The sequence below is a fragment of the Pseudomonas sp. RIT-PI-q genome, from assembly GCF_001297125.1.
Classification (GTDB): Bacteria; Pseudomonadota; Gammaproteobacteria; order Pseudomonadales; family Pseudomonadaceae; genus Aquipseudomonas.
In genome coordinates this window covers 1-56,390 of sequence record NZ_LHPC01000027.1, presented here as the reverse complement: position 1 = coordinate 56,390, position 56,390 = coordinate 1, and the positions used below count along the sequence as shown (strand labels likewise).

The window sequence follows — 56,390 nt, the reverse complement described above, 5'->3', positions numbered from 1 at the left end:
TCCGACCGCGTGCTGTTTCTCGATGGCGGACGCATCGCTGAGCAAGGCCCGTCCAGGGAAGTATTGACCGCGCCGCGCAACGAACGGATGCGCGATTTCCTGCGCCGAGTCACGCACGCCAGTTAAGCCATCCAGCGGCGCTTGCCGTTCCTGAACCCGCATACCGTATAGGCTTTACCATGACAGCGAATATGCACTTCCCGACGTCCACGCTGTGGGCGGCGACCACTGCTGCGCGCAGCGCGACACCCAAGGTTACCGGGCCACTGACTGTCGATGTGGCAGTGATCGGTGGCGGCTTCACCGGATTGTCCGCCGCGCTGCATCTGGCGGAATCGGGCGTCAACGTCGCCCTGTTCGAAGCGTTCGAAATCGCCCACCGCGCTTCCGGTCGCAACGGCGGCCAGGTGGTTCCGGGTTTTAAACCGACACCGGCGGCACTGATCAAACGGTTTGGCACCGAGACCGCGACGCGCATGATGCGTTTTGGCTATCGCAGCGCAGATGAGCTGTTCGAGCTCGTCGAGCGCTACCAGATCGATTGCTCGCCGACCCGTGATGGCTGGATTCAGGGAGCGTTCTCGGAAGCATCCGCCGGCTATTTGCAGGGCAGGGCGCAGGCCATCAACCATCACGGTGGTGACGCGCAATTTCTCGACCGCGACGCCATGGCCGCAGCGACCGGTTCGACGTTCTGGCCGGCCGGTTTGCTTGAGCGCCGTGCTGGCGCGGTGCATCCGCTGGCCTATGCCCGGGGGCTCGCGGACGCCGTACTCGCTTGCGGGGCGGCCATTCATGAACACTCGCACGTGAGTGCGATCACGCCCGTTGCAAGCGGTGTCGAGCTGACCGTGAATGGCCACCTGGTTAGCGCCAGGCAGGTGATTCTGGCGACTGATGCTTATACCGACCGGTTGTGGCCGGCCGTGGCGCAGTCGTATGTCAACGTGTCGAGTGCGCAGATCGCCACCGACCCGCTTCCAGCGAACTTGCGTGATCGCATCATGTCGCTGGGGGCTGGCGTTTCGGAGACGCGCAAAATCACTTATTACTGTCGAATCGACCCCGATGGCCGCTTTGTCATTGGCGGCCGTGGGCATTCTGCCGACACGCTTGATCCGGCGACACGCGCGCAACTCCAGGGCGCCGCTGTCGAGCGCTTTCCGGAACTGGCGGGTGTGGATTGGGTGCACGGATGGGCGTGTCGTGTCGGCATGACCATCGATGATCTGCCGCGTCTGCATCAATTGGCGGACGGCGTGTGGACTGCGTTCGGCTACTGCGGCCGTGGCGTGGCGATGGGCACGGCATTGGGCCGCGTGCTCGCGCAGGCCGTGCGTGGTGGCGACGTCGCGCATTTGGACTTTCCCGTCACCCCGGTCTCACGCCTGCCGCTGTACCCGGCCCGCCAGCTCGGTGCCTCATTGGCGATCAGTTGGTATCGATTGCGCGATTCGCTCGGGTATCCCGCCTAGCCTGCTTGCCTCGGCTAATCGCAGCCTGTAGCAGCGGCTATAGGTTGCGATTTTCATGTTCGTATATTCTTTATGGGTCTTAATAAATAGCTTCTTATTCCTTAACGAATATAACTCTCCTCCCTATACTTGCTCGGGAACAGACACGCAGCAGGAGAGCTCCCCCATGCGCAACGAATCAATTCGCTACCTGATTGTGCCGGGCTGGCAAGGATCGCCAGAAGATCATTGGCAAAGCCACTGGCAGAACAGCCTGCCGAACAGCGCACGGGTGGAGCAGGCCGACTGGCTGACGCCGCGTCGTGAAGACTGGGTCGCGGCGCTGGCCGAGGCGATTGCCGCCGACAGCACGCCGGTGATTCTGATCGCCCACAGCCTGGGTTGCATCACCGTTGCGCATTGGGCCGCTACGGCGCCCGTACAGTTTTTGCGTCAGGTGCGCGGTGCCTTGCTGGTCGCGCCGGCAGATGTCGAACGCCCGGCCTGCGCGCCGGCGTTGCGCAATTTTGCTCCGATCCCGACCCACCTTTTGCCGTTCCCGAGCCAGGTCGTCAGCTCCGACAACGACAGCGCCGTCAGTGCGCCGCGAGCGCTGGAGCTGGCGCGCAACTGGGGCGCCGAGGCGGGGATTTTGTCGGGCGCCGGGCACCTCAATGTGAAGTCCGGTCACCAGCGCTGGGGGCAGGGTTTTGCTTATCTCTATCGCCTGCAAAACCGCATGGAACATCACGCCCTGCGCCGCGCTTGAACCTTTTTTTCTTTTAAACGCCCCCGTCTCCTGGCGGTTTTGGGCGGGAGCCTGCCATGAGTTTTGAAGCCTTCGGTCAGCCGCTGCTGACCTTTCCCGACGCAGAAAAAAGTCCCCTGAGCATCCGCGCCAAGGCGCTGGTGTTCGTCGATCCGCGCTCCCGGCAGTTGCGCCAGGAGCTGGAGCAACTGGCTCCGCGTTCGATCTCCGTGTTGATCCGTGGCGAAACCGGCAGCGGCAAGGAGCTGCTGGCACGGCACATCCATCGCGCCAGTGATCGCGGCGGGTTGTTCGTCTCGGTCAATTGCGGCGCGATCAGCCCGACCTACGCCGACGCTGAATTGTTCGGCTACGCCGCCGGCAGTTACAGCGGTTCGGCCAGCAGTCGCGCCGGCTGGTTTGGTTCGGCCAACGGCGGGACGCTCTATCTCGATGAGATCGGCGACCTGCCGCTGCCGATCCAGATCAAATTGCTCGCAGCGCTGGAAAACCATGAAGTGACTCGCGTCGGTTCACATCAACCGAGCCCGGTGGATGTGCGACTGGTGGCGGCCACCAGCATCGATCTGGCGCAAGCGGTCGCCGCCGGAAAATTCCATGAACGGCTTTATCACTACCTCAGCGAAGGCCAGCTCGAACTGCCGGCCTTGCGTGAACGGGTCGGCGATATCCTGTCGTTGGCCGAATACTTCCTCGGCATCTACAGCCAGCGCCTGGATCTGCCAGTGCCGCTGATCAGCGAGGCGGCGCAGCTGGTGCTGGAACGGCACAGCTGGCCGGGCAATACCCGTGAGCTGGAAAACGTCATTCACTTTGCGCTGCTGGTGAGCACCGGCGATGAGATTTTGCCGGAGCATTTGAATTTGCCGGAGGTGCTGCCGTCGTTGGCGCAGATTGAGCGGCAGCTCAAGCACATCCTCAGCAAAGGCACTGCCACCGAACAAGCTGCCTTGAAACAACTCCTGAATCAAACCGAACTCCTGTAGGAGCGAGCTTGCTCGCGATGGACGTTAACGATAACGCGTGCTTTCAGAATGCACGCGGTGTGTTTGCGTTCTTCGCGAGCAAGCTCGCTCCTACAGGAGATCGGTGAGTTAGAGCTGTATGAACAAAATGGAATATGAAAGTGAATAAAAGATATTGTTCGGGAATAAAAAATCCCGGTATTGTCCGCGTCACGCCAGCGATAGCACTTCACTGGCACACGTACTAATAGCCGTCGTCGATGACGACCGTGATTTTCGATAAGGACACTGCATGAAAAAGGTTCTGTTGTTCACCGCATTGGCGGCTGCCCTGACCGCGGGCCTGGCCCAGGCTGGCGAGAAACTGGTGGTTGCGGCGACCCCGATTCCACACGCCGAGATTCTCGAACTGATCAAGCCAACCCTCGCCAAAGAAGGCGTGGACCTGGAAATCAAAGTCTTCACCGACTACGTTCAGCCCAACGTACAGGTCGATCAGAAGCGTCTGGATGCCAACTACTTCCAGACCCTGCCGTACCTGAAAAGCTTCAACGAAGGCAAAGGCACTAACCTGGTGACCGTGATCGGCGTGCACGTCGAACCGTTCGGCGGCTACTCGAAGAAAGTCAAAACCCTGGCTGAGCTGAAAGACGGCGCAACCATCGCTATCCCGAACGAAGGCAGCAACAGCGGCCGTGCCCTGATCCTGCTGCAGAAGGCTGGTCTGATCGAGTTGAAAGACCCGAAAAACGCCCTGGCCACGCCAAAAGACATCGCCAAGAACCCGCACAACTTCAAGTTCAAGGAACTGGAATCGGCCATGCTGCCGCGCGTGCTGGATCAAGTCGACCTGGACATGATCAACACCAACTACGCGCTGGAAGCGGGTCTGAACCCGGCTAAAGACGCGCTGGTGATCGAAGGTGCCGATTCGCCTTACGTGAACTTCCTGGTGGCTCGTCCGGACAACAAGGACAGCGTTGCCATCCAGAAACTGGCCAAGGCTTTGACCAGTCCTGAAGTGAAAGCCTTCATCGAGAAGAAGTACAGCGGCGCGGTACTGCCGGCGTTCTGATTCGCGAGGTAAAACCCCTTCAAGGTTTCAACGCCGACGGCTGGTATTGCGTCGGCGTTTTTTATTGGGTCGCGAGATCAAAAGATCGCAGCCTCGTTTTACTCGACAGCTCCTACATTTGGAACGCGTATCCCCGTAGGAGCTGTCGAGTAAAACGAGGCTGCGATCTTTTGCTTCAGGCCACCCTGGCCTTCAACGCCCTGCGCAACGCCACCAGCCACTTCACGATGTCCTGCGGACTCATCCGCTGTGGCACTTCTACGTCTGCCATTTTCGCTTCCTTGTGAGGGTTCGGCCGCAGGAGTCTGGCCAAAGCTGTGCGTCCTTGAAGGCTCAGCTTGAAATAAAGACCTTTCCTACAGCGCAAAGGAAAATAGTCGTCTTCCTCCTTCTCGGCAAATCCTCAGGATAGTTTTTTGCGTGATATCAATATGCTTTAACGGTATTTAAATTCTGCTTTTTATACCTTTAAAGTCGGTGCCTGCCGGGTGGTTATCCACTGCCCATGGACTGCGCCACCGTCGCTTACCCTGCGGCGTCCAGGATGTTCAATGAACTTCGATTACGCTTTTATCCTCAGCACCCTGCCGGCATTTCTCAAAGCCGTGGGCGTGACGCTGCAGGTCGGCTTGATCGCCATCGGCACTTCGTTGCTGGTGGCGTTGATCAACGCGACGATCCTGGTGTTCCGCACGCCTTACTTGCAGCGCCTGGTCGGGTTGTATGTGGAGTTGGCGCGCAACACGCCATTGCTGATCCAACTGTTCTTCGTCTATTTCGCTTTGCCGGCGCTGGGTATCAAAGTCTCGGGGTTTGCCGCGGCCATCATCACCATGACCTTCCTTGGCGGCGCCTACCTCACCGAAGTGCTGCGCGCCGGCGTCGATGCCGTGCCCCAGGCGCAACTGGAATCCGGCCGCTCCATCGGCCTGTCCCATGGCCAATTGCTGCGCTACGTGATCCTGCCGCAAGCCGGCATCCTCAGCCTGCCGTCGCTGTTCGCCAATTTCATTTTTCTGCTCAAGGAGACCACCGTGGTCTCGGCGGTGGCGGTGCCGGAGATTCTCTACACCACCAAAAGCTACATCGCGCTCTACTACAAAACCTACGAAATGCTCGCCGTGCTGACGCTGATTTGCGTGCTGCTGTTTTTGCCGCTGTCACTGTTGCTCAGCCGTCTGGAAAGGAGGCTCCAGCATGGCCAGTTCGGGTCTTGAATTGCTCTGGGTGTCGTTGCCGCAACTGGGCAAGGGCGCTGCGCAAACCTTGTCGATCTCTTTTTTGAGCATCGCCATCAGCACGGTCGGTGGTGTGCTTTACGGCGTGTTGCGCACGCTGAATTCAAAATGGCTGAATGCGATTTTGCGGGTCTATCTGGAATTGTTCCGGGCGATCCCGGTGCTGGTCTGGTTGTACTTGCTGTTCTTCGGCCTGCCGATTTTCTTCGGCCTGAGCATTCCGAGTTTCTGGTGCGCGGTGCTGGTGTTGTCACTGTGGGGCGGCAGCGAAGTCGGCGAAGTGGTGCGCGGCGCGTTGCATTCGTTGCCGCGCGGGCAGCGTGAAGCGGGGTTGTCGATTGGCCTGGACGGTCCGCAACTCTACGGCTATGTGCTGCTGCCGCAAGCGCTGAAACGCATGACGCCGCCAACCATCAACGTCTACACGCGGATCATCAAGACCAGCTCCTTGTCAGTGCTGATCGGTGTGGTGGACGTGATCAAGGTCGGCCAGCAAATCATCGAACGCACCTACGAATCCGTGCTGATCTACGGCGCGCTGTTCCTGTTTTTCTTTTTCATCTGCTACCCGCTCTCGGCCGCTTCGCGCGTGCTAGAGCGGCGCTGGACGCAAGCATGAGCGCACTGATCGAGTTCAAGGGTTTCAACAAGTTTTTCGGCGAGCAGCAGGTGCTCAACGATATCGACCTGAGTGTGCAGTCGGGCGAAGTGATCGTCATCCTCGGCCCCAGCGGCTGCGGCAAAAGCACCTTGTTGCGTTGCCTCAATGGTCTGGAAGTCGCCCACAGCGGCAGCTTGAAATTTGCCGGCCGCGAGTTGCTGGACAAGGGCACCGACTGGCGCGAAGTGCGGCAGCAGATCGGCATGGTGTTCCAGAGTTATCACCTGTTTCCCCACATGAGCGTGCTCGACAACCTGCTGCTCGGCCCGCTCAAGGTGCAAAAACGCGACCGCGGTGAAGCGCGTGCCCAGGCTGAAGCCTTGCTCGAACGCGTGGGCCTTCTGGACAAGCGCGATGCGTATCCAAGGCAGCTCTCCGGTGGCCAGCAACAACGCATCGCCATCGTCCGTTCGCTGTGCATGAACCCCAACGTCATGCTCTTCGACGAAGTCACTGCCGCCCTTGATCCGGAAATGGTCAAGGAAGTGCTGGAAGTCATTCAGGGTCTGGCCCGCGAAGGCATGACCCTGCTGATTGTCACCCACGAAATGGCCTTCGCCCGCGCCGTGGCTGACCGCATTGTGTTCATGGATGCCGGGCGAATCCTTGAACAGAACCCGCCCGAGATTTTCTTTACGAACCCGCAAACCGCACGAGCGCAGCAGTTCCTGGAGAAGTTCTCCTACGTCGCCGCACTACCCAAAACGACTCAAACAAAGGAACTGGAACTGCTATGAAAACTGCCAAGTCTTCACTCTTGCTACTGCCGATTTTGGGCCTCGCGCTGCTGGCCGGCTGCAACAAAACCGAAGAACCACCCAAGCCCAAAGTCGCCAGCGAAAGCACGGCGCCGGCCAGCTACCTGGACAAAATCAAGGCACGGGACAAGCTGATCGTCGGTGTCTTTACCGACAAACCACCCTTCGGTTTCGTCAATGAAGCGGGGCGCTACGTGGGTTTCGATACCGACATCGGCCGCCAATTTGCCAAGGATTTGCTGGGCGACGAGAACAAGGTTGAGTTCGTTGCCGTGGAACCGGCCAGCCGCATTCCGTTCCTGCAAAGCGACAAGGTCGATTTGATCCTGGCCAACATGACCGTGACCCCGGAACGCAAGGAAGCGGTGGAATTCACCAATCCGAACCTCAAGGTGGCGGTGCAGGCGCTGGTGCCTCAGGACAGCGGCGTGAAAAATCTGGATGACCTGGCGACCCGCACCACCATCGTCACCACCGGCACCACGGCCGACATCTGGCTGACAAAAAATCACCCGGACTGGAAGCTGCTGAAGTTCGAGAAAAACTCCGAGTCCCTGCAAGCCCTGGCCAATGGTCGCGGTGATGCGTATGCGCAAGACAACCTGGTGCTGTTCAGCTGGGCCAAACAGAACCCTGGCTACCGCGTGCTGAGCCAGACCCTGGGCGCCGAAGCCCCGATCGCGCCAGCAGTGAAGAAGGGCAACATCGAACTGCGCGACTGGGTGAACGCCGAGTTGGCGAAGCTGGGTGAAGAGAAGTATTTGCTCAAGCTCTACGACCAATATGTGCGCAAAGAACTGAGCGATGACACCAAGCCTGAGAGCGTGATTGTCGAGGGTGGGAAGTGGCAGGGGTGATGCTCTGACCTTTCGACCATCATCGCGGGCAAGCCCGCTCCCACAGGGTTCGGTGTGGACGCAGATATTGTATCCACCGGAGATCATTGTGGGAGCGGGCTTGCCCGCGATGGCGGCTTATCAGGCACTGATTAATCCGGCCAATACCACGCCGGCACATCCAGCACCCGCTGCCCGACAATCCCGGTCTGGCCAAGCGTCTTCTCCAGCACGATGCAATTGCATTCCGGATCTTCCTGCAACGCCGAAATCAACCGCCGCGCATGCGAAACCACCCACACCTGACACTGCTCGGACGCCCGGACAATCAACCGCGCCAACGCCGGCAACAGGTCTGGATGCAAGCTGGTTTCCGGCTCGTTCAGCACCATCAGCGTCGGTGGCCGAGGCGTCAACAGCGCCGCCACCAACAGCAAATAACGCAACGTCCCGTCCGATAACTCGGCGGCCGACAGTGGTCGCAACAACCCTTCCTGATAAAACTCGATGGCAAAGCGTCCGCCGGGCAGCGATTCGATGTGCAGCCTCGCGCCGGGGAAGGCGTCGCTGATGGCCGCCCGCAGCGCCTCGGGGTCGCCGATTTCGATGATGGTCTGCAAGGCTGCCGCCAGGTCGCGGCCGTCGTGGTGCAGCACCGGCGTGCGCGTACCGAGTTGCGGTTGGCGCACCGGGGCATCGGCGTCGCTGCGAAAGTGATCGTAGAAGCGCCAGCGACGGATGAACTCGCGCATCTGCAGAACCTCCGGCGAAGTGCGCAAACTGCCGACCTGGTCGAACAGGCTGTCGAAGTTCGGCGTGTGCTGGGCCAGCACGTCCCAGCTACGGTTGGCTCGGGCACGGATCATCGGCCCGTCGCGGTCTACCAGCAGGCTCGCCGGACGATAGAACGGCCCGGCCCAGACGCATTCGCGCTTGATTTGCGGGTCGAGGCTGAACCGTGACGGAATGGGTGTGCTGTGCTCGGGCAACATGAAGTGGCCGTTGGAATCGGGCAGCCCGAGGCTGATCGAGTAACCGAAGTCCTCACCGGCAAATCCCAGGCGCAAGCGTTTTGCACCGTGTCGAACCGTCGCCTCGACCGGGACTTCACCGTTACGCATGCGTCGGGTGATGTTTTCAGGTCCGGCCCAGAACGTCGAATCGAGGCCACCTTCGCGGGCTAGCGCGTTGACCACGCCGCCCTGGGCGGTTTCCGCCAACAGGCGCAGCGCGCGGTAGAGGTTGGATTTGCCGCTGCCATTGGGGCCGGTGATCAGGTTCAACCGGCCCAGCGGAATCACCAGTTTGTTGATCGAGCGGTAATTGGCCACCGCGAGGGTTTTTAACATTAGGTGGTCTCTGTCGCCCTGAGTCAGTATCGCGATAATCGCGCTGGCGAATTTACATTGTAGGAGCTGCCGAAGGCTGCGATCTTTTGCTTTTAAAAGATCAAGATCAAAAGATCGCAGCCTTCGGCAGCTCCTACAGGGCGAAGGTGGAACCCTGTTCTACGCTCACAGTCGTATCGTCACTGGCACGCCCGTACAACGCAAAGGAGTCTGCATGGCTGGTCCTGGATTGAAAATAATATTTGCCCTGAGCGTCTTGGTGCTGCTGACCGCTTGTGGTGAAAAAGCACAGGTCGAGAAGGACCTTCCGCGGGTTTTTGTGCAAGAGGTGAAAGCGGCCGATTTCGGCGCCACGGTCACCCTGACCGGCGATGTTCAGGCGCGGGTGCAGACCGAGCTCTCGTTCCGCGTCGGCGGCAAGATCATCCAGCGCACCGTCGATGTCGGTGACCGGGTTTCCGCCAAACAGGTGCTCGCCAAACTCGATCCGAAAGACCTGCAAACCAACGTCGACTCGGCCCAGGCACAGGTCGTCGCTGAACAGGCCCGAGTCAAACAGAACGCCGCCGCATTCGTGCGTCAGCAGAAACTCCTGCCCAAGGGCTACACCAGCCAAAGCGAGTATGACGCCGCCCAAGCGGCATTGCGCAGCAGCCAGAGCGCGCTCACTGCCGCGCAGGCGCAACTGGCCAATGCCCGCGAACAACTGGGCTACACCTCGCTGATCTCCGACGCGCCGGGAGTGATTACCGCGCGCCAGGCTGAAGTCGGCCAGGTGGTACAAGCCACGGTGCCGGTCTTCAGCCTGGCCCGGGACGGCGAGCGTGACGCAGTGTTCAACGTCTACGAATCGCTGCTGGCCGAGCCGCCATCGGACAAGACCGTGGTGGTCAGCCTGCTCGATAACCCCGCGATCAAAACCACCGGCACCGTTAGGGAAATCACCCCGGCCGTCTCGGCGCAGACCGGCACCGTGCAGGTCAAAGTCACCCTCAACGGACTGCCCGAAGGCATGCAACTCGGTTCGGTGGTCAGCGCCACGGCCAAGACACCCGGTAAATCGGCAGTCGAATTGCCATGGTCAGCCCTGACCAAGAACCTCAGCGAACCGGCCGTGTGGCTGGTGGACGCGGATGGCAAGGCCCAACTGCACCCCGTCACCGTCGGTCGCTACCTGACTGGCAAAGTCATCATCAATGGCGGTCTGGACGGTGGCGAAAAAGTCATCATTGCCGGCGGCCAGTTATTGCACCCAGGGATGAAAGTGGAAATCGCCGAAAACACCTATAAGGAATTAGCCCCGGGAGCCCAGCCATGAAGCACTTGATGCTGTTGTCCGCTGGCCTGCTACTCGTCGCCTGTTCGGAAAAAGAGCCGCCGCCGGAGCCTGTGCGCCCGGTACTGTCCATCGAAGTCAAAGCAATGAAGCAGGAAGACCTCGGGCGTTTCGCTGGCAGTATCCAGGCGCGCTACGAAAGCAATATCGGCTTCCGGGTGCCGGGTCGCATCGCCAGCCGTAACGTTGATGTCGGCGCCGAAGTCGAAAAGGGCGCCTTGCTCGCCAGCCTCGACCCTACCGATCAGCAGAACCAGTTGCGCTCGGCCGAAGGCGATCTGGCGCGGATTCAGGCGCAATTCATCAACGCCCAGGCCAGTGCTCGACGCCAACAGGAATTGTTTGATCGCGGCGTCGGCGCCCAGGCGCAACTGGACGTCGCCCAAACCGACCTGAAAACCACTCAGGCGTCCCTCGATCAAGCCAGGGCCTCGGTCGATCAAGCCAAGGACCAACTCAATTACGTCCAGCTACGCGCCGATCACAAAGCTGTCGTCACTGCGTGGAACGCCGAGGCCGGGCAAGTGGTCACGGCAGGTCAGCAAGTGGTGACCCTGGCGCAACCAGACATCAAGGAAGCAGTGATCGACCTGCCCGACACGCTGGTCGATCAATTGCCGCCGGACGTGGTGTTCCAGGTCGCTGCGCAACTGGACCCGAGCATCACCAGCACCGCCATCATCCGCGAGATTGAACCCCAGGCCCAAAGTGCGACCCGTACTCGTCGCGCCCGCCTGACGCTGGCCGAGACGCCGCCGGGCTTTCGCCTCGGCACGGCCATCAGCGTGACCCTCAGTTCCGCAATCAAACCGCGTCTCGAACTGCCAGTCAGTGCCCTGCAAGAGATCGACGGCAAAACCCGTATCTGGGTCGTCGACCCGCAGAACCAGACCGTTTCCCCGCGAGACGTCAGCCTGATCAGCCGCACCGATTCGACAGTGGTGCTGGCCGACGGCGTGAAGTCCGGTGAGCGAGTCGTCAGTGCCGGAGTCAACAGCCTCAAGCCGGGGCAGAAAGTTAAAGGCGATGAGGACAGCCCGCGATGAAAGGGAGTTTCAACTTATCCGAATGGGCCCTCAAACATCAGTCGTTCGTCTGGTATTTGATGTTCGTCGCGCTGCTGATGGGCGTGTTCTCGTACATGAACCTGGGCCGCGAGGAAGACCCCTCGTTCACCATCAAAACCATGGTGATCCAGACCCGCTGGCCCGGCGCGACCCAGGAAGAAACCCTCAAGCAGGTCACCGATCGCATCGAGAAAAAACTCGAGGAACTCGACTCCCTCGACTACGTGAAAAGCTACACCCGACCCGGCGAATCGACGGTGTTCGTCTACCTGCGCGACACCACCAGCGCCAAGGACATCCCGGAAATCTGGTATCAGGTGCGCAAGAAGATCAACGACATTCGCGGCGACTTCCCCAAGGGCCTGCAAGGTCCGGGGTTCAACGACGAGTTCGGGGACGTGTTCGGTTCGGTGTATGCCTTCACCGCCGATGGCTTGTCGATGCGCCAGTTGCGCGATTACGTCGAGCAGGTGCGGGCCGCGGTCCGCGACGTGCCGGGGCTGGGCAAGGTCGAGATGATCGGGGAGCAGGATGAAGTCCTGTACCTGAATTTCTCCACGCGCAAACTCGCGGCGTTGGGCATCGACCAGCGTCAAGTGGTGCAGAGCCTGCAATCGCAGAAGGCGGTGACCCCGGCCGGGGTGATCGAGGCCGGGCCGGAGCGGATTTCCGTGCGCACTTCCGGGCAGTTTGCGTCCGAGAAAGACCTGGCCAACGTCAACTTGCGCCTCAACGACCGCTTCTATCGCCTGGCCGATGTCGCTGAAATCAGCCGCGGTTACGTCGACCCGGCCACCCCGCAGTTCCGCTTCAACGGTCACCCGGCCATCGGCCTGGCGATTGCGATGAAGAAGGGCGGCAACATCCAGGAATTCGGCAAGGCCCTGCACCAGCGCATGACCGACCTGACCGCCGACCTGCCGGTGGGCGTCGGCGTGCACAACGTCTCCGACCAGGCGGAAGTGGTGGAGAAGGCCGTCGGCGGCTTCACCAGTGCGCTGTTCGAAGCCGTAGTGATCGTGCTGATCGTCAGCTTCATCAGCCTCGGCGTGCGCGCCGGGTTGGTGGTGGCGTGCTCGATTCCGCTGGTGCTGGCGATGGTCTTCGTCTTCATGGAATACAGCGGCATCACCATGCAGCGGATTTCCCTCGGTGCGCTGATCATCGCCCTCGGCCTGTTGGTGGACGACGCGATGATCACCGTTGAGATGATGGTCACGCGCCTGGAAATGGGCGAAACCAAGGAACAGGCGGCGACATTTGCCTACACCTCGACCGCGTTCCCGATGCTCACCGGCACATTGGTAACCGTCGCCGGTTTTGTGCCGATTGGCTTGAACGCCAGCTCCGCCGGTGAGTACACCTTCACGCTGTTTGCGGTGATCGCCGTGGCGATGATCGTGTCGTGGATCGTCGCGGTGCTGTTCGCCCCGGTGATTGGCGTGCACATCCTCAGCACCAACGTGAAACCGCACTCGGCCGAGCCTGGGCGTATCGGTCGCGCGTTCAACTACAGCATGCTCTGGGCCATGCGCAATCGCTGGTGGGCCATTGGCATCACCGTCGCGCTGTTCGTGGCGTCGGTATTTTCCATGCAGTTCGTGCAGAACCAGTTCTTCCCGTCTTCGGACCGCCCGGAAATCCTCGTCGACCTCAACCTGCCGCAAAACGCCTCGATCGACGAGACCCGCAAGGCCGTGGACAAGCTCGAAGCGACGCTCAAGGACGACCCGGACATCGTGCGCTGGAGCACCTACATCGGCGAAGGTGCGATCCGTTTCTACCTGCCCCTAGACCAGCAATTGCAGAACCCGTACTACGCGCAACTGGTGATCGTCAGCAAAGGCCTGGAATCGCGCACCGCGCTCAGCCAGCGCTTGCGTGAACGGCTGCGCACAGACTTCGTCGGCATCGGCAGCTACGTCCAGGCCCTGGAAATGGGCCCGCCGGTGGGGCGCCCGATTCAGTACCGGGTCAGCGGCAAGGACATCGATCAGGTGCGCAAACATGCGATTGAGCTAGCCACTGAGCTGGACAAGAACTCGCACATCGGCGAAATCATTTACGACTGGAACGAGCCGGGCAAAGTCCTGCGCATCGACATCGCCCAGGACAAGGCGCGGCAATTGGGGCTGTCGTCGGAAGACGTGGCCAACCTGATGAACAGCATCGTGGTCGGCTCGCCGATCACGCAGGTGGACGACGATATCTACCTGATCAACGTCGTCGGTCGCGCCGAAGACGCCGAACGCGGTACGCCGGAAACCCTGCAGAACCTGCAGATCGTCACGCCGGGCGGCACCTCGATTCCGCTGCTGGCCTTCGCCACGGTGCGTTATGAACTTGAGCAGCCGCTGGTCTGGCGTCGCGACCGCAAGCCGACCATCACCATCAAGGCGGCGGTGCGCGACGAGATCCAGCCGACCGACCTGGTGAAGCAGCTGCAACCGACCATCGATAAATTCGCCGCCGGTTTGCCGGTCGGCTACAAGGTCGCCACGGGCGGTACGGTCGAGGAAAGCGGCAAGGCCCAAGGGCCGATTGCCAAGGTCGTGCCGCTGATGCTGTTCTTGATGGCGACCTTCCTGATGATCCAGCTGCACAGCGTGCAGAAGCTGTTCCTGGTGGCCAGCGTCGCGCCGCTCGGGCTTATCGGCGTGGTGCTGGCGCTGATCCCGACGGGCACGCCGATGGGCTTTGTGGCGATCCTCGGGATCCTGGCGTTGATCGGCATCATCATCCGCAACTCGGTGATCCTGGTGACGCAGATCGAGGCGATGGAGAAGGACGGCCTGTCACCGTGGGATGCCGTGGTGCAAGCCACTGAGCACCGGCGTCGACCGATTCTGCTGACGGCTGCGGCGGCGAGTCTGGGGATGATCCCGATTGCCCGGGAAGTGTTCTGGGGGCCGATGGCCTACGCGATGATTGGCGGGATTATCATTGCGACGTTGCTGACGCTGCTGTTTTTGCCGGCGCTGTACGTGGCCTGGTACAAAATCCGCGAGCCGAAGAAAGAAGTGCAGTAAGGCGAGCGCTGCGCGCTCATCGCGGGCAAGCCCGCTCCCACAGGTTTTCTGTCGATCCCGGATGTTGTGATCGACGCAACACCTGTGGGAGCGGGCTTGCCCGCGATGACGTCAGTACAAACGCCGCAAGTCTAAAGGCTTACACCTTGCGCCAAACACTCGCCAACCAAGGCTGCTGCCCGCGCGGCACCCCCGCCGGTCGGTAGTAATGCTCCAACTCGACAAATCCCGCTTCGGTCAGCAATTGCTGCCACGTCTGAAGATCGTGATACGCCCCATACCGCGGCCCGTTCCAGCCTTCCTGATTCTCGCCACGAGGATTGGAACTGAACAACACGCCACCGGGTTTCAGCGCCCCGCGCAACTCCTTCAACACCCGAGGCAACTCCTGGCTCGGGATGTGAAACAGCACCGCATTGGCAAAAATCCCGTCGAAGCGTTCAGCCGGCAGATCGAGTTTCAAGAAGTCCTGCTGCCAGACCTCGCAACCACTGTCCTCCCGCGCCATCTGCGCAAACTTCTCCGAGCCATCGAGCCCGACCGCTGTGTGCCCCATGCGAGTGAACGTCTGCAAGTCTCGCCCCGGCCCACAGCCGAAATCGAGAATGCTGAACGGCGTCTCACCCTGAATGTGCCGCAGCAAGGCATCGATGTTCTGGCTGACATCGTGATCGCGAGTGCCTTCGCGAAAACCTTCGGCCACCGAGTTGTAATGGCCCAGGGTGGTGGCGGTGATCTGCTGGAGGTCGTCGGGCGTCTGTTTCATGGTCGGGCTGCGCAGGCAATTGGGATTCGCCGAATATACGCCATCAAACCTGGAGCTGCTGCGCAGCTGTTCGCGGGCAAGCCTCGCTCCTACAGGGTCGGCGTTGATCTGTAGGAGCGAGGCTTGCCCGCGAAGGCGGTATCACTGACAACCAATGACTCAGCGCTTGTTCAACCCCCGCGCCAACCGATCCCCGCCCAACTGAATAATCGCCACCAACACCACCAGCAACACGATCACCGTCAACATGATCTGGCTATCAAACCGCTGATACCCATACCGATAGGCAATGTCCCCCAACCCACCGGCACCAATGGCCCCGGCCATGGCCGAGGAGTTGATCATCGTCACCAACGTAATCGTGAAACCGCCAACAATCCCCGGCAACGCCTCAGGCAACAACACATGCCAGACGATGTGCCAGCGTCGGCAGCCCATGGCTTGCGCGGCCTCAATCAGCCCGTAATCCACCTCGCGCAAACTGACTTCAGCGATGCGCGCAAAGAACGGCGTGGCAGCAATGGTCAACGGCACCACGGCGGCCCACACACCATACGTGGTGCCAACGATCAACCGGGTAAACGGAATCAGCGCCACCATCAGAATCAAAAAAGGAATCGAACGGAACAGATTAACGAACGCCCCCAACGCACGATTCAGCGCCGGTGCTTCGTAGATACCGCCCTTGGAGCTGGTCACCAGAATCACCGCCAGCGGAATACCCGCCAGCAGCGCGATCAGCGACGACACGCCGACCATCAGAAAGGTGTCGATGAAGCCCTGAAGCAAGCGATCAAACCACATAACCCAGCACCTCCACCTGTTGTGCCCAGTTGCTGGCGCGCTGACGCAACTCTTCGGCGCCGAGGGACGAGCCCGTCACCGCCAGCAGCAGTTGCCCCAGCGCATGGCCCTGAATCCGTTCCACGCCACCTTGCAGCAGCCGCACGCGACCACCGAGGGCGCTGAACAGTGCGGCGACGTCAGGTTCTTCGTGGGCTGCACCGGTGAATTGCAATCGCAGCACCACGGCGTCCTCCGGGCTTTTCGGCTGTGGACGCAAACGGCTTTGCAGTTCTTCCGGCAGCGCGTGTTGCAACGGAGCGAGCAAAGTCTTACTGACCTCATGCTGCGGGTTGCCAAAGACTTCCCACACCGGCCCTTGCTCGACGATTCGCCCGTGCTCCAGCACCACGACCCGATCACAGATATCGCGAATCACCGCCATCTCGTGAGTGATCAGCACGATGGTCAACCCCAGGCGCTGATTGATCTCGCGCAGCAGGCCAAGGATCGATTGGGTGGTCTCCGGGTCAAGCGCCGAAGTCGCCTCATCGCACAGCAGAATCTCCGGGTCGTGCACCAGCGCGCGGGCGATGCCGACACGCTGTTTCTGCCCACCGGAAAGCTGCGCCGGGTAGGCTTTGTGTTTCTCTTGCAAGCCCACCAACTCCAGCAACTCACGGACTTTCTTCTCGCGCTTGTCCTTGGGCACACCGGCCACTTTCAGCGGCAATTCGACGTTCTGCCAAACCGTCTTGGCCGACATCAAATTGAAGTGCTGGAAGATCATGCCGATGCGCCGACGCAGCGCCACCAGACGGTCTTCATCGAACGCACCGATGTCGACCTGATCGATCAGCACCCGCCCGCTGCTCGGTTGTTCGAGGCGGTTGATGGTGCGGATCAGCGACGACTTGCCGGCGCCGCTGCGGCCGATGATGCCGAACACTTCACCACGCTGGATCGCCAGGTCAATGCCGTGCAGCGCCGCCACCGGGCCTTGCTGGCCGTTGTAGGTTTTGCCCAGACCAACGAAGCGCACATGAGCGCGATTGAGGTCCGGGTGCAGCTCCGTCTGTTCGACTTTCTGTGGCTCTGGAATCTCCAGTCGCCGTTGGATCGCGGCCGTCATGTTCAGCTTTCCCAACCGGCTTGATAGAGCTTGCCGTGCGCCTTATCCAGCGCCGCACGAACCACCGGCGAATGCTGGTAGATGTCGACGAACTTGATCAGGCGCGGGTCGGTTTTGCTTTTAGGCTGAATGACGAACTGAATCACGTATTCCTTGTGATCGAGGCCATCGAACAGCAGGGCAGAGCCGGCATCGAAAGTCTTCGACAGGCGGATGTAGGCCGGGTAGCCCTGGACCAGGTCGGCGTCGTCGTAGGCGCGTACCAGTTGCACGGCTTCAACCTGGAGGATTTTGATTTTCTTCGGGTTGGCGATGATGTCTTCTTCGGTGGCTTTGTAGCCGACACCCGGTTTGAGCGTGATCAAACCGGCCTTGGCCAGTAGCTGCAAACCGCGACCGCTGTTGATCGGATCGTTGGCGATCGCCACGCTGGCGCCTTCTGGCAACTCGTCGAAGCTTTTGTATTTTTTCGAGTAGAGGCCGACGTTGTTGATGATGCCTGGCTTGAACGGCACCAGGTCAAAACCGGCGGCGGCCTTGGCGTTTTCCAGGAACGGGATGTGCTGGAAGTAATTCACGTCGATGTCGCCGGCGGCGAGGCTGACGTTGGGGGCGATCCAGTCGCTGAACTCCACGAGTTCGACTTTCAGGCCTTGTTTGTTGGCTTCTTCCACCGCGGCTTCCAGGGGAATGGCGAAGGCGGCGGTGGTGCCGACCTTCAGCGGCGCGTCGGCGGCGAAAGTTACAGAGCTGAAGAGGCCGAGGGCCAGGGCCAGTGCTTTGACTGGGTGGTTTAAGAGTTTCTTGGTCATGATGGTTATTCCAGTCAGTGCATTAAATGTGTGGTGTTTGGTCAGGCCTCATCGCGGGCAAGCCCGCTCCCACAGTGGATCTCGGGTGTTCACAAAATCCCTGTGGGAGCGGGCTTGCCCGCGATGCTTTTAACGGCGAAACGACGAACCGGTATGTTGCTCAGGCAAATGCGCCTCACCGTGAAACAGCTTCTCCCGCAGGCTGCCGCTGTCATAAGCCGTCTTGTACGACCCACGACGCTGCAACTCCGGAATCACCAGGTCGATGAAATCCACATAGCTTTCCGGGGTGACGATCCGCGTCAGGTTGAAGCCGTCGAGCCCGGTTTCCGAGATCCACGATTCCAGCTCATCAGCCACCTGCTCAGGCGAACCGACCACGGTGATGTAGCGGCCACCGAGGGCGTGTTGCTCGAGCAATTTGCGCCGGGTCCAGTCGTTGTTTTGCAGGTTCCTGGTTGCCGACTGGATCGCGTTGCTCTTCACGTACTGGATCGGTTCGTCGATTTCGTACTGGGAAAAATCGATCCCGGTGGACGCTGAAAAATGCGCCACGCCGGCCTCGGCGCTGGCATAGCTCAGGTACTCGGCGTGCTTGGCCCAGGCCAGTTCTTCGGTTTCGCCGACGATCACGTTCAGCCCCATGAACACCTTGATGTCCTCGGGATTGCGCCCGGCTTCGACGGCACTGGCGCGCACCTTGTCCACCTGGACCTTGGTCGACGGTTTGTTCTGGCCGCTGATGAACACGCACTCGGCATGGCGCCCGGCGAACTGCAAACCGCGATCCGAACTGCCGGCCTGGAACAGCACCGGCGTGCGTTGCGGCGACGGTTCGCAGAGGTGATAGCCCTCGACCTGATAGAACTCGCCGTGGTGCTCGACCTTGTGCACTTTCGCAGGTAAGGCGTAGATCCGTTGCTGGGGATCGTTGATCACCGCGCCGTCTTCCCAACTGCCTTCCCAGAGTTTGTAGAGCACTTGCAGGTACTCGTCGGCCTGGTCGTAGCGACGGTCATGTTCGACTTGTTCGCTCAGGCCCATGGCCTTGGCCGCGCTGTCGAGGTAGCCGGTGACGATGTTCCAGCCGACCCGGCCACGGCTCAAATGATCGAGCGTCGACATGCGCCGGGCGAACAGGTAAGGCGGCTCGTAGGTCAGGTTGGCAGTGAGGCCGAAGCCGAGGTTTTTGGTCACGGCGGCCATGGCCGAAACCAGCAGCAGCGGGTCGTTGACCGGCAGCTGGATCGACTCTTTGAGCGGCACGTCCACCGAGTTCTGGTAGACGTCGTACACGCCGACGATGTCGGCAATGAACAAACCGTCGAACAGCCCGCGCTCCAGCAGTTGCGCCAGTTCGGTCCAGTATTCGAGGGTCTTGTACTGGGTCGAAGTGTCCCGTGGATGCGTCCACAGGCCGTGGTTGATGTGCCCGACGCAGTTCATGTTGAACGCGTTGAGCAGGATCTTCTTTTTCGCGTCGGCCATCAGATGGTCCCCCGCAACGGCGGGTTTTCATCGTTGAGGTAGTAATTGCCGACCGCGTGGTATTTCCAGCGCACCGGGTCGTGCAGCGTGTGCACCCGAGCGTTGCGCCAGTGGCGATCCAGACCGTGTTCGATCAGGGTGGCCTGGCTGCCAGCGAGTTCGAATAGCGTGCTGCCGGCGGCGAGGGAAATCTCGGTGCTGATGGCGCGGGCTTCGGCGACGGCAATCGACGCCGCCGCGACGGTTTCGGCGTGGGTGTCGGCCTGGGCCTTGTCGAGGAATTCTCCGGCGCGTTCCAGCAAGGCTTCGGCGGCGTGCAGGCGAATGCTCAAGTGGCCGAAGCTCTTGAGAGTCAGCGGGTCTTCGACGGCTTTGTCGTTGCCCGAATCGATCCATGGCCGGGTTTTGGTGCGCACGAAGTGCAGCGCATCTTCATACGCGGCGCGGGCGATGCCGGTGTCGATGGCGGCATGGAGAATCTGCGCCAGCGGGCCAACCGGCGTCGGGCGCTCGAAGGCGCTTTGAAACGGGATCACGTCTTCAGCGGCGACGTAAACGTCTTCGAACACCACCGAACCGCTGCCGGTGGTGCGCTGGCCGAAACCGCTCCAGTCGTCGATGACCGTCAGGCCTTTGCTGTCGCGCGGTACGAAGGCCAGTTGTTGCACGCCGTTTTCATCCACGACCGAGGTCGGAATGCGCTGGGCGTAAATCGCCCCGGTGGCGTAAAACTTGCGGCCGTTGATGCGATAGCCATCGCCGTCGCGGCTCAGACGGGTGACGCGATCATGGGCGGTTTTGGTGCCCAATTCGGCCAAGGCATTACCGAAGCGCTGGCCGGCCAGCACCTCTGCGTAGAGTCGTTTTTTCTGCTCTTCACTGCCGTTTACTCGCAGCACTTCGAGGGCGTAGAAATGGTTCTGCGGAATCTGTCCCAGAGAGCCGTCGGCCTGGGCGATCAGTGCGATGACTTTGGCCAATGTGACGTTGGAAACGCCAGCGCCACCGTACTCCTTCGGCACGCTGATGCCCCAGAGGCCCGAGCGGGAAAACACTTCCAGTTCCGGGTGCGGCAAACGGCGTTCGCGGTCGCGCAGGGCGCTGTCGCGCTTGAAATCTTCGGCCAGGTCAGTGGCGACAATCAGGGCTTGCTCATCGCTGGCGATGACCGCGACGTGGTGAGAAAGGGTCATGTGTTTCTCCAGAGGTCTGGTCGTTAAATCCAGGAATGCCGAGCGGGCAAAGTGCCGTTCAGGTGATAAGTGCCGACGGCGTGATACTTCCAGCGCACAGGGTCGTGCAGGGTGTGCACGCGGGCATTGCGCCAATGACGGTCTAGGTTGAATTCGGCGAGGGTGGCGCGGCTGCCGGCCAGTTCGAAAAGCTTTTCGCTGGCCAGCAACGAGATCTCGGTGGTCAGCACTTTGGCTTCGGCCACGGCAATCGAGGCGCGGGCAGCGGACTCGGCGGTGAGCGGTGCGGCGTTGACTTGGTCGAGCACTTGCCCGGCCTTGCGCAGTAACGCTTCGGCGGCGTGCAATTCGATTTTCAGTTTGCCGATATCGGCAATCACATACAGGTCATCGCTGGCCCGTTCGACGTTGGCGTCGATCCACGGCCGGGCGCGGGTTTTGACGAATTCGATGGCGTCGTCGATGGCGCCGCGAGCGATGCCGGCGTCGATGGCCGCTTGAATCAACTGCGAGACGGCGCCCTGAATGTTCGGGCTGTCGTTGATCTTCCAGTTATCGACCACCAGCTCGGCGTCGACCCGCACGTTGTTGAGCAAAATGGTGCCGCTGGCGGTGGTGCGTTGGCCGAAACCGGACCAGTCATCAACGATGCGTAGCCCCGGTGTACCGCGACGGACGAACGCCAGCACTTGCTTGCCGTCGTCGTTCAGCGCTTTGACGGCCACCCAGTGGGCGAACAACGCGCCGGTGGAGTAGAACTTCTGGCCGTTGATGACGTAACCATCACCCTCAGCGGTGATGCGTGCCTTGAGTTCCAGGGTGTTTTTGGTGCCGCGCTCTGGCCCGGCATTGCCGATGCGCCAGCCGTCGAGCACGCTTTTGAACAGCTGCTTTTTCTGCGCTTCGGTGGCGCTGCCGAGTACCAGGTTGAGAATGCCGAACTGGTTCTGCGGGATCTGTCCGAGTGCCGGATCTGCGGCGGAAATGATCGCGAAAACTTCGGCCAGGGTGACGAACGAAACCTGTGGGCCACCGTACTCGCGGGGGATGGCAATGCTGCCCAGGCCGCTGCGGGTGAACTGTTCGATTTCCGACCATGGCAGCTTGCGTTGCTGGTCACGTTTGGCCGCTTGCAGGCAGGCGACGTGCGCCAGTTCGTGGGCAGCCTTGATGGCTTGTGCGTCGTTGCGCAAGACTTGCGCGGGCAACAACAATGGGGCGATGTCCAGATCACTCTGGATAGTTGCTTCTGCCAGACTGGACATCAGTGCCGCTCCTTGGCTGCACGCAATGCCCTGGCGATCTGCACTGGGGTGATTGTGTTCCGGACCATACCTACCTCACATCTCATGGAAGCGCCGCGATGGTTGCGGCGAACGAAAATCAAGAATGTCCGGTGGTCCGGTGCATATACCCTAAGCGTGTATAAATAATAAATAAACTAACTTTTAGGAATATGGATAGAAGTGTGTCGCCACGAACTGTACGCACAGCAACAGTTGTTTCTGGTGCAACAGTTCAAGGCAGCATCCGGCTTCTGTAGGAGCGAGCTTGCTCGCGAAAAACGTGCAGGCAATGCGCTCATCCAGGTAGCACGTGTTAGCGTTGACGTCCTTCGCGAGCAAGCTCGCTCCTACAGAAATTCCGTAGCCTTGGGGGTTTTCAGGTATGGATTTGTGCAACCGATCTTCAGCCTCCGCGCCGGTGCCCAGCGCGAGTTGTTGCCCACCCGGTCGAGGATGCAGTAGGTCACTTCAAGACGCAGGTCTTCGCCAGCTTCGAGGATGATGGCTGGCGGCACCCAGACCTGGATCGGCTGGCCGACATCGCCAGCCTTGAGCCGTGGCAGGTCCATGCGCACATCGCCCCAGCGCAGGGTGATTTCATCATCGACGGCCATGTTCAGGTATGGCGCGATGGTCAACGGGACACCACGCTTGATCTGGTTCGGATTGACTCCCTGACGGCGGATGGTCTCGGGAATGCTCACCGGTGCAAGGCTTTGGTTTTCATCGCCGCACAGCGCGGATGGCTGGCCTCCAGGGCAGTCGAGCTTGATCTGCACACGCCTGGCGGCCGATATCGCCGGCCCTTGCCCGATTTGCATGATCCGGTAGTGAATGCGCGAATCGCCATTGCTGATAAAGCTCTCGGGCACCCGCAACTGAACGGGTTGCCCGACATCGTTGGTCGTCAGTGTTCGGGAGGCGACGTAGCAGTTGTCCCAGAACAGTTCGATCAGGTCGCCTTCGTCCATGCCGGGGTAGGGCGCCACATCGATCAGCAGGTGCGCCGCGGAGGTGATGTTGATGCCGGTCTTTTGCGTTTGCGCCAGGGTCGGGGCCGCAAGTTCGGGTTTGTGCGAAGTGCTTGTCATGGGTTTCTCCTTGAAAACTTGCAGTGAAGTCCGTTTCTGAAAGATCAAAAGGCGTGAATTGCCGAGTAACAATACGGCTAATTATTTGTTTGGTTTAAATAATGATCGGCGCCTGTTGGAGGCTAGATAAGAGTGCGCTTGAATCGGTGTCAACAGCGTTTGTTAGTTGGCTGCTGAATAATCACTTAATCAGAAAGTTCCTACAGGGCGGTGTTAATAAACTGCACCGACCCGTCGACTATGACTGCGCCTTTTGTGGCTTTTATGCCACTACGGCAGCAATCCCTTGGTTAAGGTTGATTGAGTGCTTTTTGGATTTTAGGCAGTGATGATCTATTGCAGAACATATATATGTACCGCAAACAACAACAGAGGGCATTGTAAGATTTACGTGGTTTTTAACGAGTGAGAAGGGAGGAAAGTGTACTTCCATCCATGGAAGTCGATGCTGATATAGCGTTAACTCAGTTGTGAGCGTTATTCAGAAACTTGCTGAGAAACTGTTTTGTGCGTTCTTCCTTAGGGTTGGCAAACAGCGCCTTCGCTTCACCTTGCTCGACGATCACGCCCTTGTCGAAAAACACCACTCGGTTGGCCACGTCGCGGGCAAAGCCCATTTCGTGGGTGACGATCACCATGGTGCGCTTCTCTTCGGCCAGGCTGCGGATGGTCGCCAGCACTTCACCCACCAGCTCCGGGTCGAGGGCTGAGGTGGGTTCGTCGAACAGGATCACTTCCGGCTCCATCGCCAACGCACGGGCAATCGCCACACGCTGTTGCTGGCCGCCGGAAAGGCGTCGCGGGTAAGCGTCTTCCTTGCCCGCCAGGCCAACCCTGGCCAACAGCTTTTTACCCAGGGCAACGGCTTGGTCACGCGGGATTTTCTTCACCACGATCGGGCCTTCAATCACATTTTCCAGGGCCGTGCGATGCGGGAACAGGTTGAAGCTCTGGAACACGAAGCCCACGTGTTGGCGCAAGCGTCGCACCAGGCCTTGCTGCTGGTTCAGCGGGCGGCTGCCATCGATTTCGATGTCACCGACCTTGATCCGGCCACTGGTGGGTTCTTCGAGGAAGTTCAGGCAACGCAGGAACGTGGTTTTACCCGAGCCGCTGGGCCCGATGATCGCCACGACCTCACCTTCCTTCACCTCCAGATCGATGCCGTTGAGCACGACTTGACCCTTGAACTGCTTTGTCAGTTTTTCCACGACAATCATGGGGTCAGTTCTCCTGATCGTGCCGATTGACCCGCTCTTCCAACTTGTTCTGCAGGTGCGAGAGCACCGTGGCCAGAATCCAGTAGATCAGCGCGGCGGCAAGGTACATGGTAAACACTTCGAAGGTGCGGGCCGTGATCAGCTGCGCCTGGCGGAACAGCTCCGGCACCTGGATGGTGGCGGCCAGCGCGGTGTCCTTGACCAGCGAAATGAAGCTGTTGCCCAGCGGCGGCAATGCGGTGCGCATCGCTTGCGGGATGATGGCCCGGCGCAGGGTCTGCGCGCGGGTCATGCCGATACTGGCCGCCGCTTCCCACTGGCCGCGTTCGATGGAGCTGATCGCGGAACGCAGGATTTCACAGGCGTAAGCGGCCATGTTCAGCGAGAAGCCGATCAGGGCCGCCGGCAGCGGATCGAGTTCCATGCCCAATTGCGGCAAGCCGTAATAGATCACGAACAGTTGCACCAGCAACGGCGTGCCGCGAAAGAACGACACGTAGATGCGGGCAATCCAGCTCACCAGCTTGAAGCGCGACAGGCGCATCAGTGCCAGGCCGAAGCCCAGCATGAGGCCGAAGAACATCCCGCCCAGGCTCAAGATGACCGTGTAGTAGGCCCCCTTGAGCAGGAAGGGCAGGGAGTCCAGTGCGAGTTGGAAAGCTTCTTCCATTATTGAGTGACGTCAGCGCTGAAGTATTTTTCCGAAAGCTTTTTCAGCGTACCGTCGGCACGCAGCTTGTCGATGGCTTTGTTCACCGCAGCCAGCAACTCAGGCTCGCCTTTGCGCAGGGCAATACCGGCTTCCTGACGGGAGAACGCTTCGCCGGCGGCGACCGTGTCCTTGGCCTTCTTGGCGTATTCCAGTGCGGCGAGGCGGTCGATCAGGATGGCGTCGATGCGGCCAACACGCAGATCCTGGAACTTGGTCGGATCATCGTCATAGGTCTTGATGATGGCTTTAGGTTGATTGTCCTTGAGCCATTGTTCGTAGTTGGTGCCCAGGCCTACACCGACTTTCTTGCCGTCCAGGTCGGCGGCGGTCTTGATGGTGTCTTTGTTCTTGGTCAGAACCAGCGCCTGAATCCCGGAAACGGTGTACGGCTCGGAGAAGTCATACTTCTTCTTGCGCTCTTCGGAGATGGTCACCTGGTTGATCACCGCGTCCAGACGCTTGGATTCCAGGGCTGCAAGAATGCCGTCCCATTTGGTTGGCTGGAGTTTAACCTTCACGCCCAGCTCTTTGGCCAGGGCTTCGGAGAATTCAACTTCGAAGCCGGCCAGTTTGCCGTCGGCGTCGACGAAACTGAACGGTGGGTAAGTGCCTTCCAGGCCGACGTTGATCACGCCAGCATCTTTGATTTTTTGCAGTTGCTCACCGGCAACCGCTTGCCCCAAGAGGCCGGCGCTAAGTGCCAGGCCCAACGAACCTACCAGCAGGTTTCGACGTAGTGCGGAAAAATTCATGACAAGCCCCTGTGTTTTCTTATGAAGACGCTTTTAGGAAAGTTGGCAAAATCGGGATTTGGACGACAGCGATATCCTGCCCTAAAGCAGCGTATGCGTCTCGCAGCAAATTCGCCTGCGGCGTGACTATATGATGGTGTCTTTAGATTGGAAAATAATTAATATTGTGATTGTTATTCTTTTATTGAATATGCAGGATCGCCTTCGCGGGCAAGCCTCGCTCCTACAGGGATTGGGCCGGACGATAATTCCTTGATCGACGCAAAAACCTGTAGGAGCGAGGCTTGCCCGCGAAGCGCGTAGCGCTCTCAGAACGCCGTGTTATACGCAAACAATGCCGGTGCCCCGCCGGTGTGCAGGAAGATGATCGGGCCTTCATCAAAACGCCCGCGGCCAATACCATCCAGCAACCCGGCCATGGCTTTGCCGGTGTATACCGGATCGAGCAACAACCCTTCCTGACTCGCCAACAGCTTCACCGCCGAAAGGGTCCCGGCATTTGGCTCGCCATAACGCGGGCCGAAGTACTCATCCCACAACTCGACTTTAAAACTCGCCGGCAGGCTCACACCCAGCAACTCGGCAGTGCGCTCGGCCAGGCCTTGAACCTTCGGCCGCTGATCTTCATCGCTACGGGACACCGTGACGCCGATCACTGGCAGATCCGCGAGTACTTCGCTCAATGCCAACGCCAGACCGCTGTGGGTGCCAGCGCTGCCGGAAGCGAGAACGACGGCGGCAAATTGCAGGCCGGTGTCCTTGATCTGTTCGGCCAGTTCCAGCCCGGCACGCACATAACCCAAGGCACCCAATGCGTTGGAGCCACCAATCGGCACCAGATACGGCTTCTTGCCGTTGTTGCGCAGGCGATCAGCCAAGGACTGCAATTGTTCGTCGGCGTTGTCGAGGTTTTCCACCAACTCGACTTTGGCGTCGAACAGGTCGAGCAACAGCCGATTACCGTTGCCAACATAGTTGGCGTCGTCGGTGCCCAATGGATTTTCCAGCAACGCGACACAACCCAGGCCGAGCTTGGCCGCAATCGCGGCAGTCTGGCGTACGTGATTGGATTGCAGCGCCCCGGCGGTGATCAGCGTGTCGGCACCTTGGGCCAAGGCATCGGCGGCCAGGTATTCGAGCTTGCGCAGCTTGTTGCCGCCCATTGCCAGCGGCGTCAGGTCATCACGTTTGACGTACACGTCGCGGCCCAGCCAGTTCGACAGGCGTTCGAGTTTTTCCAGAGGGGTCGGGTGGCCGAGCAGATCGAGGCGGTCAAAACGGGTGAGCTGTTGTTTGATCATGGTTCCGTACTGGCGGGGGAAGATGTCAGGACTATAGGCACGCCCATTTACAGCGGCAACCGGCAATCGCTTATATCCAAAACAACTGAACACAGCACAATTGGTTCTTAATTCGGCTCCAAGCCCTTGCCGTAAAGTAATCGCCGTCAGTGCGGCCAGACAGTCCGGCCGCCCGTGAGGAGTTTTTACCGTGAGCGAGCGTTCCAGCCATTGGCAATTGCAGACCATCGTCAGCCAGCTGCGCACGGCGCGTGATGAATGGCGTGCACAAAACGGCCGCGCCAGCACCGAGCAGGGCGGTCGCGAGTTGCCGTCCCGCGCGGCCATGGCGGAGATCCTCGAAGCCCTGTGCGGTGCGCTGTTCCCTATGCGCCTGGGCCCGGTGGATTTGCGCGAGGAGAGTGAAGACTTCTACGTCGGCCACACGCTGGACGTAGCCTTGAACGCTTTGCTGGCTCAGGCACGCCTCGAACTGCGTTACGCCGCCCGCCACAGCGCCCAGGCCGACAGCGAAGTCGAGGCCCGGACCATTCAGATCATTCAGGGCTTCGCCCTCGCCCTGCCGGGGCTGCGAAGCCTTTTGGACACCGACGTGCTGGCGGCTTATCACGGCGACCCGGCGGCGCGTAGCGTTGATGAAGTGTTGCTGTGCTATCCGGGCATTCTGGCGGTGATTCACCATCGCCTGGCCCACCATTTGTACCGCGCCGGGTTGCCGCTGCTGGCGCGGATCAGCGCGGAAATCGCTCACTCCGCCACCGGCATCGACATCCATCCCGGGGCGCAGATTGGCCGTAGCTTCTTCATCGATCACGGGACGGGTGTGGTGATCGGCGAGACGGCGATCATTGGTGAACGCGTGCGGATTTATCAGGCGGTGACGCTGGGTGCCAAGCGCTTCCCGTCGGACGAGGACGGGCAGTTGCAGAAGGGCCATCCGCGGCATCCGATTGTTGAGGATGATGTGGTGATCTACGCCGGCGCGACGATTCTCGGGCGGATCACCATCGGCAAGGGCTCGACCATTGGCGGCAACGTCTGGCTGACCCGCAGCGTGCCGGCGGGGTGCAACCTGACACAGGCGAATTTGCAGCATGATGATGGGACGCAAAAATAAAGCACCTGTGCAGCTGTGAAACCTGTGAAATCCGTAGGAGCTGTCGAGTGAAACGAGGCTGCGATCTTTTGATTTTGAAAAGATCGCAGCCTCGTTTCACTGGACAGCTCCTACAGAACCTCAACTCCCCGAAAATCGCCAAAATCCCGCCTCATACCCATCCTTGAGCTAGCGTACGAACAGTACCGCCGAGCCCTGCGATTAGTCCTTAGCACCCTATTCATGTTTAACTTGAACGCTCATTCAAGTTAAACCGCCGGTTTGCTGCCCGCTCACAACAGGAGGCTTGCCCTTGCCGAGTCCGTTTCTGATTGCCCTGTTTCACCCCCTTGAGGTGCACCTTTCATGAGTGCACCGTCCACCCCCGCCAGCGGCCAGGTCCGCATGAACCCGCCGGTGTTCTACTTCTCGGCCAGTTTCATTCTGCTGTTCGGCATCGTCGTTATTGCCATGCCCGAGCAGGCCGGCGCCTGGTTGCTGGCGGCGCAAAACTGGGCGGCCAACACGGTCGGCTGGTACTACATGCTCGCGATGACCCTGTATCTGGTCTTCGTGGTGGTCACCGCCTTGTCCGGCTACGGCAAGATCAAGCTCGGTGCCGACCACGACGAACCCGAATTCAGTTACCTGTCGTGGGCCGGCATGCTGTTCGCCGCCGGGATCAGCATCACGCTGTTTTTCTTTTGCGTGTCCGAACCGCTGACCCACCTGGCGCAACCGCCTCAGGGCGAGGCCGGCACGGCGGATGCGGCGCGTCAGGCGATGCAGATTCTGTTTCTGCACTGGGGCTTGCACGGCTGGGGCGTGTTCGCTTTCGTCGGCATGGCGCTGGCTTATTTCGCTTATCGACATAATCTGCCGCTGGCGCTGCGTTCGGCGCTGTACCCGCTGATTGGCAAGCGCATCAACGGCCCCATCGGTTATGCGGTGGACGGCTTCGGCATCATCGCCACGGTGTTCGGCCTCGGCGCCGACATGGGTTTTGGCGTGTTGCACCTCAACTCGGGGCTCGACTACCTGTTCGGCATCGCCCACACCCAGTGGATTCAGGTCGGCCTGATCACGCTGATGATGGGCGCGGCGATCATCGTCGCGGTGTCCGGCGTCGATAAAGGCGTGCGGGTGATGTCCGACATCAACATGCTGCTGGCTTGTGCGCTGCTGCTGTTCGTATTGTTCGCCGGGCCCACTCAACACTTGCTCAACACCTTGATCCAGAACATCGGCGATTACCTCGGCGCGTTGCCGATGAAGAGTTTCGACCTCTACGCCTACGACAAACCCAGCGACTGGCTGGGCGGCTGGACGGTGTTCTATTGGGCCTGGTGGATCGCATGGTCGCCGTTCGTGGGCCTGTTCATCGCGCGGATTTCCCGTGGCCGGACCATCCGCGAATTCGTCTTCGGCGTGCTGCTGATTCCGCTCGGCTTCACCCTGGCGTGGATGTCGATCTTCGGCAACAGCGCCATCGACCAGGTGCTCAACCACGGCATGTCGGCGCTCGGCATGTCGGCCATCGACAACCCGTCGATGACCCTTTACCTGCTGCTGGAAACCTACCCGTGGAGCAAAACCGTGATCGCGGTCACGGTGTTTATCAGCTTCGTGTTCTTCGTCACGTCCGCTGACTCGGGCACCGTGGTGCTGTCGACCCTGTCCGCCAAAGGTGGCAACCCGGATGAAGACGGGCCGAAATGGCTGCGGGTGTTCTGGGGGGCGATGACCGCGCTGGTGACCAGCGCGTTGCTGTTCTCCGGCAGCATCGATGCGTTGAAGTCAGCGGTGGTGCTGACCTCGTTGCCGTTCTCGATGATTTTGCTGCTGATGATGTGGGGCCTGCACAAGGCGTTTTATCTGGAGTCGCAGAAGCAGATTGCGCAGATGCATTCCCTGGCGCCGGTGTCCGGATCGCGTCGCGGTGGCTGGCGTCAGCGCTTGAGCCAAGCCGTGCATTTCCCGTCGCGCGATGAGGTCTATCGCTTCCTCGAAACGACGGTGCGCCCGGCGATTGAAGAAGTGACGGCGGTGTTTGTCGAGAAGGGGTTGCATGTGGTCGCGCAGCCCGATCCGGCGAATGACAGCGTCAGCCTGGAAATCGGGCATGGCGAACAGCATCCGTTCATCTATCAAGTGCAGATGCGCGGTTACTTCACGCCGTCATTCGCCCGTGGCGGCATGGGTTCCAAGGAACTCAACAACCGCCGTTATTATCGGGCTGAAGTGCATTTGAGCGAGGGCAGCCAGGACTACGATCTGGTGGGCTACACCAAGGAACAGGTGATCAACGACATCCTTGATCAGTACGAGCGGCACATGCAGTTTTTGCATCTGGTGCGTTGATCGAGCACTCACGTCTCGGTGGTCAGCGCCATGAACAACACCAGCGCCGCCACCGGCACACCGAACACCACGCTGCCGACCACCAGCTCCGTCGTGACGGACTGGCCGGCGGTGACCACGCCGATGGCGCCGTTGATCATCGTCAGTGCCAGCCACAGCACGATGAAGCTGTAGGTCAGGGTCTGGCGGCTGAAGCCGATCTTCTCGCCGATGAACAGCATCAGCGCCAGGAGAATCAGGCCGAAGGTGATGATGATGGTGGTGTGCATGGTGAGTTCCGTCCCTTCAGATGGGTGGTGCTTTTGGGGACGCCTTCGCGGGCAAGCCTCGCTCCTACAGGTTACGTCGCGAACGACACAAAACCTGTAGGAGCGAGGCTTGCCCGCGAAGGCGGCCTCGTTGATTCACCCCGTTATACCGAGCATAGCGTCGTCCTCAGACCAACCCGCCATTCACCCGCAAAATCTGCCCGTTGACCCAACCCGAGTCCGGCCCGACCAAAAAGGATACGACGCGGGAGATGTCTTCCGGCTGCCCGAGCCGTTCCAGCGGGGCCATCTTGGCGAAGGTCTGGATCTGCTCCTCGCTCTTGCCGTGCAGGAACAAGTCAGTGGCAACCGGGCCGGGGGCGACGGCGTTGACGGTGATGTTGCGACCGCGCATTTCCTTGGCGAACACCTGAGTCAGGGATTCCACCGCCGCTTTGCTGGCGATGTACACGGCGTAGCCCGGCAGATTCATGCCGACGGTGCTGCTGGAAAAGTTGATGATCCGCCCACCCGCGTTCAAGCGCGTGGCCGCTTCACGCAGGGTGTTGAAGGTGCCGCGCGCGTGGATGTTGAAGTTCTGGTCGAACAGCTCATCGGTGTGTTGTGCCAATGGCAACACCTTGAGGATGCCGGCGTTGTTCACCAGCACATCGACCTTGCCCAGCTGAGTTTCGGTCTCGTCGAACATCCGGCGTACGTCGTCGGCATTGGCCACATCCGCCTTGATTGCTATGGCTTTGTGGCCGGCCTGGCGCAACTGCACAACCAGAGCCGAGGCTTCGGTGGCGCTGCTGGCGTAGTTGATGGCAACGGCGAAACCTTCGCTGGCCAGTTGTTTGGCAATGACCGCGCCGATGCCGCGGGAGGCGCCGGTAACGATGGCAACTTTCGAATGTTGAGTGGTCATGGCGGTGATTCCTTGAAGGTATTTGCTTGGGGTGAAGCCAATTTCACATGTTTACTCAGGCCGATAAATGCACGAGAGTTGCCTTGACTGTTCAATAATCACCAACAATCGAGTGCCAGGAGTGCCGCGTGGATCAAGTCAAAGCGATGAAGGTTTTCGTGCGGATCTACGAGCGCAGCAGCTTCACCCTGGCGGCGGATGACTTGAACCTGCCACGCGCGACGCTGACCCATACGCTGAATCAATTCGAAGCCTGGCTCGGTACGCGTTTACTCGAGCGCAGTACGCGTAAGGTGCGTCCTACGCTGGACGGCGAGGCGTACTACCAGCGTTGCGTGCAGTTGCTGGCAGAACTGGAAGAAGCCGAACTGGCGTTTCGCGGCGTGGCACCGAAGGGCCGATTGCGCGTGGACTTGCACGGCACGCTGGCCAGGCACTTCGTGATCCCGGCGTTGCCGCAATTCATGGCGCGCTACCCGGACATCGAACTGTCCATCAGCGAGGCCGACCGCTTTGTCGACCTGATCACCGAAGGTGTCGACTGCGTGCTGCGCGCCGGCACGCTGGGCGATTCGGCGCTGATCGGCCGCCGCGTTGCCAACCTGCGCCAAATCACCTGCGCCAGCCCCGCCTACCTGCGCAAATACGGCGAACCGAAAAACCTCGACGACCTGAAAAACCACCGCGCGGTGAACTACGTCTCACGCACCACCGCCAAACAGTTTCCATTTGAATTCATGGTCGCTGGCGAGTTGAAGGAAGTGGCCATCGAAGGCGCGCTTTCAGTGTTCGGTGCAGAGATATACGCGGCATCGGCGATCGCCGGGCTGGGACTGACCCAGTGCCCGCATTACCGAATGGAAGCGCAGATTTCCCAAGGCCTGGTGCAGGAAATCCTCATCGACCCCCCCCCACCACCGATGCCGGTTTCAGTGCTGTACCCACACAACCGCCACATGTCGCCACGGGTTCGGGTGTTTGTGGATTGGTTGGGGGAGGTGTTCGCGGGGGCTGTTTGAGAGGTGGCCTATGAAACGTTTCAGCATTTTCTCGAATCCGGGGTTTATCGGCGTTTGTCTGGGCGTATGCTGGGCGACTTGCGAAGCAGTCGACACCACCTTCAAAGACAGACAAGAGAGGATTCGATGACTTACACCGCTGCCGAAAACCGCTACGACTCTATCCCTTACCGCCGCGTGGGTCGCAGCGGTCTGGTGCTGCCGGCGCTTTCGCTGGGCCTGTGGCACAACTTCGGCGACAGCACGCCGATCGACACCCAACGCTCGTTGCTGCGCACCGCGTTCGACCTGGGCATCAACCACTTCGACCTGGCCAACAACTACGGCCCACCGTACGGCAGTGCCGAGATCAATTTCGGGCGTTTGCTGCGTGAAGACTTCAAGCAGTATCGCGATGAGCTGATCATCTCCAGCAAAGCCGGTTGGGATATGTGGCCCGGCCCTTATGGTCAGGGCGGCGGTTCGCGCAAATACGTGCTGGCCAGCCTCGACCAGAGCCTGCGACGCCTGGGCCTGGACTACGTGGATATTTTCTACTCGCATCGCTTCGACCCGGACACGCCGCTGGAAGAAACCGCCAGCGCACTGGCCACCGCCGTGCAGCAGGGCAAGGCGCTGTACATCGGCATCTCGTCCTATTCGGGGGTGAAAACCCGTGAGATGGCTGCGCTGTTGAAAGAGTGGAAAGTGCCGTTGCTGATTCACCAACCGGCGTACAACCTGCTCAATCGCTGGGTGGAAAAGGATCTGCTGGATGTCACCGACGAACTCGGCACCGGCGTGATTGCCTTTACGCCATTGGCGCAGGGTCTGTTGACCGACAAATACCTCAACGGCATTCCGAAGGACGCGCGGGTCAATCGTCCGGGCGGTGGTTCGTTGCAGTCCTCGCACCTGTCCGAAGCCAACATCGCCCATGTGCGCGGGCTCAATGAGATCGCCAAGCGTCGTGGCCAGAGCCTGGCGCAGTTGGCGTTGGCCTGGACGTTGCGCGATCCGCGTGTGACCTCGGCGCTGATCGGCGCGAGCCGGCCGGAGCAGATTATCGAGAACGTCGGGGCGTTGAAGAATCTGAGCTTTAGCGCAGAAGAACTGGCGGAGATTGACCGGTTTGCCCAAGAGGGCGGGATCAATCTTTGGGAGAAGCCTTCGACGGCTGAGTAAGCATTCGGCGCCGGATTTTCCGGCGTTTATTTTGGCCCCATCGCGGGCAAGCCCGCTCCCACAGGGTTATCGGTTGGCCGCAGAATATTGGTCAATGCCGATCTACTGTGGGAGCGGGCTTGCCCGCGATGAGGCCATCGAAATCAGTACAAAACTGGCTTATCACTGAAAAAACGGCACATCCCCCAACACCGTCGCCCGCTGCATCACCCGCCGCGCCGGCCGGTAATCATCAACGGCGTAATGCTGTGTCACGCGGTTATCCCAGAACGCCACGTCATCCTTCTGCCAACGCCAGCGAATCGTGAATTCCGGCCGCGTCGCGTGGGCAAACAGAAACTTCAGAATCACCTCGCTTTCAGTCTCCGACAGCTCATTGATCTTCGACGTAAACCCTTCATTGACGAACAATGACCGACGTCCGCTGACCGGATGCGTACGAATCACCGGGTGCGACAGCGGCGGATTCTTGCGGCGTGCTTCTTCCCACTGGGCCAGCGCTTCTGGCGTGTTGCCGTAGCGCTCCAGAGGAAACGAGCGGGTGAAGTCGTGAGTCGCCGTCAGCCCTTCGAGCAAGGTTTTCATTGGTGCGGACAACGCTTCATACGCGGCAATGCCGCTGGCCCACAACGTGTCGCCACCGAACTCCGGCAGCAGCTTGGCGCTGAGCACTGCGCCCATGGCCGGGGTCGGCAGGAAGGTCACGTCGGTGTGCCAGATCGCGTTGTCGCGCACGTCGGTGACGGCGGTGTCGAGGATCAGCACTTCCGGCTGTTCCGGCACATTGGGGTAGATCGGGTGAATATGCAGGTCGCCAAAGTTGGCGGCGAAACGTGCCTGTTGTGGCGGCTCGATCGGTTGGTCGCGGAAGAACAGCACCTGATGCTTGAGCAGCGCTTGCTCGATGGCGTCGCGTTGTTCCAGGTTCAGCGGCTGGCTGATGTCGATGCCGTTGATTTGCGCGCCGAGTGCCGAGCTTAAAGGGACGATTGTCAGGTTGCTCATGGTCTTTCTCTTCAATCCTGGGGGCGGTGACACCGCACCTGTAGGAGCTGTCGAGTGAAACGAGGCTGCGATCTTTTGATGTTGTTTTTAGAGCGCAAGATCAAAAGATCGCAGCCTCGTTTTACTCGACAGCTCCTACAGGGTTGATCCAAAAAAAGGGGTAATTCGAATGTTTTAGTGAGCCTGGCCGTGCCATGGCACCAGTTTGCGTTGCAGGGCGCGCAGGCCCATTTCCATGGCGAAGGCGATCAGCGCGATCACCAGAATCCCCAGCACCACCACATCGGTGACCAGGAACTGCGCGGCCGACTGCACCATGAAGCCCAAACCGCTGGTGGCGGCGATCAACTCGGCAGCGACCAGCGTCGACCAACCCACACCCAAACCAATCCGCACACCCGTCAAAATATCCGGCAACGCGCTCGGCAGAATCACATGGCGAATCAACTGCGCCCGTGTCGCGCCCAACGACTGCGCCGCGCGCAATTTGGCCGGGTCGACGGTGCGCACACCGGTGGCGGTGGCAATGGCGATCGGGGCGAAAATCGCCAGGTAGATCAGCAAGACTTTCGACAACTCACCGATGCCGCACCAGATCACGATCAGCGGCAAATAGGCGAGCGGTGGAATCGGCCGGTAGAACTCAATCAGCGGGTCGAGAATGCCGCGGGCGATGCGGTTATGGCCGATGGCGATGCCAACCGGCACGGCGGTCAGCACCGCAAAACCGAGGCCCAGGCCGATTCGGCTGAGACTCGCGCCCAAGTGCTGCCACAAGGTCGAATCCATGTAGCCGGTGGTCACCAGCAGCCAGCCTTTTTGCAGCACGGCGGACGGCGGCGGCAGGAACAGCGGTTCGATCATCCCCGTGGCGGTGACGGCCCACCAAATGGCAATGAGCGCGACCAGCGTCAGCACGCTGATCCAGCGCGTACTCAAACTGCGACGCAGCGGGATCACTGTTGAACCCGGTTTCACCGTCACGGCCGGAATTTCATAGCTGCTCATGCGCGCTCCTGCCGCGTGGCGGCGCTGCGTTGGGAGAACACTTTGGCGAGCACGTGTTCGCGGGTTTCGATAAAGCGTGGGTCGGATTTGATCGCCCGTGCCGACTCGCCTGCGGCGTAACGCTGACCGAAGTCCAGGCTCAGGCGCTCGACGATTTGCCCAGGGTTCGGTGCCAACAGAATCAGGTCCGTGGCCAGAAAAACCGCTTCTTCGATGTCGTGGGTAATCAGGAACACCGGTTTTGCGGTGCGCTGCCAGACTTGCAGCAGCAGCTCCTGCATCTGTTCGCGGGTGAAGGCATCGAGGGCGCCGAAGGGCTCGTCCATGAGCAAAACCCGAGGGTCGGCAGCGAGTGCGCGAGCGAGGCCGACGCGTTGCTTCTGGCCGCCCGAGAGCTGCCAGATGCGCCGGTTTTCGAAGCCGGAAAGGTCAACCAGTGCGAGCATTTCCCGAGCGCGGATTTCGCGTTTTTCCCGGGAAACACCCGCCAGTTCCAGACCGAAACCGACGTTGGCCAGAACGTCTTGCCAAGGCAACAGCGCGGCATCCTGGAACACCACGCCGCGCTCGGCACTCGGGCCTTTGACTGGCACGCCATCAAGGGTGATGCGCCCGGCGCTAGGCTCGACGAAACCGGCAATCAGGTTCAACAGCGAAGTCTTGCCACTGCCGGACGGGCCGAGGGCCACCAGCAATTGCTGGGGCCCAAGGCTCAAGGAAATATCCGCCAGCACCGGTTCCGGGCTGCCTGGGTACTGTGCGCTGATGCGCTCCAGCTGTAGCAAAGCCATCGCAATTAACTCCGATCAGTTGGTGATGTATTTAGCGCTGACATACGGGGCGTAGTCCGGCAGCACGGCTTCGACCTTGCCTTGCTCTTTCAAGAACGCGGCGGTGTCAGTAATGGCCTTGGTGGTCGGCGCGCCGAGGGTGATCACTTGATCAGCCGCCAGCGGGTAGACGTTGCCTTGCAGCAGCAGCGGAATGTCGCTGGCCTTGGCGCCGGAGAGTTTCACCAGCTTGTCGACGTTGCTTTGGTCGGCGAGCCAGGCTTTCGGGGCTTTGCGGTAATCGGCGTAGGCATCCAGGGTCACTTTGGCGAACGCGGTGACGATTTCCGGGTGCTTCTCGGCGAAGTCTTTACGCACGATCCAGGCATCGAAGGTCGGCGCGCCGAACTTGGCCAGTTCGCCGGAGGTGATCAGCACTTTGCCGTTTTCCTTGGCCACGCCCAGCGCTGGGTCCCACACGTAAGTGGCGTCGATGTCACCGCGTTTCCACGCCGCGATGATGGCGGGCGGGGCGAGGTTGAGGACGGTGACTTTCGAGGGGTCGATGTTCCAGTGCTTCAGCGCGGCCAGCAGGCTGTAATGGCCGGTGGAAACGAATGGCACGGCGATTTTCTTGCCGATCAGGTCCTGAGGCGTCTTGATCCCGGAACCGTCGCGAGCGACCAGGGCTTCAGCAGCACCGATCTGCGTGGCGATGAGGAAGGTTTCAACCGGGACTTTGCGGGTGATTGCCGCCGTCAGCGGGCTGGAACCGAGGTAGCCGATCTGCACGTCACCGGAGGCGATGGCGGCGATGATGTCGGCACCGTTGTCGAATTTGCGCCAGTCGATCTTGGCGTTGGTGGCTTTTTCGTACGCGCCGTCGGCCTGGGCGACTTTCGCCGGGTCAACGGTGGTCTGGTAGGCGACCGTCACGTCGGCGGCCTGGGCAAAGAAACTCGCCGCAGCCAGCGACGCGGCCGCCAGGAGGCGAAGAGGGAAATGCAGTTTCATTGGGAAGCTCCTTGTCAGGCGACCGAGGATCGGCGTGAAAAGGAGACTAAATGATATAAGAACTAGAAAATAAATAACTTTTTCGAATGAGCTTATGAGCGGAAAATTCTAAGACTCAGACTGCGGCGCGGCCTTCGCTGGCAAGCCAGCTCCTACAAGGTCAAGCACACGATTTGGTCGCGGTCCCGGACCTGTAGGAGCCGGCTTGCTGGCGAAAAGGTCCGCAGGACCTTCAGCAATTAATTACTGATCGCCAGAATGCTCGCCTGATACGACCCGACAAACACATCGAAATCGCCGACTTCGTTCTGCTCAAGCTCGACCTGTTCAGCCAGCGACGAACGCGCCCGCTCTTCAAACTTCGCCTGATCTTCGATCGAAAGCGGCTCGCTACGGAAATACTCCGCATGCGCCCGGCTCTGACGCAGGGAGAATTGGCTGAAGCTCTCCTTGTGCTCGGCCATTGCCGCCAGCACCTGGGCCGAAGGCGTCAGGGACGAATCCTTGACCTTGGCCAGTTGCGCATCCAGTGCCTTGCTGTGGACATCGCCGCCATGGCTCTCATCGAGCATCGCTGCCAACGGCGCAATTTTTTCCAGCAGCTCGCTGGCCCATTCCTTCAGGTCCACCGGTTGACCGTCACGCTGCAGTTGCAAGCCAGGACGACGACCTTCCTTGACCACGCTGAGGAAGTTCGACGTCGCGTTGCCGCACGAGGTGTTGGTCAGCAGCGGGCTGTCGTTCAGCGCGCAGTACAGCAGGAACGCGTCGAGGAATCGCGACTCGGTGAGGTCGATGCCCATCGGCAGGAACGGGTTGATGTCCAGGCAACGCACTTCAACGTACTGAATGCCACGGGCCACCAGCGCCTGGATCGGCCGTTCGCCGGTGTAGGTCACGCGTTTCGGGCGGATGTTGGAGTAGTACTCGTTTTCGATCTGCAGGATGTTGGTGTTGAGCTGAACCCACTCACCGTCCTGGTGCGTACCGATTTCGACATACGGCGGATACGGCGTGGCCACCGCTTTGCGCAGGCTGTCGGTGTAGCTCGCGAGGTCGTTGTAGCACGGCGTCAAACCGGCCTGGGCGTTGCTCTGGTAACCCAGATCGCTCATGCGCAGGCTGGTGGCGTAGGGCAGGTACAAGGTGTCCGGGTCCAGTTGCTCCAACTGGTGTGAACGACCGCGCAGGAAACCGGCATCTAGCGCTGGCGATGCACCGAACAGGTACATCAGCAGCCAGCTGTAGCGACGGAAGTTACGGATCAGTGCGATGTAGGCCGACGACTGATAGTCGCGGTCGGTGCCGACAAAGCCTTCGGCCTCTTTAAGCACAGGCCAGAGCTTTTCCGGCAGGGAAAAGTTGTAGTGAATCCCGGCAATGCACTGCATGGTCTTGCCGTACCGCAGGGCCAGGCCCTTGCGATAGACGTACTTGAGCTGACCGATGTTGGACGTGCCGTAATAGGCGATCGGGATGTCTTCCTCGGCCGGCAACGGACACGGCATCGATGGACTCCACAGGTACTCGTTGCCGAGCTTGCTGTAGGCAAAACGGTGAATCTTGTCCAGGCTCGCCAGCGTATCGGCCGGGTCGGGCAGGGCGGGCGTGATGAACTCCAGCAGCGACTCGGAATAGTCGGTGGTGATTTGTTCGTTGGTCAGCGCGGAACCCAATTCTTCCGGGTGCGGCGTTTGCGCCAGGCGACCTTCGCCGGTCACGCGCAGGCATTCACGTTCGATGCCGTGAAGGCACTGTTCGAGCAGAGAGAGGTTAGCGCGCTCGCCGAGCAGAGCCAGGCGGCGGTTGAGAAGTTCGCTCAAGTTGGATTCCTTCACGCGTCAGTCGCCCCAATATGGGGGTGGGCAAGACGGTCTACAAGGGTGAAGTTAAAACTGGCGTTTTCGCCTGGTTTTGTAGGAGCGAGCTTGCTCGCGAAGGACGTGAGGGCGGCGCGTTCATTCAGCAAGCACGCGTCATCGTTAACGTCCATCGCGAGCAAGCTCGCTCCTACAGGATGCATTGCGCTGAAATTAACTCAAATGGGGGACATCTAGCTACAGGACAGCGAACGTGCCTTGTGCTTTTGCGACGAGTTTGTCGCCCTGCATCACATCCGCTTCGACCACCAGCGTGCGGCGGCCCGGGTGAATCACCCGCGCCGTGCACATCACCTCACCGTCGGCGACGGCGCGAATGTAGTTAATCTTGCACTCGATGGTCGCGCTCTGCTGGTCAAAGCCGTGGGTGCTGGAACAGGCCAGCCCCATGGCAATGTCCACCAGGCTGAACAAGGCCCCGCCGTGCAGCTTGCCGCCGCGATTGCGCAGCTCTGGCGCAAGCCCGAGGGCGACTTGCGCCACCCCGGTCTCCAGGCTGTGCAAGCGGCACCCCAGCAGCTTGAAAAACGCGCTTTCGGTCAGCCCGGCAGGAATCTCCATCAGCGTTTCTTCAACTGCTTGGCGTTGGCGAACAGCGAAGCCATGGCGTTGCTGGCCGGGGCCGCCGCCGTGGTTTCCTTGCGCGGCGCGCTGTTCTGGGACTGGCGCGGAGCCGAACCCGGACGCGCGCCACGGGCACCGTCGATTTTCTCGCCCGGGGTGTCGCTCATGCGCATCGACAGGCCAACGCGTTTGCGCGGGATGTCGACTTCCATGACCTTCACTTTCACCACATCACCGGCCTTCACCGCTTCACGCGGATCTTTGATGAACTTCTCCGAAAGCGCAGAGATGTGCACCAAACCGTCCTGATGCACGCCGATGTCGACGAACGCGCCGAAGTTGGTCACGTTGGTCACCACGCCTTCGAGGATCATCCCCAGTTGCAGGTCCTTGAGGTCTTCTACGCCTTCCTGGAACTCGGCGGTCTTGAACTCGGGACGCGGGTCGCGACCGGGTTTTTCCAGTTCTTGCAGAATGTCGGTGACCGTCGGCAGGCCGAAGGTTTCGTCGGTGTACTTCTTCGGATCGAGGCGCTTGAGGAAGCTCGCGTCGCCGATCAGCGAGCGAATGTCGCGGTCGGTTTCAGCGGCAATGCGTTGCACCAGCGGATAGGCTTCCGGGTGAACCGCGGACGAGTCCAGCGGGTTGTCGCCGTTCATGACGCGCAGGAAACCGGCGGCCTGTTCGAAGGTTTTTTCGCCCAGACGCGCAACTTTCTTCAACGCGGCGCGGGTTTTGAACGCGCCGTGCTCGTCGCGGTGGCTGACGATGTTCTGTGCCAGGGTCGCGTTGAGGCCGGAGATACGGGCCAGCAGCGCCACAGAGGCGGTGTTCACGTCGACGCCCACGGCGTTCACGCAGTCTTCAACCACAGCGTCCAGGCCGCGCGCCAGTTTCAGCTGCGACACGTCGTGCTGGTACTGGCCGACACCGATGGATTTCGGATCGATCTTCACCAGCTCGGCCAGTGGATCTTGCAGGCGACGGGCAATCGACACCGCACCACGGATCGACACGTCGAGGTCCGGGAATTCCTTGGAAGCCAGTTCCGACGCCGAGTAAACCGATGCGCCGGCCTCGGAGACCATGACTTTGGTCATCTTCATCGCTGGGTATTTTTTGATCAGCTCAGCGGCCAGCTTGTCGGTTTCACGGCTGGCGGTGCCGTTGCCGATGGCGATCAGGTCCACCGCGTGCTTGGCGCACAGGGCGGCGAGGATCGCGATGGTCTGGTCCCACTTGTTGTGCGGTACGTGCGGGTAAACCGTGGCGTGATCCAGCAGCTTGCCGGTGGAATCGACCACGGCGACCTTGCAACCGGTGCGCAGGCCCGGGTCGAGGCCCAGGGTGGCGCGTGGGCCGGCCGGGGCCGACAGCAGCAAGTCGTGCAGGTTGTGGGCGAAGACGTTGATCGCTTCGGTTTCCGCGCCATCGCGCAGCTCGCCCAGCAGGTCGGTTTCAAGGTGGGTGTAGAGCTTGACCTTCCAGGTCCAGCGCACCACTTCGCCCAGCCATTTGTCGGCGGCGCGGTTCTGGTTCTGGATGCCGAATTGCTGGCCGATCATGCCTTCGCATGGGTGCATGGTGCCCGGCAGTTCGTCGCCGACTTTCAGCGCCGAACTCAGAATGCCTTCGTTGCGGCCACGGAAAATCGCCAGCGCGCGGTGCGACGGCATGCTTTTCAGCGGTTCATCGTGTTCGAAATAGTCGCGGAACTTGGCGCCTTCCTCTTCCTTGCCGGCGATCACGCGGGCACTGAGGGTGGCTTCCTGCTTGAGGTAGCTGCGCAGCTTGTCCAGCAGGCCGGCGTCTTCGGCGAAGCGCTCCATGAGGATGTACTTGGCGCCTTCGAGGGCCACCTTCACGTCGGCCACACCTTTTTCGGCGTCGACGAAGCGCGCGGCTTCGACGTCCGGCGTCAGGCTCGGGTCGTTGAACAGGCCGTCGGCCAGGTCGCCGAGGCCGGCTTCCAGGGCAATCTGGCCCTTGGTGCGGCGCTTCTGCTTGTACGGCAAGTACAAGTCTTCGAGGCGGGTCTTGGTGTCGGCGAGCTTGATGTCCCGCTCCAATTGCGGGGTCAGCTTGCCTTGTTCCTGGATGCTCGCCAGGATGCTGATACGCCGTTCGTCGAGTTCTCGCAGGTAGCGCAGACGCTCTTCCAGATGACGCAACTGGATGTCATCGAGGCTGCCGGTCACTTCTTTCCGGTAACGGGCGATGAAGGGCACCGTGGAGCCTTCATCGAGTAGCGCGACGGCCGCTTCGACCTGTTGTGGGCGTACACCGAGTTCCTCGGCGATGCGGCTGTTGATGCTGTCCATAAAACCACCTGACAAATTGTGAAAGCAGGCTCGCAGGCGCAGGGATAAGGCCTCGACGAGTCTGGTTGAGCGGCCTGGCCTGCGCCGCTACCTGGATCAACAGGCATCCCGTTGACCCGTGAAATCGAACAATTACTGCCGGCGCCATGAAAATAAAAAGCGGCTGCCCGGCGTAATGATCAGACGTTGCCTGACACAAAAGGCCGCGCATTATAACCAGCGTTCGGTCTTTCGGGGGCATCGCAGGCTGTAGGCACAATCACCGGTTTGCTGGCGATCAAGGAAAAATCTGCTAACAATGCACACGGTGCGTATAACGGCAGCTACGCCATAATGCGCGCCGAGATCAAAGGAGCATCCAATGAGCAGCACTGCAAACACTGCTGAAGGCGAAAAAATTCTTATTGTTGACGACGATCCGGGGCTCAGCAGCCTGCTGGAACGTTTTTTCGTCAGCAAGGGCTACCGCGCCCGCGCCGTACCGAACACGGAACAAATGGACCGCCTGCTGGCGCGTGAAGTGTTCAACCTGGTCGTCCTCGACCTGATGCTGCCCGGCGAAGACGGCCTGACCGCTTGCCGCCGCCTGCGCACAGCAAACAATCAGATTCCAATCATCATGCTCACCGCCAAGGGCGACGAGCTGAGCCGCATCAAGGGCCTGGAACTGGGCGCCGACGATTACCTGGCCAAGCCGTTCAACCCGGACGAGCTGATGGCTCGCGTCAAAGCGGTCTTGCGTCGTCAGTCGGCGCCAGTGCCGGGCGCACCGGGCAGTGAAGACGAAAGCGTGACCTTCGGTGACTACGAACTGTCCCTGGCCACCCGCGAACTCAAGCGCGGCGACGAAGTGCACATGCTCACCACCGGTGAGTTCGCGGTACTCAAGGCCCTGGTGATGAACGCGCGTCAGCCACTGACCCGCGACAAGTTGATGAACCTGGCCCGTGGCCGCGAGTGGGATGCCCTGGAGCGTTCCATCGACGTGCAGATCTCCCGTCTGCGCCGGATGATCGAACCCGATCCGTCCAAGCCGCGTTACATCCAGACCGTTTGGGGCGTGGGCTACGTGTTCGTTCCGGATGGCGCCGCCACCAAGTGATCGGCGAATTGTAGGAGCGGGTCATGCGGATGAAGTTGTCCGCAGACTCGCGATCCGCAATATGCGAGCATCGCTCGCTCCTGCAAGTGTGTAGCGGTTATCCATGAAAACCCCCGTTTGGTTCCCCCAGAGCTTCTTCTCCCGCACCCTGTGGCTGGTGCTGATCGTCGTCCTGTTCTCCAAGGCACTGACCCTGGTTTATCTGCTGATGAACGAAGACGTGCTGGTGGACCGCCAATACAGCCACGGCGTCGCCCTGACGCTGCGCGCCTATTGGGCCGCCGATGAAGAAAACCGCGGCAAGATTGCCGATGCCGTGCCTCTGATTCGTGTGGTGGGTGCTGGTGTGCCGGAAGGTGAGCAGCATTGGCCCTACAGCGAGATCTACCAGCGGCAGATGCAAACCGAGCTGGGCCCCGACACCGAAGTCCGATTGCGCATGCACTCGCCGCCGGCACTGTGGGTTCGGGCACCCAGCCTGGGCGATGGCTGGCTGAAAGTGCCGCTGTATCCACACCCGTTGCGCGGCCAGAAAATCTGGAACGTGCTTGGTTGGTTCCTCGCCATCGGTTTGCTGTCCACCGCGTCGGCGTGGATCTTCGTCAGCCAGCTCAATCAACCGTTGAAGCGTCTGGTCTATGCCGCGAGGCAATTGGGTCAGGGCCGCAGCGTGCGCCTGCCGATCAGCGACACGCCGAGTGAGATGACCGAAGTTTACCGCGCGTTCAACCAAATGGCCGAAGACGTCGAACAGGCCGGCCGCGAGCGTGAGTTGATGCTGGCCGGGGTGTCCCATGACTTGCGCACGCCGTTGACCCGTTTGCGGCTATCTCTGGAGCTGATGGGCGACCACAACGACCTGACCGACGACATGGTCCGCGACATTGAGGACATGGACGCGATTCTCGACCAGTTCCTGGCGTTCATTCGCGATGGCCGTGATGAGTCGGTTGAAGAGGTCGATCTGAGCGATTTGGTGCGTGAAGTCGCCGCGCCGTACAACCAGAACGAAGAAAAGGTGCGCCTGCGCCTGGAACCGATTCAGCCATTCCCGTTGCGTCGGGTGTCGATGAAGCGGTTGCTGAATAACCTGATCGGCAACGCCTTGAACCATGCTGGCAGCGGCGTCGAGGTGGCAGCTTATGTGTCCGGGGACACCAGCGCGCCGTATGTTGTGCTGAGTGTGATGGACCGTGGGGCGGGGATTGATCCGTCGGAACTGGAGGCGATCTTTAACCCGTTCCCCCGTGGCGATCGGGCACGGGGTGGCAAGGGCACCGGGTTGGGCCTGGCGATTGTGAAGCGGATTGCTTCGATGCATGGCGGCAATGTTGAGCTGCGCAACCGGTCCGGTGGTGGGCTGGAAGCGCGGGTGCGGTTGCCGTTGGGGTTGATGTTGCCGCGGGATGCGGTTTAAGCGCTGGCATTTTTCGGTGGGGCTGATGGCCCCTTCGCGGGCAAGCCCGCTCCCACAGTGGTTATGTGTTGACCATAATTTTGCGGCCAACCAATAACCCTGTGGGAGCGGGCTTGCCCGCGAAGGCGGCCTTCCAGCCGCCATAAATCTCTGGGTTTAACCTTTGCCTTTGGTGCGCGTCATATTCGGCCCGCCATTCTTCTCCAGATGCTCAATGATGATCCCCGCCACGTTCTTGCTGGTGGTGGTCTCAATCCCTTCCAGCCCCGGCGACGAGTTCACTTCCATCACCAGCGGCCCATGATTGGAACGCAGGATATCCACACCGGCCACCGCCAATCCCATGACCTTCGCCGCACGCAACGCAGTCATGCGTTCTTCCGGGGTGATCTTGATCAGGCTGGCGCTGCCGCCCCGATGCAGGTTGGAGCGAAACTCCCCAGGCTTGGCCTGACGCTTCATCGCCGCGATCACCTTGTCGCCGACCACGAAGCAGCGAATGTCCGCACCGCCGGCTTCCTTGATGTATTCCTGCACCATGATGTTTTGCTTGAGGCCCATGAACGCCTCGATCACAGACTCCGCCGCCGTCGCCGTTTCACACAGCACTACGCCGATGCCCTGGGTGCCTTCGAGCACTTTGATCACCAGCGGCGCGCCGTTGACCATGTCGATCAAGTCGGGAATGTCGTCCGGGGAGTGGGCAAAACCGGTAACCGGCAAACCAATCCCGCGACGTGAGAGCAATTGCAGCGAACGCAGTTTGTCCCGCGAACGGGCAATGGCCACCGACTCATTGAGCGGGAACACCCCCATCATTTCGAACTGACGCAACACCGCGCAGCCATAAAACGTCACCGAAGCACCGATCCGCGGGATCACCGCATCAAAACCTTCCAGCGGCTTGCCGCGGTAGTGGATCTGCGGTTTGTGACTGGCGATGTTCATGTAGGCGCGCAGGGTGTCGATCACCACCATTTCATGGCCACGTTCGATACCGGCTTCAACCAGACGACGAGTGGAATACAGACGCGGGTTCCGCGACAGCACAGCGATCTTCATGCAACACCTGTGGAGGAGGTAGATACCGGGAACACCGGCTTGTCTTGTATGTATTTAATGCCCGGATTGACCACCAGCTGGCCGTCGATCAGGGCTTTGGAACCGAGTAACAGGCGATAACGCATGGACTTGCGGCAGGCGAGCGTGAACTCGACCCGCCAGACCCGATCACCGAGGGCCAGGGTGGTGCTGACCACGTAGCGCATCTGCGCGTGGCCGTTTGAGCTTTTAATGGTTTTGCGCGTCACCAGCGGTGCTTCGCAACGTCGGTGGCGCAATTGCACCACCGTGCCCAAGTGGGCAGTAAAGCGCACCCACTGCTCACCGTCGCGCTCGAACGTCTCGATGTCGGTGGCGTGCAGGCTGGAGGTGCTGGCACCGGTGTCGATTTTTGCCCGCAGGCCCGCAACTCCCAAATCCGGGAGCGCCACCCACTCGCGCAGACCGACAACGGTCAAATGGTCAAATGTCTTCAATAGGAAAAACCGCGATTAACGCGTCCAGGCCCCAGGTGTTACCTGAGCCAACGCTTTGAATGCAGGTTTGGCGAACCAGTAGCCCTGCATCAGAAAAATTCCACAGTCCGCCAGGAAATCCCGTTCTCCGGCGCTTTCGATGCCTTCGGCGATGACTGTAACGTTCAACTCCGCACACATTGTGACAACCCCTCGAACGATAGCCTGACGAACGCGATCGTGATCGACATCGCGGATCAGTGCCATGTCGAGTTTGATCAGGTCCGGTTGGAAATCAGCGAGCAGATTGAGCCCCGAGTAGCCCGCCCCGAAATCATCGATGGCGGTCTTGAAGCCGAATTCGCGGTATTCACGCAGAATATTAGTCAAATGGCGATAGTTATCTACATGCTGGCTTTCCAGGGTTTCGAAAATCAGCCGGTCGATCGGGAAGTTGTGCTTTTTCGCGGCCTCCAGAGTGCTGCGAATACACAGCTCCGGGCGGTACACCGCGTTGGGCATGAAGTTGATCGAGAGGTGCGTTTGCATCCCTAGATTCGCCGCACCTTCAATGGCTCGGGTCCGGCAGAGCTGGTCGAAACGGTAACGGTTGGCCTCGGTGATCTGATCGAGCACCGTCAGCGCACCTTCGCCGGCCAGACCACGCACCAGCGCTTCGTGAGCGAAAATCGACTGGTCTCGCAAATCGACGATCGGTTGGTAGGCGAAGGCAAAATCGAAGCCCAGCGGCTCGCTTTGCTGACAGCCCTTGCAACCGCTTTTAGGCGAGGTCAGTTCAGACGGAAATATAGTCACTCGATCACTCCATGCCGGGGAGCCGGCCAAGATCACAGTTTATCTGGAGGGCCGGGTTCTTGCGCCCGACAGAAACGGTAGTACAGTTCCGACTATGGGCTAAAAGAGGAATTCCAGTGGCACAAAAACAGGAAGAGGACGACAAGGTCCGTCTCGATAAGTGGTTGTGGGCGGCGCGTTTTTACAAAACACGTGCCTTGGCCAAGGCGGCTATCGAAAGTGGCAAGGTGCATTGCCGGGGCGAGCGCTGCAAGCCAGGCAAGGAACCGAGGATCGGCGACGAATTTCAGATTCGCATGGGCTTCGAGGAACGCACGGTGGTGGTTCAGGCGCTATCGATTGTGCGTCGTGGCGCGCCGGAAGCGCAGACGCTTTACGCCGAAACCGACGCCAGCATCGCCAAGCGCGAAGCGGCAGCGGCCATGCGCAAGGCCGGCTCGCTGGGGGTCAGCACCGATGGCAAGCCGAGCAAGAAGCAGCGGCGGGATTTGTTTAAGTTTCGTGGGAGCAGTAATGACGAGTAAGGCAGTTGTTTCTGCGGTGGCTGAGAGGACGCCTTCGCGGGCAAGCCTCGCTCCCACATTTGACCGCGTTCAACTGTAGGAGCGAGGCTTGCCCGCGAACGAGTGCGCAGCACTCGCCCGGCAGCCCCGCACAATCAGTCGCCACGCACCACACTCATCCGCGAAACCACCGGCAATCTCCCCAGCCAATCAAACAACGGCGCCGTCACCCGCATGAAAAACCCCGAAACATAATAGGCAAACGGCGTGTAATAACCCCAACCCAACGCCCACACCGCCAGCAGCACGCCGCCAATGTAATCGTCCTGCGCCCAGTTTGCGCCCGCCACCAGGCGCGGCATCATGAACAGCAGCGCCAGGCCCCAGATCACAATGGCCTGCCAGGACGTACGGCTGAATATCGTCATGAACATCGCCCAGACCAGCAACACCGAAGCATGGTCGCCCGGGAAGCTCTGGCTCGATCGATCCTTCAATTCCCAAGCCTTCTCAAACCCTGGAAGGTAGTGGCTCATCCGGACGGCGCTATCGACCGTCATCGACGGACTGCCGTGCTGCCAGTCCATGTAGACGGCGAACCGGGAAAACAGCAGGCGGATAAACAGCAGCATCAGCAGAATCGAGAGAAAGCCGAAAAACGCCTGTCGCACTTCAGCGGCCTCGAACACCCAGTCGCCCTTGATCAAAAGTGTCAGCAAAATCACCCCAACCACCGCATCGAAGGGGCGCAGACTTGCAATTGCCCAGAAGTGCAGCCATATCGGGTCCGTTGCCAGCGGTGCGTTGAGTTGGTGGAAAAACCACTCGTCGAAAATCACACACACCATCTGACCCGTAGGCCATAACCAGAAGGCCAGCAGCATCAGCGGCACAAAATTGCACAAAGCCAACCGGCGCAGGTTCCACCTTGCTTGGAACAAACCCGGATTGTTCATAAAATGCCTCCCATGGCTGAACCTTGCGCACCAAGATAGAACTGCTAGACAATTTTTAACATTTTTTGTCATTACTTCAGATACCCAAATTTATGACCGATCTAACGGATACCGACTACACCCAACGCTTCATCTTCGATGACAGCGACACCCGCGGCGAGCTGGTTTCGTTGGAGCGTAGCTACGCTGAAGTCCTTGCCAAACACGCCTATCCGGAGCCGGTCAAACAACTGCTCGGCGAACTGATGGCCGCAGCGTCGTTGCTGGTCGGCACCTTGAAGTTCGATGGTCTGCTGATTCTCCAGGCCCGTTCCGACGGCCCGGTGCCGCTGTTGATGATCGAGTGCTCCAGCGAGCGCGAAATCCGTGGCCTGGCCCGTTACGAGGCTGACCAGATTGCCCCGGACGCGACCCTCGCCGACCTGATGCCGAACGGTGTACTGGCACTGACTGTAGACCCGACTCAAGGCCAGCGTTATCAGGGCATCGTCGACCTTGATGGCGAAACGCTGTCGGAGTGCTTCACTAACTACTTCGTCATGTCCCAGCAGGTCGGCACGCGCTTCTGGTTGTACGCCGATGGCCGTCGCGCCCGTGGCCTGTTGCTGCAGCAATTGCCCGCCGACCGTCTGAAAGACGAAGAAGAACGCGCCGCCAGTTGGCAGCACGTCACCGCGCTGGCCAGCACCCTGACCGCCGATGAATTGCTCAGCCTGGACAATGAAACCGTGCTTCACAGGCTTTATCATGAAGAGCAGGTTCGTCTGTTCGATGTGCAGAAACTGCGTTTCCGTTGCAGTTGCTCGCGCGAACGTTCTGCCAATGCGCTGGTCAGCTTGGGTCTGGAAGATGCCCAGTCGCTGGTCATCGAACATGGCGGAAACATCGAAATCGACTGCCAGTTTTGCAACCAGCGCTACCTGTTTGACGCGGCCGATATCGCTCAATTATTCGCTGGAGCGGGTGTCGAGACGCCGTCAGATACCCGTCACTAAAACGGTTCAGCGCAGGTAAATTCACTGCTTAGCGCCGGAATAACGCCGTTACGACGGGAGGGCCCTACTATTTTTGGGCGTTTCTGGCATAATCCGGCCCACTTTTTGTCGCGGTAGTAGTGCACGACTTTCTACTACAAAACGTTTGGAGCACACTCGGCCACTGGCCGACGGGGAATCTCATGACGCAAGCCAATAACGCCGTGTACACCGATCTGAGTGTTGATGATCTGGTAAAAGAAGCTCTGAGTCGCGGTGAGGGCGAGCTTGCCGATACCGGCGCGCTGACTGTTCGCACCGGTCACCGCACTGGCCGCTCGCCAGTCGATCGTTTCATCGTTGACGAGCCGTCCACTTCGGCCTCCATCGCCTGGGGCCCGATCAACCGCAAGTTCCCGGCCGACAAGTTCGACGCCCTGTGGGACCGCGTTGAAGCGTTCAACAATGCGCAAGAGCATTTCGTTTCCCACGTGCATGTAGGTGCGTCCGCCGACCACTACCTGCCCGTGAAGATGACCACCCAGACCGCCTGGCAGAACCTGTTCGGCCGTTGCCTGTTCATCAACCCGGCTCAGTACAACCCGGCTGGCCGTGACGAGTGGCAAGTCCTCAACGTTGCCAACTTCGAGTGCGTGCCAGAGCGTGACGGCACCAACTCCGACGGTTGCGTGATCCTCAACTTCGCACAGAAGAAAGTGCTGATCGCTGGCATGCGTTACGCCGGTGAAATGAAGAAAGCCATGTTCTCCGTGCAGAACTACCTGCTGCCGGCCGCTGACGTGTTGCCAATGCACTGCGCCGCCAACATCGGTGAAGCAGGCGACGTGACCCTGTTCTTCGGTCTGTCGGGCACCGGTAAAACCACCCTGTCGGCTGACGAAAGCCGTTACCTGATCGGTGACGACGAACACGGCTGGGGCGAGGGCGTGGTGTTCAACATCGAAGGCGGTTGCTATGCCAAGTGCATCGACCTGTCCGAGAAGAACGAGCCGGTCATCTGGAAAGCCATCAAGCACGGCGCCGTCCTGGAAAACGTCGTCATCGACGACGCCAAGCACGCCGACTACACCGATGTCAGCCTGACCCAGAACAGCCGCGCCGCCTACCCGCTGGAGCACGTTGCCAAGCGCTCCGAGAAGAACCTCGGTGGCGAGCCAAACGCAGTGATCTTCCTGACCTGCGACCTGACCGGCGTATTGCCGCCAGTGTCGATCCTCAGCGAAGAACAAGCGGCCTACCACTTCCTGTCCGGCTACACCGCACTGGTGGGCTCGACCGAAATGGGTTCCGGCAGCGGCATCAAGTCGACCTTCTCCACCTGCTTCGGCGCACCGTTCTTCCCGCGTCCGGCTGGCGAATACGCTGAACTGCTGATCAAGCGCATCCGCGGCTTCGGCTCCAAGGTCTACCTGGTCAACACCGGCTGGACCGGCGGCGGCTACGGCGTCGGCAAACGCTTCAACATCCCGACCACTCGCGGCGTCATCGCAGCGATCCAGAGCGGCGCGTTGATCGGTGCTGAAACCGAACACCTCGACACCATCAACCTCGACGTGCCATTGGCCGTACCGGGCGTTGAAACCGGCCTGTTGAACCCACGTAACACCTGGGCTGACAAGGCTGCTTATGATGAAGCCGCTAAAGCACTGGCCGGGTTGTTTGTCGAGAACTTCAAGAAGTTTGAAGTGAGCGACGCGATCAAGGCTGCTGGGCCTAAGTTGTAAGGTTTGGTTTGATGTAATGAAAAAGCCGCCCTTTGGGGCGGCTTTTTTGTGGGCGTCTGGTTTACGTTTTCAGGTGTAAAACGAACGCGCCGAGCAACACCAAAACGACACCCAGCACTTGTATCTTCCCCAGTCGTTCCTTGAAAAACACATACCCCAGAATCGCTGCGATTCCTCCGGACAGCGTGCTGATCACCGTCACCACCGAAACCGACCCCGCCACCGCGCCCCAAGCGAATGCTGAGAACCCGCCAAGGTTCATCAGGCTGGCGCCCGTCAGTGTCATGCAGTTTTTCAACGGCGGAATTTTCAAGCCATCCTTGATCTTCAACACCATCACTACCAACACGATCAGCCCAACGAGATAGGCCAACCAGAGCATCGTCACCGGTCCAAGCACCGGCAGGACGAAGTGGCCCTGCAGCCAGAAGCTGGTGCCATAGAACACCGCCGCCAGCAGCGCGTAAGCAATGGAACTACGGGCCCGGGTGGTGTGTGGGATGTTCGGGTCGGAGTGAATGCTGGAAAGAACGACGCCGATCACGCAGACGGCGATGCACAACAGTTGAATCAGACTGATCTGTTCACCGCCCGCCCAGGACAACAACGTGGTGACCACGCCATAGGAGGTCACCAGCGGAGCGACGATAGAAGCTTTGCCGAGGGCGAAGGCTTTGGACAGGGCCAAGGCACCCGACACGGTCAACACAGCGGCGGCGATGCCGATCAACCACGTTTCGATCGGAGCGGCCATGGACCTGAGAATGAAGATGGGGAAGGCCATCAGCAGCAGGCTCATGATGATAAAACCAAGTGCCTGACCGAAATACACGGCACGTTTGACGCCCACCGCACGGGCATTCAAACCCACCAGAAAATCCGTGCCGCCCCACAGCAAGGCAGCGAGTAAACCCATCAGTACGTCCACGCTATGTCCTTATAGGTGTTCGCTGCGGACGTTAGAGGCCTTCCAGCGTCCGAGTGTCCCAGCGTTGGGCCTTGATGGCCTGGTAGAGCATTTGGATAGTCAGCGGCACTTTATTGCCACGTCCTTTGGCTCTGCGTTTGAGGAAGACATCGTAGCCTTCTGGTTGGAAGTAGCGATAGGCGTTGGAGAACGATTCTTCAGCGTTATCATCCGCTCGTTATGTGCTTGGCTCGGTCTTTTTTTTCCTGACCAGGAGCGCGGATAACGAGTAGGTATTGAGAGGAAACGAGTTAATGATGCTCGTGCTCAGATTCGGCTTACTAATGACTCCCTCTATGCTTGAGCTGGTTGCTCTGCTTGCTTTAATGGCGCTCAAGCTTCGTTTACGTCCGGTTTTTTTAGCCTTCGGACTCGTGATGCGGGTTAGTTGAGCATCCTGCAATTGACGTCCCATTTCATCGGTAGAGCCGACCTTGTTTAAGTCTTGCTCCAGACCTAATACATGCATCACCGACAGATAAGCCCCCATCGTCACTCCCGCACTACCAGACTCCAGAGAGCGCAATGTCATGACCGACATCCCGGCTCGCTCAGCCACCTGTTTCGCCGTTAGCCGTCTACGCATACGAGCCAGTTTGAGGCGTTCGCCGAGCTCAGTAAGCAGTCGTGCAATCGACGGGAGCAGCGGTGCCGTTTTTCTAGCCATGCAGCTAATATTCCTTCACTTCTTAGGTGATAGCGCCAGAATAATTGCAGTTGAACGTGCAGATTTAGACGTGGCATTTGCTTTTATTGGTTTTCCAATTGCTGTGTTTCCCACCGCTGCGATTTGACCGCTTTGTAAAGCATTCCGATAGTCAGCGGGACTTTGTCGCCGCGCCCCTTCGCCCTGCGCTTGAGAAACACATCAAACCCTTCCGGCTGAAAGTAGCGATAGGCGTCGTAATCGATGAAGTCGATGGCGAACTGATCTTCCAGCGCTTCCATCAGGTTTCGCGCATCAGCACCGTCGCAGCCCAAGTCGAAATTGATCGAGGTGCTGAGGCTGATGGTTTTCCGTTCGGGCAGGCCGAGTTCTTCGTGCAGCAACTGCATAAGCAGGTGCATGGCGTGATCGTCGGGGAAGTTGGGGGCGAGGTTCATGGTGCGTCGTCCGTAAGGGGCATGCCGATGAGGGCCTGATTTTGCGGCAAGTTTTGAGCGCAGTCAGCTGCAAATAGTGATGAGGAGGGATCGTACGGCAGGTTCAGATTCACCCTACAACCGCATCGTCAAACACTCGGTAACGTCACCGGCTACAGCTTTCAGCTGGGAGTTTTCAGTGGCGACCGAGAGGGAGACGGATGAGCAGGAGCAAGGACACACCGCAAGTGTGGGAGCACTACGACACCGATGGAGGAGGTTACCGCTATCTACGTGACATGACCGCTAGCGAAATGGCGGAAAGGGATGCCAGGCAAAACGCGTATGAAGCCATGATGGCGAGACAGGAGGCATACGAACAGAGTCGGGTGGTGACGTCTCAGAAAGAGCGCCAGGCGCTCGCCGGTTGCGTATTTGCCAAGTCTTGCAAGTTACCGGACTCCATCATCGACTACGCCAGCCCATCCGGATTTCTGCCCACGGACAGCGTTAAAGACTATGGCGAATTCACTTTATTGGGAGGTCGCCACACTGATGATTCCGGGTGTTTACCGCTCAAGAAAATAAGCGGTGTTTTGCCGGCAGGCATCGGCTCTTTGGCGTTGGGTGGTGCAGCGATTGCTCCGACAACCGTTGCTGTTGCAGGTGCCAGCGCCGGTGTCATCACGGCTGGAGTTGCGGCCGGTGCATTGGTTGGTTTGGTCGCCTTGCTGGCTCCCTCGAGCCTGGGCGACGGCGCGTTGTATACCGATGAACAACTAAGGTCACTCAAACAAGCGCGGACGCGAGTTCGGCTGCGCGTGGAGGCGCAGGCTGACGGTACGCTCAAAGGTTACGGCTACAACACTCAGAGCCGTCGTGATTGGGAGATGATTCCCGTTGTGACGTTCAAGGCTCGTGGCTCACAACAAGTGGCTGACTTTGGCGGCGGGGTCGAGTTGATCTGGACACCCGCAGCGAACCCGGCAGATACGTTGGGTATCCCGGCGCTGGAAGCAGCACCGCAAGCGCCTCAAGTGTGGATTTTTCCGCCTACCGATAGGGCTGACAGCATCATTGTCAGCCCGGTGTATCCGCCGGAGTATCAGGATTTCATTCTGGTGTTTCCGGCGGATTCGGGGGTTAGGCCGCTGTACATAGTTTTGAGCGTACGGCGTAAAGGGCTCCCGGGAATAGGTCACAGTTACCATCCCTCTCCTACGATTGAAGAGATAACTGGATTTCCAGGTTTGAAAGAGGCCAAGAAAAGAACGCCTCAACAGGGGGGTGGAGGGCTTCGAGAGCGCTGGACGGATGCTAAAGGTCGAACAGTTTATGAGTGGGACTCTATGCATGGTGAGCTGGAAGTTTATCGCGCCAGCGACGGAAGCCACTTAGGTTCCTTCAATCACGTTACCGGGGAGCGGATAGACGATCCGAAACCGGGTCGCAACATCAAGAAATTTCTGTGAGGACGCCATGGGACTGAAAATTCGACTGAATTGGTACGACAAAAAAACCGAAATAGGCGAAGGGCGAGAGTATTCACAAGACTTTGGGGATGATACTTCGGTCATGGATGAACTGGGGATTGAGCCAGAAAACAACATCAATAACGGTGGGTTCGATGTTAACGGTGACTGGGCTGTGACTCTGCAATCGCATTTTGTTCACACCATCGAGTTGTCCTCCTACGACTATCAGGTGTCTTTCGACTACCGCGATGTCTGGTAGCTAACTTTTGAGAGGGCGTCGAGGTGTGTGCTCACTGTGCCAAGTAAGGCCGGCTGCTATGTACTTACGCATAACAGGCTTTTTTCCAGAGCCGGAGGATGATGATTCTTTGCAGTACAAACGAGTCATACAGAAAGGTTTAGAGCCATCGGTGTTCGAGGTAATGAACTAGTCTTCACTTGAAGATGGTTTGGGTGGGCAGTCAGAACTAACGCCCGGGCAGGTGAAGCGCATGGCTGAAGTTCTTGGGGAGCCTTCCATAGAAAGGCTAAGTCTGTTCATCGGGAGTTACTCGTAGTCTCGATACTGAAGGTGGAACCATGAATTTTTCAGTGATGGGTTTTCATTCGGATAAGGATGAACTGGTATTTGAGCAGAATATTGGTTTGTCAGTGGAGGACTTGATGCCCGTTATGCAATGGACGAACAGCAATGATTGTATCGGCGTGGATTTTCGACTCACAGCGACACAGGTGCTTGAGATTGAATGCTTGGCCTCGTTGGCTTTTCCTCAAGGGCTGGATCTTTATTTAACGTCATCGACTGAATGAGAGGGCTGTGGAATACGCGCATAGGTAGCAGCAGATTGGCGGAGGGGAGCCGGATGAGTAGAACGAAAAAAATGAAGCACTCAGTCCGGGCGTTTTATAAAGCAACGGAGCGGCTGGCTTTTCAGATAGAGATCCCAGCTGAAAATTTTGAACGACTCGCCGTTTTAATGGGATGGCGGGAGCCAGATGACCCGATCTATGAATACGAATTATCGGACGAGCAAATAAACAGCTTGGAGGCTCTCATTGGGCGGCAATTGAATAGTCCTGACTACCTGTTTTTTCTATCTTGTAGTGCATGAAAAAAGTCAAAACGTACTGCTAGGAAGGACGAGGGCCTTCGTCTTGTCGGTAGTAGGCGAGCGCTTCTTCTCGTGTAGGCAGTGGTTTGTCGAGATCTGCCGGCTGATGTGTTTTGGACTGGGATTATGTGGTGCGTTCATCGCAGTGTAGAAACGGATACATCCTTTACAAACGAAACCGGGGACATCCTTTACGTTTCTGTTGGCTTGAAAGGCGGCTTTCGCCGCTTTTCAACCTGCCTAAAAGGTAGTTGCAGAGGTAAATATCCCAC

Annotated in this window: 54 protein-coding genes and 2 pseudogenes (1 of these 56 running past the window's edge); 26 read left to right on the top strand and 30 right to left on the bottom strand. The window is 59.6% G+C overall.

The features are described from left to right. The 9 genes from AEQ67_RS12180 to AEQ67_RS12140 all read left to right on the top strand — a co-directional run. A protein-coding gene (locus AEQ67_RS12180; protein ID WP_059404104.1) for an amino acid ABC transporter ATP-binding protein crosses the window boundary here: on the top strand, positions 1 to 126 show its end. 606 nt of this gene lie to the left of the window's left edge; 126 of the gene's 732 nt are visible here — the last part of the coding sequence; its start codon lies off the left edge, out of view; its stop codon occupies positions 124 to 126. 53 nt (positions 127 to 179) lie between these two features. Next, positions 180 to 1,475: an NAD(P)/FAD-dependent oxidoreductase gene (locus AEQ67_RS12175; protein WP_063854439.1), complete on the top strand. Its 1,296-nt coding sequence runs from the start codon at positions 180 to 182 to the stop codon at positions 1,473 to 1,475. Between the two features lie 166 nt (positions 1,476 to 1,641). Continuing rightward, positions 1,642 to 2,223: an alpha/beta hydrolase gene (locus AEQ67_RS12170; RefSeq protein WP_059404102.1), complete on the top strand. Its 582-nt coding sequence runs from the start codon at positions 1,642 to 1,644 to the stop codon at positions 2,221 to 2,223. A gap of 56 nt (positions 2,224 to 2,279) precedes the next feature. Further along, positions 2,280 to 3,209 (top strand): sigma 54-interacting transcriptional regulator, encoded by a 930-nt coding sequence (locus AEQ67_RS12165; RefSeq protein WP_059404101.1) that lies wholly within the window; start codon positions 2,280 to 2,282, stop codon positions 3,207 to 3,209. A gap of 271 nt (positions 3,210 to 3,480) precedes the next feature. Beyond that, on the top strand, positions 3,481 to 4,263 hold the full coding sequence (locus tag AEQ67_RS12160) for a MetQ/NlpA family ABC transporter substrate-binding protein (protein ID WP_027922262.1): 783 nt from the start codon (positions 3,481 to 3,483) through the stop codon (positions 4,261 to 4,263). Between the two features lie 551 nt (positions 4,264 to 4,814). Next, positions 4,815 to 5,480: an amino acid ABC transporter permease gene (locus AEQ67_RS12155; protein ID WP_059404100.1), complete on the top strand. Its 666-nt coding sequence runs from the start codon at positions 4,815 to 4,817 to the stop codon at positions 5,478 to 5,480. Then, positions 5,461 to 6,120, top strand: a complete 660-nt coding sequence (locus tag AEQ67_RS12150) for an amino acid ABC transporter permease (RefSeq protein ID WP_059404099.1) — start codon at positions 5,461 to 5,463, stop codon at positions 6,118 to 6,120. Before AEQ67_RS12155 ends, AEQ67_RS12150 begins: the two co-directional genes overlap by 20 nt. Then, complete coding sequence (locus AEQ67_RS12145; protein WP_059404098.1) at positions 6,117 to 6,899, top strand: amino acid ABC transporter ATP-binding protein; 783 nt, start codon at positions 6,117 to 6,119, stop codon at positions 6,897 to 6,899. The genes AEQ67_RS12150 and AEQ67_RS12145 overlap by 4 nt, the downstream gene beginning before the upstream one ends. After that, positions 6,896 to 7,777: a transporter substrate-binding domain-containing protein gene (locus AEQ67_RS12140; protein WP_059404097.1), complete on the top strand. Its 882-nt coding sequence runs from the start codon at positions 6,896 to 6,898 to the stop codon at positions 7,775 to 7,777. Before AEQ67_RS12145 ends, AEQ67_RS12140 begins: the two co-directional genes overlap by 4 nt. 131 nt (positions 7,778 to 7,908) lie before the next feature. On the opposite strand, the gene AEQ67_RS12135 is transcribed toward AEQ67_RS12140, so the two are convergent. Then, positions 7,909 to 9,105 carry an AAA family ATPase gene (locus tag AEQ67_RS12135; protein WP_059404096.1) on the bottom strand — a complete coding sequence of 399 codons (1,197 nt, stop codon included), beginning with the start codon at positions 9,103 to 9,105 and terminating at the stop codon, positions 7,909 to 7,911. Between the two features lie 214 nt (positions 9,106 to 9,319). On the opposite strand from AEQ67_RS12135, the gene AEQ67_RS12130 reads away from it, so the two are divergent. From AEQ67_RS12130 to AEQ67_RS12120, 3 genes are read left to right on the top strand one after another with little or no spacing between them, the layout of a single operon-like run. Beyond that, on the top strand, positions 9,320 to 10,423 hold the full coding sequence (locus AEQ67_RS12130; RefSeq protein WP_059404095.1) for an efflux RND transporter periplasmic adaptor subunit: 1,104 nt from the start codon (positions 9,320 to 9,322) through the stop codon (positions 10,421 to 10,423). Beyond that, positions 10,420 to 11,487: an efflux RND transporter periplasmic adaptor subunit gene (locus AEQ67_RS12125; protein WP_059404094.1), complete on the top strand. Its 1,068-nt coding sequence runs from the start codon at positions 10,420 to 10,422 to the stop codon at positions 11,485 to 11,487. The genes AEQ67_RS12130 and AEQ67_RS12125 overlap by 4 nt, the downstream gene beginning before the upstream one ends. Continuing rightward, positions 11,484 to 14,537, top strand: coding sequence for an efflux RND transporter permease subunit (locus AEQ67_RS12120; protein WP_059404093.1), 3,054 nt, complete (start codon positions 11,484 to 11,486; stop codon positions 14,535 to 14,537). Before AEQ67_RS12125 ends, AEQ67_RS12120 begins: the two co-directional genes overlap by 4 nt. A 139-nt stretch (positions 14,538 to 14,676) precedes the next feature. On the opposite strand, the gene AEQ67_RS12115 is transcribed toward AEQ67_RS12120, so the two are convergent. The 12 genes from AEQ67_RS12115 to AEQ67_RS12060 form a co-directional block, all read right to left on the bottom strand. Continuing rightward, the gene (locus AEQ67_RS12115) at positions 14,677 to 15,303 is read right to left on the bottom strand and encodes a class I SAM-dependent methyltransferase (RefSeq protein ID WP_059404092.1); all 627 of its coding nucleotides are present in this window, start codon (positions 15,301 to 15,303) and stop codon (positions 14,677 to 14,679) included. 159 nt (positions 15,304 to 15,462) lie between these two features. Continuing rightward, a complete protein-coding gene (locus tag AEQ67_RS12110; RefSeq protein WP_059404091.1) occupies positions 15,463 to 16,107 on the bottom strand; it encodes a methionine ABC transporter permease in 645 nt (214 codons plus the stop codon). Next, on the bottom strand, positions 16,097 to 17,218 hold the full coding sequence (locus AEQ67_RS12105) for a methionine ABC transporter ATP-binding protein (RefSeq protein ID WP_059404090.1): 1,122 nt from the start codon (positions 17,216 to 17,218) through the stop codon (positions 16,097 to 16,099). The genes AEQ67_RS12110 and AEQ67_RS12105 overlap by 11 nt, the downstream gene beginning before the upstream one ends. Before the next feature lie 2 nt (positions 17,219 to 17,220). After that, the gene (locus AEQ67_RS12100; protein ID WP_059404089.1) at positions 17,221 to 18,030 is read right to left on the bottom strand and encodes a MetQ/NlpA family ABC transporter substrate-binding protein; all 810 of its coding nucleotides are present in this window, start codon (positions 18,028 to 18,030) and stop codon (positions 17,221 to 17,223) included. Between the two features lie 129 nt (positions 18,031 to 18,159). After that, entirely contained in the window at positions 18,160 to 19,518 is a 1,359-nt protein-coding gene (locus AEQ67_RS12095) for an LLM class flavin-dependent oxidoreductase (RefSeq protein WP_059404088.1), read from the bottom strand. Further along, positions 19,518 to 20,711 carry an SfnB family sulfur acquisition oxidoreductase gene (locus tag AEQ67_RS12090; RefSeq protein WP_059404087.1) on the bottom strand — a complete coding sequence of 398 codons (1,194 nt, stop codon included), beginning with the start codon at positions 20,709 to 20,711 and terminating at the stop codon, positions 19,518 to 19,520. Before AEQ67_RS12090 ends, AEQ67_RS12095 begins: the two co-directional genes overlap by 1 nt. Before the next feature lie 23 nt (positions 20,712 to 20,734). After that, a complete protein-coding gene (locus tag AEQ67_RS12085; protein ID WP_059404086.1) occupies positions 20,735 to 21,976 on the bottom strand; it encodes an SfnB family sulfur acquisition oxidoreductase in 1,242 nt (413 codons plus the stop codon). A gap of 368 nt (positions 21,977 to 22,344) precedes the next feature. Beyond that, entirely contained in the window at positions 22,345 to 23,088 is a 744-nt protein-coding gene (locus tag AEQ67_RS12080) for a hypothetical protein (protein ID WP_059404085.1), read from the bottom strand. 464 nt (positions 23,089 to 23,552) lie between these two features. Then, positions 23,553 to 24,308: an L-cystine ABC transporter ATP-binding protein TcyN gene (gene tcyN, locus AEQ67_RS12075; RefSeq protein WP_059404084.1), complete on the bottom strand. Its 756-nt coding sequence runs from the start codon at positions 24,306 to 24,308 to the stop codon at positions 23,553 to 23,555. A 4-nt stretch (positions 24,309 to 24,312) separates the two neighbouring features. Beyond that, positions 24,313 to 24,978 carry a cystine ABC transporter permease gene (gene tcyL / locus AEQ67_RS12070; protein ID WP_059404083.1) on the bottom strand — a complete coding sequence of 222 codons (666 nt, stop codon included), beginning with the start codon at positions 24,976 to 24,978 and terminating at the stop codon, positions 24,313 to 24,315. Then, positions 24,978 to 25,772, bottom strand: a complete 795-nt coding sequence (gene tcyJ, locus AEQ67_RS12065) for a cystine ABC transporter substrate-binding protein (RefSeq protein ID WP_059404082.1) — start codon at positions 25,770 to 25,772, stop codon at positions 24,978 to 24,980. The genes tcyL and tcyJ overlap by 1 nt, the downstream gene beginning before the upstream one ends. A gap of 308 nt (positions 25,773 to 26,080) precedes the next feature. Continuing rightward, entirely contained in the window at positions 26,081 to 27,073 is a 993-nt protein-coding gene (locus tag AEQ67_RS12060) for a D-cysteine desulfhydrase (RefSeq protein ID WP_059404081.1), read from the bottom strand. A gap of 190 nt (positions 27,074 to 27,263) precedes the next feature. Here AEQ67_RS12060 and epsC point away from each other — a divergent pair, with 190 nt between their 5' ends. Together epsC and betT are read left to right on the top strand one after the other, a co-directional pair. Next, positions 27,264 to 28,190, top strand: coding sequence for a serine O-acetyltransferase EpsC (gene epsC / locus AEQ67_RS12055; protein WP_059404080.1), 927 nt, complete (start codon positions 27,264 to 27,266; stop codon positions 28,188 to 28,190). 384 nt (positions 28,191 to 28,574) lie between these two features. Then, positions 28,575 to 30,530 (top strand): choline transporter BetT, encoded by a 1,956-nt coding sequence (gene betT, locus AEQ67_RS12050; protein ID WP_177333644.1) that lies wholly within the window; start codon positions 28,575 to 28,577, stop codon positions 30,528 to 30,530. Between the two features lie 8 nt (positions 30,531 to 30,538). On the opposite strand, the gene AEQ67_RS12045 is transcribed toward betT, so the two are convergent. Beyond that, positions 30,539 to 30,799, bottom strand: a complete 261-nt coding sequence (locus AEQ67_RS12045; RefSeq protein ID WP_059404078.1) for a hypothetical protein — start codon at positions 30,797 to 30,799, stop codon at positions 30,539 to 30,541. A gap of 166 nt (positions 30,800 to 30,965) precedes the next feature. Beyond that, complete coding sequence (locus AEQ67_RS12040) at positions 30,966 to 31,706, bottom strand: SDR family oxidoreductase (protein WP_059404077.1); 741 nt, start codon at positions 31,704 to 31,706, stop codon at positions 30,966 to 30,968. A gap of 128 nt (positions 31,707 to 31,834) precedes the next feature. On the opposite strand from AEQ67_RS12040, the gene AEQ67_RS12035 reads away from it, so the two are divergent. After that, on the top strand, positions 31,835 to 32,725 hold the full coding sequence (locus AEQ67_RS12035; RefSeq protein ID WP_059404076.1) for a LysR family transcriptional regulator: 891 nt from the start codon (positions 31,835 to 31,837) through the stop codon (positions 32,723 to 32,725). Between the two features lie 126 nt (positions 32,726 to 32,851). After that, entirely contained in the window at positions 32,852 to 33,889 is a 1,038-nt protein-coding gene (gene mgrA, locus AEQ67_RS12030) for an L-glyceraldehyde 3-phosphate reductase (RefSeq protein ID WP_059404075.1), read from the top strand. A 162-nt stretch (positions 33,890 to 34,051) separates the two neighbouring features. Here the strand turns inward: mgrA and tauD are convergent, their stop codons facing one another. The 7 genes from tauD to AEQ67_RS11995 form a co-directional block, all read right to left on the bottom strand. Further along, positions 34,052 to 34,894, bottom strand: coding sequence for a taurine dioxygenase (gene tauD / locus AEQ67_RS12025; protein ID WP_059404074.1), 843 nt, complete (start codon positions 34,892 to 34,894; stop codon positions 34,052 to 34,054). Between the two features lie 174 nt (positions 34,895 to 35,068). Continuing rightward, on the bottom strand, positions 35,069 to 35,902 hold the full coding sequence (gene tauC, locus AEQ67_RS12020; protein WP_059404073.1) for a taurine ABC transporter permease TauC: 834 nt from the start codon (positions 35,900 to 35,902) through the stop codon (positions 35,069 to 35,071). After that, on the bottom strand, positions 35,899 to 36,693 hold the full coding sequence (tauB, locus tag AEQ67_RS12015; protein WP_059404072.1) for a taurine ABC transporter ATP-binding subunit: 795 nt from the start codon (positions 36,691 to 36,693) through the stop codon (positions 35,899 to 35,901). The genes tauC and tauB overlap by 4 nt, the downstream gene beginning before the upstream one ends. 15 nt (positions 36,694 to 36,708) lie before the next feature. Further along, entirely contained in the window at positions 36,709 to 37,686 is a 978-nt protein-coding gene (tauA, locus tag AEQ67_RS12010; RefSeq protein ID WP_059404071.1) for a taurine ABC transporter substrate-binding protein, read from the bottom strand. Between the two features lie 239 nt (positions 37,687 to 37,925). Next, positions 37,926 to 39,509, bottom strand: a complete 1,584-nt coding sequence (gshA, locus tag AEQ67_RS12005) for a glutamate--cysteine ligase (protein WP_059404070.1) — start codon at positions 39,507 to 39,509, stop codon at positions 37,926 to 37,928. A gap of 234 nt (positions 39,510 to 39,743) precedes the next feature. After that, complete coding sequence (locus AEQ67_RS12000; RefSeq protein ID WP_007903088.1) at positions 39,744 to 40,127, bottom strand: PaaI family thioesterase; 384 nt, start codon at positions 40,125 to 40,127, stop codon at positions 39,744 to 39,746. Then, a complete protein-coding gene (locus AEQ67_RS11995) occupies positions 40,127 to 42,451 on the bottom strand; it encodes a Tex family protein (protein ID WP_059404069.1) in 2,325 nt (774 codons plus the stop codon). The genes AEQ67_RS12000 and AEQ67_RS11995 overlap by 1 nt, the downstream gene beginning before the upstream one ends. 361 nt (positions 42,452 to 42,812) lie before the next feature. Here AEQ67_RS11995 and ompR point away from each other — a divergent pair, with 361 nt between their 5' ends. Further along, positions 42,813 to 43,553 (top strand): osmolarity response regulator transcription factor OmpR, encoded by a 741-nt coding sequence (gene ompR, locus AEQ67_RS11990; RefSeq protein ID WP_059404068.1) that lies wholly within the window; start codon positions 42,813 to 42,815, stop codon positions 43,551 to 43,553. Positions 43,554 to 43,656: 103 nt separating this feature from the next. Further along, positions 43,657 to 44,970 (top strand): ATP-binding protein, encoded by a 1,314-nt coding sequence (locus AEQ67_RS11985; RefSeq protein ID WP_059404067.1) that lies wholly within the window; start codon positions 43,657 to 43,659, stop codon positions 44,968 to 44,970. Between the two features lie 156 nt (positions 44,971 to 45,126). Here AEQ67_RS11985 and rimK read toward each other — a convergent pair whose 3' ends face one another. The 3 genes from rimK to rimA are packed head-to-tail and all read right to left on the bottom strand — an operon-like array spanning position 45,127 to position 47,303. After that, positions 45,127 to 46,032 carry a 30S ribosomal protein S6--L-glutamate ligase gene (gene rimK / locus AEQ67_RS11980; protein WP_059404066.1) on the bottom strand — a complete coding sequence of 302 codons (906 nt, stop codon included), beginning with the start codon at positions 46,030 to 46,032 and terminating at the stop codon, positions 45,127 to 45,129. Further along, a complete protein-coding gene (gene rimB, locus AEQ67_RS11975) occupies positions 46,029 to 46,508 on the bottom strand; it encodes a retropepsin-like aspartic endopeptidase RimB (RefSeq protein ID WP_059404065.1) in 480 nt (159 codons plus the stop codon). Before rimB ends, rimK begins: the two co-directional genes overlap by 4 nt. 15 nt (positions 46,509 to 46,523) lie before the next feature. Beyond that, positions 46,524 to 47,303 (bottom strand): S6 modification regulatory phosphodiesterase RimA, encoded by a 780-nt coding sequence (gene rimA, locus AEQ67_RS11970; protein ID WP_059404064.1) that lies wholly within the window; start codon positions 47,301 to 47,303, stop codon positions 46,524 to 46,526. 116 nt (positions 47,304 to 47,419) lie between these two features. Here rimA and AEQ67_RS11965 point away from each other — a divergent pair, with 116 nt between their 5' ends. Beyond that, positions 47,420 to 47,827 (top strand): RNA-binding S4 domain-containing protein, encoded by a 408-nt coding sequence (locus AEQ67_RS11965; protein ID WP_059404063.1) that lies wholly within the window; start codon positions 47,420 to 47,422, stop codon positions 47,825 to 47,827. A gap of 134 nt (positions 47,828 to 47,961) precedes the next feature. Here AEQ67_RS11965 and AEQ67_RS11960 read toward each other — a convergent pair whose 3' ends face one another. Further along, entirely contained in the window at positions 47,962 to 48,762 is an 801-nt protein-coding gene (locus tag AEQ67_RS11960) for a phosphatase PAP2 family protein (protein WP_059404062.1), read from the bottom strand. Between the two features lie 92 nt (positions 48,763 to 48,854). On the opposite strand from AEQ67_RS11960, the gene hslO reads away from it, so the two are divergent. Further along, positions 48,855 to 49,757, top strand: coding sequence for an Hsp33 family molecular chaperone HslO (hslO, locus tag AEQ67_RS11955; protein WP_059404061.1), 903 nt, complete (start codon positions 48,855 to 48,857; stop codon positions 49,755 to 49,757). A 182-nt stretch (positions 49,758 to 49,939) separates the two neighbouring features. Further along, positions 49,940 to 51,481: a phosphoenolpyruvate carboxykinase gene (locus tag AEQ67_RS11950; protein ID WP_059404060.1), complete on the top strand. Its 1,542-nt coding sequence runs from the start codon at positions 49,940 to 49,942 to the stop codon at positions 51,479 to 51,481. A 61-nt stretch (positions 51,482 to 51,542) separates the two neighbouring features. On the opposite strand, the gene AEQ67_RS11945 is transcribed toward AEQ67_RS11950, so the two are convergent. The 4 genes and pseudogenes from AEQ67_RS11945 to AEQ67_RS11935 form a co-directional block, all read right to left on the bottom strand. Further along, positions 51,543 to 52,397 carry a DMT family transporter gene (locus AEQ67_RS11945; RefSeq protein ID WP_059404059.1) on the bottom strand — a complete coding sequence of 285 codons (855 nt, stop codon included), beginning with the start codon at positions 52,395 to 52,397 and terminating at the stop codon, positions 51,543 to 51,545. A gap of 43 nt (positions 52,398 to 52,440) precedes the next feature. After that, positions 52,441 to 52,593: pseudogene (locus AEQ67_RS36690) on the bottom strand (DUF1493 family protein); the annotation flags it as partial. A gap of 33 nt (positions 52,594 to 52,626) precedes the next feature. Then, complete coding sequence (locus AEQ67_RS11940) at positions 52,627 to 53,115, bottom strand: helix-turn-helix domain-containing protein (protein ID WP_059404058.1); 489 nt, start codon at positions 53,113 to 53,115, stop codon at positions 52,627 to 52,629. Between the two features lie 83 nt (positions 53,116 to 53,198). Continuing rightward, the gene (locus AEQ67_RS11935; RefSeq protein ID WP_059404057.1) at positions 53,199 to 53,552 is read right to left on the bottom strand and encodes a DUF1493 family protein; all 354 of its coding nucleotides are present in this window, start codon (positions 53,550 to 53,552) and stop codon (positions 53,199 to 53,201) included. 200 nt (positions 53,553 to 53,752) lie between these two features. Here AEQ67_RS11935 and AEQ67_RS11930 point away from each other — a divergent pair, with 200 nt between their 5' ends. From AEQ67_RS11930 to AEQ67_RS11915, 5 genes and pseudogenes are all read left to right on the top strand, one after another. Continuing rightward, the gene (locus tag AEQ67_RS11930) at positions 53,753 to 55,003 is read left to right on the top strand and encodes a colicin E3/pyocin S6 family cytotoxin (protein WP_059404056.1); all 1,251 of its coding nucleotides are present in this window, start codon (positions 53,753 to 53,755) and stop codon (positions 55,001 to 55,003) included. A 7-nt stretch (positions 55,004 to 55,010) separates the two neighbouring features. Next, complete coding sequence (locus tag AEQ67_RS11925; protein ID WP_059404055.1) at positions 55,011 to 55,265, top strand: colicin E3-like toxin immunity protein; 255 nt, start codon at positions 55,011 to 55,013, stop codon at positions 55,263 to 55,265. Between the two features lie 58 nt (positions 55,266 to 55,323). Further along, positions 55,324 to 55,563 (top strand): annotated as a pseudogene (locus AEQ67_RS36685) (pyocin S6 family toxin immunity protein). 22 nt (positions 55,564 to 55,585) lie between these two features. Then, positions 55,586 to 55,816 carry a hypothetical protein gene (locus AEQ67_RS11920; protein WP_059404054.1) on the top strand — a complete coding sequence of 77 codons (231 nt, stop codon included), beginning with the start codon at positions 55,586 to 55,588 and terminating at the stop codon, positions 55,814 to 55,816. Between the two features lie 53 nt (positions 55,817 to 55,869). Beyond that, positions 55,870 to 56,118: a DUF7683 domain-containing protein gene (locus AEQ67_RS11915; protein WP_236710312.1), complete on the top strand. Its 249-nt coding sequence runs from the start codon at positions 55,870 to 55,872 to the stop codon at positions 56,116 to 56,118. Positions 56,119 to 56,390: the final 272 nt, after the last annotated feature.

Bases quoted from the DNA above. Each gene is read 5' to 3' on its own strand.
- AEQ67_RS12175 (WP_063854439.1), top strand. From the start codon at position 180: ATGACAGCGAATATGCACTTCCCGACGTCCACGCTGTGGGCGGCGACC.
- AEQ67_RS12170 (WP_059404102.1), top strand. From the start codon at position 1,642: ATGCGCAACGAATCAATTCGCTACCTGATTGTGCCGGGCTGGCAAGGA.
- AEQ67_RS12165 (WP_059404101.1), top strand. From the start codon at position 2,280: ATGAGTTTTGAAGCCTTCGGTCAGCCGCTGCTGACCTTTCCCGACGCA.
- AEQ67_RS12160 (WP_027922262.1), top strand. From the start codon at position 3,481: ATGAAAAAGGTTCTGTTGTTCACCGCATTGGCGGCTGCCCTGACCGCG.
- AEQ67_RS12155 (WP_059404100.1), top strand. From the start codon at position 4,815: ATGAACTTCGATTACGCTTTTATCCTCAGCACCCTGCCGGCATTTCTC.
- AEQ67_RS12150 (WP_059404099.1), top strand. From the start codon at position 5,461: ATGGCCAGTTCGGGTCTTGAATTGCTCTGGGTGTCGTTGCCGCAACTG.
- AEQ67_RS12145 (WP_059404098.1), top strand. From the start codon at position 6,117: ATGAGCGCACTGATCGAGTTCAAGGGTTTCAACAAGTTTTTCGGCGAG.
- AEQ67_RS12140 (WP_059404097.1), top strand. From the start codon at position 6,896: ATGAAAACTGCCAAGTCTTCACTCTTGCTACTGCCGATTTTGGGCCTC.
- AEQ67_RS12135 (WP_059404096.1), bottom strand. From the start codon at position 9,105: ATGTTAAAAACCCTCGCGGTGGCCAATTACCGCTCGATCAACAAACTG.
- AEQ67_RS12130 (WP_059404095.1), top strand. From the start codon at position 9,320: ATGGCTGGTCCTGGATTGAAAATAATATTTGCCCTGAGCGTCTTGGTG.
- AEQ67_RS12125 (WP_059404094.1), top strand. From the start codon at position 10,420: ATGAAGCACTTGATGCTGTTGTCCGCTGGCCTGCTACTCGTCGCCTGT.
- AEQ67_RS12120 (WP_059404093.1), top strand. From the start codon at position 11,484: ATGAAAGGGAGTTTCAACTTATCCGAATGGGCCCTCAAACATCAGTCG.
- AEQ67_RS12115 (WP_059404092.1), bottom strand. From the start codon at position 15,303: ATGAAACAGACGCCCGACGACCTCCAGCAGATCACCGCCACCACCCTG.
- AEQ67_RS12110 (WP_059404091.1), bottom strand. From the start codon at position 16,107: ATGTGGTTTGATCGCTTGCTTCAGGGCTTCATCGACACCTTTCTGATG.
- AEQ67_RS12105 (WP_059404090.1), bottom strand. From the start codon at position 17,218: ATGACGGCCGCGATCCAACGGCGACTGGAGATTCCAGAGCCACAGAAA.
- AEQ67_RS12100 (WP_059404089.1), bottom strand. From the start codon at position 18,030: ATGACCAAGAAACTCTTAAACCACCCAGTCAAAGCACTGGCCCTGGCC.
- AEQ67_RS12095 (WP_059404088.1), bottom strand. From the start codon at position 19,518: ATGGCCGACGCGAAAAAGAAGATCCTGCTCAACGCGTTCAACATGAAC.
- AEQ67_RS12090 (WP_059404087.1), bottom strand. From the start codon at position 20,711: ATGACCCTTTCTCACCACGTCGCGGTCATCGCCAGCGATGAGCAAGCC.
- AEQ67_RS12085 (WP_059404086.1), bottom strand. From the start codon at position 21,976: ATGTCCAGTCTGGCAGAAGCAACTATCCAGAGTGATCTGGACATCGCC.
- AEQ67_RS12080 (WP_059404085.1), bottom strand. From the start codon at position 23,088: ATGACAAGCACTTCGCACAAACCCGAACTTGCGGCCCCGACCCTGGCG.
- tcyN (WP_059404084.1), bottom strand. From the start codon at position 24,308: ATGATTGTCGTGGAAAAACTGACAAAGCAGTTCAAGGGTCAAGTCGTG.
- tcyL (WP_059404083.1), bottom strand. From the start codon at position 24,978: ATGGAAGAAGCTTTCCAACTCGCACTGGACTCCCTGCCCTTCCTGCTC.
- tcyJ (WP_059404082.1), bottom strand. From the start codon at position 25,772: ATGAATTTTTCCGCACTACGTCGAAACCTGCTGGTAGGTTCGTTGGGC.
- AEQ67_RS12060 (WP_059404081.1), bottom strand. From the start codon at position 27,073: ATGATCAAACAACAGCTCACCCGTTTTGACCGCCTCGATCTGCTCGGC.
- betT (WP_177333644.1), top strand. From the start codon at position 28,575: ATGAACCCGCCGGTGTTCTACTTCTCGGCCAGTTTCATTCTGCTGTTC.
- AEQ67_RS12045 (WP_059404078.1), bottom strand. From the start codon at position 30,799: ATGCACACCACCATCATCATCACCTTCGGCCTGATTCTCCTGGCGCTG.
- AEQ67_RS12040 (WP_059404077.1), bottom strand. From the start codon at position 31,706: ATGACCACTCAACATTCGAAAGTTGCCATCGTTACCGGCGCCTCCCGC.
- mgrA (WP_059404075.1), top strand. From the start codon at position 32,852: ATGACTTACACCGCTGCCGAAAACCGCTACGACTCTATCCCTTACCGC.
- tauD (WP_059404074.1), bottom strand. From the start codon at position 34,894: ATGAGCAACCTGACAATCGTCCCTTTAAGCTCGGCACTCGGCGCGCAA.
- tauC (WP_059404073.1), bottom strand. From the start codon at position 35,902: ATGAGCAGCTATGAAATTCCGGCCGTGACGGTGAAACCGGGTTCAACA.
- tauB (WP_059404072.1), bottom strand. From the start codon at position 36,693: ATGGCTTTGCTACAGCTGGAGCGCATCAGCGCACAGTACCCAGGCAGC.
- tauA (WP_059404071.1), bottom strand. From the start codon at position 37,686: ATGAAACTGCATTTCCCTCTTCGCCTCCTGGCGGCCGCGTCGCTGGCT.
- AEQ67_RS12000 (WP_007903088.1), bottom strand. From the start codon at position 40,127: ATGGAGATTCCTGCCGGGCTGACCGAAAGCGCGTTTTTCAAGCTGCTG.
- AEQ67_RS11995 (WP_059404069.1), bottom strand. From the start codon at position 42,451: ATGGACAGCATCAACAGCCGCATCGCCGAGGAACTCGGTGTACGCCCA.
- ompR (WP_059404068.1), top strand. From the start codon at position 42,813: ATGAGCAGCACTGCAAACACTGCTGAAGGCGAAAAAATTCTTATTGTT.
- AEQ67_RS11985 (WP_059404067.1), top strand. From the start codon at position 43,657: ATGAAAACCCCCGTTTGGTTCCCCCAGAGCTTCTTCTCCCGCACCCTG.
- rimK (WP_059404066.1), bottom strand. From the start codon at position 46,032: ATGAAGATCGCTGTGCTGTCGCGGAACCCGCGTCTGTATTCCACTCGT.
- AEQ67_RS11960 (WP_059404062.1), bottom strand. From the start codon at position 48,762: ATGAACAATCCGGGTTTGTTCCAAGCAAGGTGGAACCTGCGCCGGTTG.
- hslO (WP_059404061.1), top strand. From the start codon at position 48,855: ATGACCGATCTAACGGATACCGACTACACCCAACGCTTCATCTTCGAT.
- AEQ67_RS11950 (WP_059404060.1), top strand. From the start codon at position 49,940: ATGACGCAAGCCAATAACGCCGTGTACACCGATCTGAGTGTTGATGAT.
- AEQ67_RS11945 (WP_059404059.1), bottom strand. From the start codon at position 52,397: ATGGGTTTACTCGCTGCCTTGCTGTGGGGCGGCACGGATTTTCTGGTG.
- AEQ67_RS11940 (WP_059404058.1), bottom strand. From the start codon at position 53,115: ATGGCTAGAAAAACGGCACCGCTGCTCCCGTCGATTGCACGACTGCTT.
- AEQ67_RS11935 (WP_059404057.1), bottom strand. From the start codon at position 53,552: ATGAACCTCGCCCCCAACTTCCCCGACGATCACGCCATGCACCTGCTT.
- AEQ67_RS11930 (WP_059404056.1), top strand. From the start codon at position 53,753: ATGAGCAGGAGCAAGGACACACCGCAAGTGTGGGAGCACTACGACACC.
- AEQ67_RS11925 (WP_059404055.1), top strand. From the start codon at position 55,011: ATGGGACTGAAAATTCGACTGAATTGGTACGACAAAAAAACCGAAATA.
- AEQ67_RS11920 (WP_059404054.1), top strand. From the start codon at position 55,586: ATGAATTTTTCAGTGATGGGTTTTCATTCGGATAAGGATGAACTGGTA.
- AEQ67_RS11915 (WP_236710312.1), top strand. From the start codon at position 55,870: ATGAGTAGAACGAAAAAAATGAAGCACTCAGTCCGGGCGTTTTATAAA.